Below are 56,705 nucleotides of genomic sequence, written 5' to 3'. Positions count from 1 at the left end.
CTTCCGGTGCTCGCCTGCCGCGTTGGACGTCGATGCAGATGAGCAATGCAGACAGAAAGCAGTCGCCTTCCTCCGAAGGCCAGTCATCGAGAAGCGTCTTCCAGACTTCGTCGGCCGTGCCTACGGATTTCACTTCACCGGAATCGTTGCGAATGACGCGGATTGGAGAGAAGTGCGGCACGATGTTCATGGTAGCAGACTCCGTCAAAGCAGAGGCTGTTTTGGGCCTTTTGCCATGGGCGTGCATTTAACTTTCTTAATCTGCCGACCGCTTCGAGGCATATGTGATCAATCGTCGCCCGCACGCCTGCGCTATCAGCAAAATCGCGCCCGAGTGCATGACTGGCCGATCACGCGAAGATCGGTACTTCTCGCGACAAATTTGGTCGACGGCGCGGGCGAATCGACAGAAGACTGGTAGCGCCTGAAATGGAACTGAGGATATTGGGGATAGACAGGACAAATGGTGCCGCTTACGTGACTCGAACACGTGACCCCATCATTACGAATGATGTGCTCTACCGACTGAGCTAAAGCGGCATTCTCCGGAGCATTCGGTTCGGCCCCGCGATTTGCATGGCGCTGATACAGTCTATGTGGCCAGATTTCAAGCGCTCAAATTGCCATTTGGCAAAAAAGCGGGATGCTTGTGAAAAAGTACCGCATTTCGCGCACGATCAAAGTGCCAGCCGGGCGCGTGCCTGCCGGTATTCTTCTTCCAGCCGGTCAACGAGGGTGGATACCGGCTGGATGGATTTGACGGCGCCGATGCCCTGGCCGGAACCCCAGATATCCTTCCAGGCCTTCACGCCGGTGGTGGCGGCCTCGAAATCCATCTTGGAAGGATCGGCCTCGGGCAAGTTGTCCGGGTCGAGGCCGGCGGCACGGATCGAGGGCTTCAGGTAATTCCCAAGGACGCCGGTGAAATAGTTGGAGTAGACAATATCGGCGGCGGTTCCCTCGACGATCGCCTGCTTGTAGGCGTCCACGGCGCGCGCCTCCTCCGTGGCGATAAAGGGCGAGCCGATATAGGCAAGATCGGCGCCGGCCGCCTGGGCGGCCAGGATGGCGCCGCCGGTGGCGATGGCGCCGGCCAGGAGCAGCGGCCCGTCGAACCATTCGCGGATTTCCTGCACCAGCGCGAAGGGGGAAAGCTGGCCGGCATGGCCGCCGGCACCGGCAGCGACGGCAATCAGCCCGTCCGCACCCTTGCGGATCGCCGAATTGGCATGCCGGTTGTTGATGATATCGTGCAGCACGATACCGCCATAGGAATGCACGGCCGCATTCACCTCGGGCACGGCGCCGAGCGAGGAAATGACGATCGGCACCTTGTATTTCACGCAGAGCATCAGATCGTGTTCCAGGCGCTTGTTCGACGTATGGACGATCTGGTTGACCGCAAATGGAGCTGCAGGACGATCCGGATTTGCGGCATTGTGTGCGGCAAGGTCCTCCGTGATCATGGCAAGCCATTCGTCGAGCTGGCTTTCCGGGCGCGCGTTCAACGCGGGAAACGAGCCGACGACGCCGGCCTTGCATTGGGCCAGCGTCAGGGCGGGGTGGGAGATGATGAAAAGCGGCGAAGCCACGACCGGCAGGCGCAGACGCTCGGTCAGGATGGAGGGGAGGGCCATGAACATCATCCCTTTTGACGTTTACGAAAACGTCAAAAGGGATAGCAGATGTCTATCGAGAGGGGAAGATGGCAGCAGGCAACAGGCAATAGGCGATAGGCAATAGGCAATAGGCAATAGTGCTTGACCGTCCCGTCCCGGCTATCTTCCCCTACTGCCTACTGCCTACTGCCTACTGCCTACTGCCTACTGCCTACTGCCCCACCTCCACCCCATTTGCGTCGTCTTTGCGATTTATCCCCGCCCGAGTGCCCTTAACCCTTGCCGAAGGCTTGCGTATTGCAAAACTGGGCGCTACCGAATCCGGTTAACGGATGATGAAAATATGGCTGCCTTATCGGTAGAGTATGCGCGTATGGTGCGAGTGAGCGTAAAGGATCGGATGTGAGCGGATTAGAAACGGCTATCAGAAGCGCCTTGGATCGGTCTGATCGCACCAATCCGGAAATTCGGGCTCGCATCTATCAATCTGCGCGGCAGGCTCTGGAAGCCGGCCTTCGCAAGCAGGACATTACCGATGTCAACGTCATCGCCGCCCAGCGCCAGCGTCTGGAGGCGACGATCCGCGAGATCGAGGCCGAGGAGCGCGCCCGTCCCGCACAGGCGATACCGGTTTCGCCAGAGCTGGATGCTCCGCATGTTTCTCCTTCTGTGCCCGGGTCCCATGCAAGGCAGGCAGCGGCAACGCCGCAGGAACCCGTCATGAGCGTGCGCGGAGAAACACGCGACCCGCCAATGTCGGCAGGCCCCGCTGTTCCGGCAGAGCCGACCTCGGCGGAGCTGGCGGCGCGTGAAGACGATTTCGGCGATATGCGCGCCGGACCCGCCGATCATCTCGGTGCGGACAGCGATGTGCGTCCGACGGCCGATGCGCCGCCGGCGCGGTCGATGAACTTCAAGCCGGAGCGGGCGGCCGTGCGCCGCAAGCCGCGCAAGTTCTTCTCGCGCCTGCTGGTCTTCTGCATTCTGCTCGCCTTCCTCGGCGTCGGTGCCTGGTGGATCAAGACCTCGGGCCTGCTCATGTCTGCCGCCCAGCGGGATACGAGCGTGCCCAACCCGCCGGCACATGTCGATTCTCAGGATTTCAGCGGCAACGGCAACGACGACGATATGTCGGACCAGGACGACAATAGCGGTCCGGTCAATCCGGGCCTCGCCACCATCGATCCGCAGAACAGCTTCTCGGCGGAATGGCTGGAGATCTTGAAGCCCACCGACGCGCCGAAGGTGACGACCGGCCCGCAGTCAAAGGCTGAAAACGTCTCGGAGAACGAGGGACCGGCCATGCGGCTGACCTCGCTCAGCAGCGGTGCGGACGGCAGTGGCTCGATCGAGGTGCCCGTCAATATGCTGCAGCAGATGGCGGGAAAAGCCTCGACGATCGCGCTGACTTTGCAGTCCACCTCAGATGCACCGACGCAGATCACAGTGGAGTGCGATTTCGGTTCACTCGGGCGTTGCGGCCGCCATCGTTTCACCGTCAGCCGGCAAAAGACGGATTCACTGTTCCAGCTCAAATTCGATCGCGCTATGGCGCCGACCGGTTCGGGCCGCCTGATCATCAACAGCGATGTCGATGGCAAGGCCCGTGGCGTCAATATCTACGCCATCCGCGTCCTGCCCGGGCAATAAGTCCCGGGCGATGCTTCGAACTCGTCAGGCGAGGATATCCGATCCCATGCCGAGGATCTTCTCGTCGACCTTGCCGATGGCTTCCTTGTCCTTGCCGTCATAGTCGAGCGTCAGCAGAATGTGACGGATAAGGTTCAGGCGCGCGCGCCGCTTGTCGTTGGCGCGGAGGACAGTCCAGGGCGCGTGGTCCGTATGCGTTTCCTTCAGCATGCGGTCGCGCTTCTCGCTGTAGTCCTTCCATTTCGGCAGTGCGGCGATATCCATCGAGGAAAGTTTCCAGACGGCGCGCGGATCATGGCGCCGGTCGTGGAAACGCTTCAGCTGCATCTCCCGGCCGATATCGAGATAGAATTTGAAGAAATGGATACCGTCCTGGACGATGAGCTTTTCCATCTGCGGCGCCTGCTTCAGGAACTGCTCGTATTGCTTCGGCGTGCAGAAGCCCATGACCGGCTCGACCCCGGCGCGGTTATACCAGGAGCGGTCGAAGAGCACGAATTCGCCCGCCGTCGGAAACTGGGCGACATAGCGCTGGAAGTACCATTGGCCGGCCTCGCGGTCGGTCGGCTTCGTCAGCGCCACTACGCGCGCCAGACGAGGGTTCATATGGGCTGAGGTCGCAGCGATCGAGCCTCCCTTGCCGGCGGCATCGCGGCCTTCGAAGAGCGCCATCACCCGTTTGCCGGTCGCCTGCAGCCAGAACTGCACCTTGATGAGTTCGATCTGCAGCGCTTTCAGCTCATCGAGATATTCTTCTTCCTTCAGCTTCTTCTTGTAGGGATAGCCACCCGAGGTCAGTGCCTCGTCATCGATCCAGCTCGGCAGGATGGGATCATCGACATCGAATATGCGCTTGATGCCATGAATATCCAGCTCCACCGCCCGGCTTCCTGTCTTCTCCCCCATATGTCGGCTCCTCGGCTGTTTACATAGCGTTAACCCTGCCACCGGCGGCGGCAAAAAAGCTTGGCCAGAAAACTGGGGCATTTATCCAATAGTTTCAAGCCTTTTGCCGCCACCCTCTTTTGCCGGCTACATTTATTTTTGCCAGTTACTGGCTTCTGTGGATAGAGCCGAATACTTCTGTCATGAATCGCAGATAAGACGCGGAATCCAGCGTTCCATGATGTCAGGCGAAGGACGGCGCAGTTGGAAGACGAATGGTCATTTGTCAGGAGGTTGGCAGTTCGGCTGCGGCAGGAGAGTGCGATCCTGGTTCTGGCGACGCTGATTGCCGCACTCGCCCTGGTCGAAGGCATCAACACCGGCGCCGTATTCTGGATCTGGGCCATCGTCATGATTGTCACGCTGCTTCGCCCGCCCCTGGTGGAGCGCGTGGTCGTGCCACCGCCGGCTGAGACGGCGCCCGCCGATCCTCAAGCCTTGCTGCACACCGCTTTTGCCGGACTGGCGGCACTCGACATGCCGGTGCTGATCATCGACCGCGAGGCGTCGGTGCTGGTACAGAACATGGCCGTCGAAAAAGCCTTCGGTGCCTTTCCGATCGGCGCACATATTTCCTCCAAGCTGCGTTCGCCGGGTCTGCTCGACATGGTACGCGAGACCATCGCGACCAATACGCCGAACCAGATCGAGCATTCCGAGCGCCTGCCTTCGGAGCGTGTCTATGTCGTGCGCATCGCACCGATAGATCTGCCCGAGATCGACAAGCAGGAAGATGCTCTCTTCCTGCTCTCCTTCCGCGACATATCCGAACTGCGCCACATCGACCGCATGCGCTCCGATTTCGTCGCTAATGCCAGCCATGAATTGCGCACGCCCTTGGCATCGCTGCGCGGCTTCATCGAGACGATCCAGGGGCCTGCCAAAGCCGATCCGAAGGCGCAGCAGCGTTTCCTCGGCATCATGTTCGATCAGACGACCCGCATGAGCAGGCTGGTCGACGATCTTCTGTCGCTGTCGCGCCTGGAGCTGAAGTCGCATATCGCGCCGGATCAGAAAGTGGATCTCGTCCCATTGCTCGGTCATGTGCGTGACTCCCTGCTGCCGCTTGCCAGGGATCTCGACGTGACCATCAATCTGCATTTGCCGGTGGGCAAGGTGGAGGTATTGGGGGATAGAGACGAGCTCGTGCAGGTCTTCGAGAACCTGATCGAGAACGCCTGCAAATACGGCCAGGAAGGCAAGTCGGTGGAGGTTTCGCTACTCAGCGGTGCCGGCCAAGCCGTCGAAGTGGTCGTCTCGGACAAGGGGCCGGGCATACCCGCAGAACATGTGCCGCGCCTGACCGAGCGCTTCTATCGCGTTAACGTTGAGGACAGCCGGTCCAAGAAGGGGACCGGTCTCGGGCTTGCCATCGTCAAGCATATTCTGACCCGCCACCGTGCCAGGCTGATCGTAAAGTCGGAAGTCGGAAAAGGAACCGACTTTACGGTCCGCTTCTGACAACCTCCGCCTATTCCTCGTTTAGGTGGCGATTTATCCAAATTATATCAGGCATATAGCCTGTCATAATTGTTTCACTCGCCTGACATAAAAGGGCGGTGTTTTCGCCAGTAAGAATGGACTGCCGAAAAGTGGATGTGGCCTCCACCTCGGCGCTCTTCAAAGCTCATCAGGGGGATTCGTTGTGAATGCTTTGAAAATGTCCGTTCTTGCGCTGGTTGCATCGGCTGCCGTTGCCGGCACTGCAACTGCCCGCGACCAAATTCAGGTTGCCGGCTCATCGACCGTATTTCCATATGCCAAGATCGTTGCCGAAACCTTCGGCGAGACCTTCACCAACTTCAAGACCCCTGTGGTCGAGTCCGCCGGCTCCGGAGCCGGCCTGAAGGAATTCTGCAAGGGCGTCGGAACGGATTCCATCGACATCGCCAATTCGTCGCGTCCCATCAAGGACAGCGAAGTCGAAGCCTGCAAGGCCGCCGGCGTCGCCGATATCCAGCAGATCAAGATCGGCTATGACGGCATCGTCTTTGCCTTCGACAAGAGCAATCCCGACATCAAGTTCGAACCGGTCGATCTCTACAAGGCACTTGCTGCCGAAGTGGTCGTCGATGGCAAGCTCGTTGCCAATCCTTACAAGAAGTGGTCTGAGATCAATCCATCGCTGCCGGATTTTGAAATCGCTGCCTATATTCCGGGCGAGAAGCACGGCACGCGCGAAGTCTTCGAAGAGAAGGTGCTTGCCGCCAGCTGCAAGGCTTCAGGCGCAGCCGATGTCATCAAGGCCACAGTTTCCGATGCCGGCCAGCAGGCCAAGAAATGCATTGCCGTGCGCAAGGATGGCGCCGCTGTTGATATCGACGGCGACTATCCCGAGACGCTGGCCCGCATCAATGCCAACAAGCATGGCATCGGCGTTTTCGGCCTGTATTTCTTCCAGAACAACGCCGACAAGCTGAAGGTCGCCACCGTCAGCGGCATCGTGCCCTCGGGCCAGACGATCGCCGACGGCACTTATCCGGTATCGCGTCCGTTGTTCTTCTACGTCAAGAAGGCCCATCTGGGTGTCATCCCGGGGCTCAAGGAATATGTCGATTTCTTCACGAGCGATCAGATGATCGGACCGGATAGCCCGCTGGCGGAATATGGCCTCGTGCCTGCGCCGGATGCAGAACGCGACCAGATCCGCAAGGATGTCGCGGGCGGGAAGATCATGTGAGTGCGTAAGGATCGAGCACCGGTGCGGCTTTCCGCTGCGCCGGCGTTCGCCGGGGAATGGGAATGAGTGTATCGCTGCTGCTGCTGTGCTTGTCGATCTTCGGCGCCTCCGCTTTCGTGCTGGGGCGGGTGAGGGCGGCTGCGCTATCGGGCGGCCGGTCCTCGTCTATGCATTCCCGGCTCGGCTATCACGGCGCCTATGCCGCTATCTGGGCGGTGCTTCCGCCCTTAGCACTCATCTGCGTCTGGCTGATCGCCGGCCCCATCGTCATCGACCGCCTGGTGACCAAATCCTTTCCCGAGGAAATTCAGTCTCTGCCGCCGGCCGAACTCAACCTCAGCTATGGCATGGTGCGCAGCATCGCCCGTGGCATGCGCCTGCTCGACAGCCGGGAGCTTGCCGACGTCGCAGGCGGCAAGGCCGATCTGCAGTTGCTGCTGGCGCAGAAGGGAGTTCCGCTCGCCGTTCGCCCCACTGGCTACATGATCGATGCCGCCAACAAGTATAACGGCATGCGTGAAGTGAGCCGGTTGGTGATGTCGGCGGCGGCGATCGTCCTGTCGTTGCTTTGCGCAGCCCATGGCCTTCGCGCGATCGCACCGCGTTTTCGCGCCCGCAACCGGGTCGAGCAGGTCATCCTCGGAGCCTTGATCGTTGCCTCCTCCATCGCGGTGCTGACAACGGTCGGCATCGTCGTTTCCATGCTTTCGGAGGCATCGCGTTTCTTCAACATGGTGCCGGCCCGCGAATTCTTCTTCGGTACCGTCTGGGACCCGCGTTTCACCGGCGCCGGCGCGCAGACCTCGGGCACCTTCGGTCTGATCCCGCTGCTGGCGGGCACGATCTATATCGGGCTCGTGGCCATGCTCTTCGCCGTGCCCATCGGCCTGTTTGCGGCGATCTACATGGCCGAATATGCCTCGGCTCGCGTCCGCTCCATCGCCAAGCCGATGCTGGAGGTTTTGGCCGGCATTCCCACGATCGTCTACGGCTTCTTCGCCCTTGTCACAGTCGGCCCCTTCCTGCGCGATATCTCCGCCGAGATCGATGGCTTGATGACCGGAAACTACAGAAGCTTCATCGAGGCGCAGAGCGTTTTGACGGCCGGCTTCGTCATGGGCGTGATGCTCATTCCTTACGTTTCCTCGCTATCGGACGATATCATCATGGCCGTGCCGCGTTCGCTGCGCGACGGCTCGCTCGGGCTTGGCGCCACCCGGTCGGAAACGGTCAAGCGCGTTCTCTTGCCGGCCGCCCTTCCGGGCATCGTTGGCGCGCTGCTGATGACTACGTCGCGGGCGATCGGTGAAACCATGATCGTGGTGCTGGCAGCAGGCGTTGCCGCGCGCATGCAGTTCGATCCCTTCGAGCCGATGACGACCGTCACGGTGAAGATCGTCAATCAGCTGACCGGCGATCTGGAGTTCACTTCGCCGCAGACGCTCGTCGCCTTCGCTCTCGGCATCACGCTGTTCTGCCTGACGCTCTGCCTCAACGTCTACGCGCTCTACATCGTCCGTCGATACAGGGAGCAATACGAATGAGCGGCGTCGTATCCTCCTCTCAGCTCAACATGCCGCGCGGGTTGACGCCGGGTGTGCCCGTGCGCCGCGATATCGGCATCGCCAGGCGCTACGCCGCCGAGCGCCGCTTCCGCGCCTATGGGATTACCGCCGTCATCTTCGGTCTCGTCTTCCTGGTCATCCTGATCTCGACCGTGGTCCGCACTGGCTATACCACCTTCGTTCAGACGTCGATCACCCTGCCGATCGAATTCTCCGAGAAGGTGATAGACCCCGCAGCCAAGCGCGCCAGTGATCCGAAGGTGCTGATCGCTGCCAACTACCCGGTACTGGTGCGCGATGCACTAGTGAAAGCGCTCGGCATCGATCCGGCCAATCGCGCGCTCGTTCGCGAGGCGACGGCGATGGTGTCGGACGGCGCCAGGATCGCACTGCGTGACAAGGTCGTCGCCAATCCTTCGATCATAGGGGCGACGCAGAAGGTCACGTTCCTCGCCAGCGCCAATATCGATTCCGCCAACAAGGGCCAAATCGATCTGACAGTCGATGAGAAGGATCGCAAGATATCCGACCGCCAGGTCGCCTGGATGAAGCAACTCAGCGAAAGCGGTGTGCTTTACAAGGCCTTCAACAGCGGTCTCTTCCTGTCGGGCAATTCGAGCCGGCCCGAAGCCGCCGGACTCGGCGTCGCTCTGATCGGCTCGTTCTACCTGATGCTGGCCGTTCTCGTGCTGGCCTTGCCGGTCGGCGTTGCCGCCTCGATCTATCTAGAAGAGTTCGCGCCGAAGAACCGGTTGACGGATCTGATCGAGGTCAACATCAACAATCTCGCTGCCGTCCCCTCGATCGTCTATGGCCTGTTGGGCCTCTCGGTCTTCATCAACATGATGGGTCTGCCGCGCTCGGCCTCGCTGGTCGGCGGTCTCGTGCTGAGCCTGATGACGTTGCCGATGATCATCATCGCCACGCGCTCGGCCTTGCGTGCCGTGCCGCCGTCGATCCGCAGCGCGGCGCTCGGGCTTGGCGCATCGCGCATGCAGATGGTCTTTCATCACGTGCTGCCGCTTGCCATGCCCGGCATCCTGACGGGCACGATCCTCGGGCTTGCCCACGCGCTCGGCGAGACCGCGCCGCTGCTTCTGATCGGCATGGTCGCCTTCGTCGCCAACTATCCGACATCGCCGCTCGACCCTTCGACGGCGCTGCCGGTGCAGATCTACATGTGGGCGAGCGAAGCCGAGCGGGCCTTCGTCGAAAGGACATCCGGCGCCATCATCGTGCTTCTCTTCTTCCTCGTCGCGATGAACATCGGCGCCATCCTGCTGCGCCGCCGTTTCGAGCGGCGCTGGTAAGGGAGGGCGCACGAAATGAACATGATGACGGAAGCCGCCAGCGAAAAAGCATTGTCCAAGAAGATGATGACGATCCCCTACAAGATGATCGGCCAGGACGTTTCGGTCTATTACGGCCACAAGCGGGCGCTCTTCGACGTCAATCTGAAGATTCGTGCGAATACGGTCACGGCTTTGATCGGCCCTTCCGGTTGCGGCAAGTCCACCTTCCTGCGCTGCCTCAATCGCATGAACGATACGATCGAGACCTGCCGTGTCACCGGCAAGATCACGCTCGACGATCAGGATGTCTACGACGACGGCATCGACGTGGTGGAATTGCGCGCCCGCGTCGGCATGGTCTTCCAGAAGCCCAACCCGTTTCCGAAGTCCATCTATGAGAACGTCGCCTACGGCCCGCGCATCCATGGCCTGCATCGCTCAAAGGCCGATCTCGAGCATGTCGTCGAAACAAGCCTGCAGAAGGCTGGTCTTTGGGGCGAGGTGAAGGATCGCCTCCATGACGCCGGCACGAGCTTGTCGGGCGGTCAGCAGCAGCGTCTGTGCATCGCGCGCGCCGTTGCGGTCAGCCCGGAGGTCATCCTGATGGACGAGCCGTGCTCGGCGCTCGATCCGATCGCGACCGCCAAGGTCGAGGATCTCATCCACGAGCTTCGGGAGAATTTCACCATCGTCATCGTGACGCATTCCATGCAGCAGGCAGCCCGCGTCTCGCAGCGTACCGCAATGTTTCATCTCGGCCACCTGGTCGAGGAGAACGACACCGATAAGATGTTCACCAATCCCGACGATTACCGCACGCAGGATTACATCATGGGCCGTTTTGGTTGATGATGTCAGGCGCGCGGCTCATTTCACACAGTTCACCTTGAGGATAGAAAAATGGTCTCCACCCACATTCTCTCAGCCTATGACGAAGACCTGAAGTTCCTGACGCGCCGCATTGCCGAAATGGGCGGCCTGGCCGAGCAGATGGTTAGCGACAGCGTACGCGCGCTGGTCAACAGCGACGCTGCCTTGGCCCAGAAAGTCATCTCCGATGACGTCGTTCTTGACCATGCCGAGCGCGAAGTCGGCGACAAGGCGATCGTCACCATTGCTCGCCGTCAGCCGATGGCAGCGGACCTTCGTGAAATCATGGGCTCGATCCGCATCGCCTCCGATCTGGAGCGCGTCGGCGATCTCGGCAAGAACACCGCAAAGCGCGTCATCGCTGTGCAGGGCACCGGTGTCCCCCGCCGTCTCGCCCGCGGCATCGAGCATCTCTCCGAACTGGCTTTGAGCCAGCTCAAGGAAGTTCTCGATGTCTACGCGACCCGCTCGCCCGACAAGGCCGTGTCGATCCGCGAACGTGACGAGGAAATCGACGCCATGTACACCTCGCTCTTCCGCGAGATGCTGACCTACATGATGGAAGATCCGCGCAACATCACCACCTGCACGCATCTTCTCTTCTGCGCCAAGAACATCGAGCGCATCGGCGACCACGCCACCAATATCGCCGAGACGATCTATTACATGGCGACAGGTGCTCAGCCGGAAGGCGAACGCCCGAAGGACGATACCGCCAATACCGTCGGCGCAGTGACGGAATAATCTGGAAGCGAAGAAAGGAGACCATAGGCGCATGGTTCCGAGAGTTGCTGTTGTAGAAGACGAGGAAGCGCTCAGCGTTCTGCTGCGCTACAATCTTGAGGCCGAAGGCTTCGAGGTCGACACGATCCTCAGAGGCGATGAGGCCGAGCTGCGTCTCCAGGAGCGCATCCCCGATCTCCTGATCCTCGACTGGATGCTCCCCGGCGTATCGGGCATCGAGCTCTGCCGCCGGCTGCGTATGCGGCCGGAGACGGAGCGACTGCCGATCATCATGCTGACGGCCCGCGGCGAGGAAAGCGAGCGCGTGCGTGGGCTTTCGACCGGCGCGGACGATTATGTCGTCAAGCCGTTCTCGACGCCGGAGCTGATGGCTCGCGTCAAGGCGATGCTGCGGCGTGCCCGCCCGGAGGTTCTCTCCACGGTGCTGCGCTGCGGCGATATCGAGCTGGACCGCGAAACCCATCGCGTCCACCGCAAGAGCCGCGAAGTACGGCTGGGGCCGACGGAATTCCGCCTGCTGGAATTCCTGATGTCCTCGCCCGGCCGCGTCTTCTCGCGCTCGCAGCTGCTCGACGGCGTATGGGGTCACGATATCTACGTCGACGAACGCACCGTCGACGTCCATGTCGGCCGCCTGCGCAAGGCGCTCAATTTCTCCAATATGCAGGATGTCATCCGCACCGTTCGCGGCGCGGGCTATTCCATGGAAGCCTGAGCGGCTTGCCGCTCGGGTATCACTAAAGCATGTCGCCCAAAAGTGCGTAGCGGTTTTGCGAGAACGACATGCGCCAGACGGAAAACCTAAAGCACAGGAAGCGAATCTGAAAGATCGTGACGTGCTTTAAATAGCGGCGGAAATAGAAAAACGGGCCTCGAGGGCCCGTTTCTCATTGTCTTGCTGTGGCTTTCAGCCGTTGTTACGACGGCGGTCATGCACCGGCTGGTATGCCATGCGCTGATGATAGGTGCAGTAGGGCGAAGAATCTGGGCTGTCATTGCCGCAGAAGTGGAAGTCGTCCTTCAGCGGGTCGCCGACCGGCCACTTGCAGGTGCGCTCCGTCAGTTCCGTCAGGCCGAGGCGGCGGGAGATCGGAACGACGACGTTCGATGCCGGACGATACTGGATTTCATTGACGGAATCGATCTCGATCTCTTCCTTCAGCATGGTTGCGCCCTGCTGGCGGGCGACGACCGTGCGGGTAGCAACGCGCGATCCGTAGGTCGCGGCGCGGGGTGCAGCTGCGCTGCGCTTCGGCGTGCGCGCTGCGGTTGCCGTGCCGCCCGCCTTCGCTCGGCCGGGAAGGTTCAGGCGGTGCACCTTGCCGATGACGGCATTACGGCTCACGCCACCGAGCTGCGCAGCGATCTGGCTGGCGCTCAACCCTTCGGACCATAGCTTTTTCAGCTTCTCGACGCGTTCGTCTGTCCAATTCATGCCCTGTCTCCGCTGTCGCGTTTCCGATGGCAGAATCCCTCACCATTGCCTCGCATGGGAACGAGGCGCGAAACGCTCTAAAATTGTGGTGACTAGTTCCGCCGCATGCAGTCTAGCAATTGCTTTTTAACCTAGTGTGAGGCTGACTCCGTGACAAGAGTCGCGAGAATCTTGAGGAATCGATTTCGAGGTTTTCCCCAACTTGCTGCCCAGGCGTGGCATTTCTGCAATAGGCGCCGCCGAACCTATCTCTTTTGCCCGCAAGCGTTATCTCGCACCTGCTAAAACGCCAGTTTTGTTGACATCGCGATGCAAAACATCAATAGTGCCCAGGCCGCCGCAAGGCGGCATTTTTGATTTTTTCGGACCCGTTTCATCAAATGGAAGCGATCGGTCCTTAAAGTTGTGATCAGGAGATATGGCCATGGCCGAGACCACGCCGCTTTATGACACCTACATGCGCGCTCCGCTACGGTTCGAGCGAGGCGAGGGCGTCTGGCTGGTCACCGAAAATGGCGAACGCTACCTCGATTTCGCAGCCGGCGTCGCGGTCAACTCGCTCGGTCATGCTCATCCTCATCTCGTCGCCGAGCTGAAGGCGCAGGCCGACAAGGTCTGGCACCTGTCCAACCTCTATGAGGTGCCCGGTCAGGAGAAGCTGTCGAAGCGGCTGACGGAAGCGACCTTCGCCGACAAGGTGTTCTTCACCAATTCGGGCGCCGAGGCGCTGGAATGCGCCATCAAGACGGCGCGGCGCTATCAATTCGCCAAGGGGCATCCCGAGAAGTTCCACATCATCACCTTCGAGGGCGCCTTCCACGGCCGCACCATCGCAACGATCGCCGCTGGCGGTCAGGAAAAGTATATCGAAGGCTTCGGCCCGAAGGCACCGGGTTTCGATCAGGTGGAGTTCGGCGATCTCGCTGCCGTGCGTGCTGCCATTACCGACGCAACGGCCGGGATCCTGATCGAGCCGGTTCAGGGCGAGGGCGGCATTCGTCCCGCGACCAACGAATTCCTGCGCGGGCTGCGTGAGATCTGCGATGAGCACGGCCTGCTGCTGATCCTCGACGAAGTACAGTGTGGCGTCGGCCGCACGGGCAAGCTCTTTGCCTACGAATGGGCCGGCATCAAGCCCGATATCATGGCGGTCGCCAAGGGCATCGGCGGTGGCTTCCCGCTAGGTGCGTGCCTTGCGACGGCGGAAGCCGCTTCCGGTATGAAAGCCGGCACACACGGTTCGACTTATGGCGGCAATCCGCTTGCCATGGCAGTCGGCAACGCCGTTCTCGACATCGTGCTTGCCGAAGGCTTCCTGCAGCATGTGCGCGATGTAGCGCTGGTGTTCCGCCAGGGGCTCGCCTCGCTCAAGGATCGCTTCCCGGATATCATCGAGGACGTTCGCGGCGAAGGCCTGATGCTTGGTGTCAAGGCGGCCATCCCGCAGGCGGAGCTGCTGCAGGCGATCCGCGCCGAGCATTTGCTTGGCGTGCCGGCTGGCGATAACGTCATCCGCCTGCTGCCGCCGCTGGTCGTTACCGCCGAAGAAGCACGCGAAGGTCTTGCCCGCCTGGAGCGTGCCGCCGAGCGTGCGCGCGCTGCCCGCGTCAAAAAATCGGCTTAAGCTTACCGCCCGCATTTGGGGGCGTTCCTGCCCCTCGCGGGCGTTTTTGTTTTTTCTGGAGTACAGGTAAGGACATGGCTTCTCCGAAACACTTTCTCGACCTCTCTGCCGTTCCGGCTGCCGATCTGCGCAATATCATCGACGACGCGATCGTGCGAAAGAACGCGCAGAAGGCCGGCACGGCCGACAAGCCGCTGGCCGGCAAGATGCTGGCGATGATCTTCGAGAAGCCGTCCACCCGAACCCGCGTTTCCTTCGATGTCGGCATGCGCCAGCTGGGCGGCGAGACGCTGTTCCTCTCGGGCACGGAGATGCAGCTTGGCCGCGCCGAGACGATCGGCGATACGGCCAAGGTGCTGTCGCGCTACGTCGATGCGATCATGATCCGCACGACCGATCATTCGCGCCTGCTGGAGCTGGCCGAACATGCGACCGTTCCGGTCATCAATGCGCTGACCGACGATACGCATCCCTGCCAGATCATGGCGGATATCATGACGTTCGAGGAGCATCGCGGCCCGATCAAGGGCAAGACGCTCGCCTGGACGGGCGACGGCAACAACGTGCTGCATTCGCTGATCGAAGGGGCCGCGCGCTTCGGCTATCGCATGAATATGGCGGTACCCCTTGGTTCTGAGCCGAAGGATCACTATCTGAACTGGGCCCGCAACGAGGGCGCCGAAATCATGCTCTCGCATGATGCAGACCGTGCGGTCGCCGGCGCCGATTGCGTGGTAACCGATACCTGGGTTTCCATGAATCAGGAGCACCGGGCACGCGGTCACAACGTCTTCCAGCCCTATCAGGTCAACAAGGCTTTGATGGCACAGGCCGGCAAAGACGCTTTGTTCATGCATTGCCTGCCCGCCCATCGCGGGGAGGAGGTGACGGATGAGGTGATCGACGGTCCGCAATCCGTTGTCTTCGATGAGGCGGAAAACCGCCTTCATGCGCAGAAGTCGATTCTTGCTTGGTGCCTGGGCGCGATCTGAAGATATCAAACCGCGTCTTGAGGCGCGGGCCCTAGAGCCGGATGGCCTTAGGTCGAAGCGACCTAAGGCCTGAATCCGGTCTAGAATCAAAGAAATAGAGCATGACGGCGCCCGAAAACCGCTCTCACTTTTCAGCGTCATGCTCCAGGAGTAAAGCAATGGCCGAAAATGCCGCAACGCTGGGTCAGTTCGATTTCGCCGGTGACGATCATGTCGTTCCCTTCCAGGTGGAAGGTCTCGACGTGCGCGGCCGTGCCGTACAGCTTGGTCCGCTGCTGGACGCGATCCTCGCCCGGCACGACTATCCGATGCCGGTTGCACGCCTTCTGGCCGAGGCCATCGTCCTGACCGTCCTGCTCGGCACATCACTGAAGTTCGAAGGCAAGTTCACGGTGCAGACCAAGGGCGACGGTCCCGTCGACCTTCTGGTTGCCGATTTCTCGACGCCGGAAAATGTTCGCGCCTATGCCCGTTTCGACGAAGAAGCGCTGGCAAAGGCAGTCGCCGAAGGCAAGACCGAGCCGGAACAACTGCTCGGCAAGGGCGTCCTCGCCTTCACCATCGATCAGGGCCGTTTCACGCAGCCCTATCAAGGCATCGTCGCGCTTGACGGCGCATCGCTCGAAGAGATCGCCGGCACCTATTTCCGCCAGTCGGAACAGATACCGACGCGCGTGCGCCTCGGTGCTGCAGAGCTCTTCGATCGCGACGAGAATGGCAAGCCGCGTCACCGCTGGCGTGCCGGCGGCCTGATCGCGCAGTTCCTGCCGGAGGCGCCCGAGCGCATGCGCCAGCCCGACCTGCATGGCGGCGACGGCGATACCGGCGTGCGCGATCATGCCGAAGACGATGCCTGGGCGGAAGCGCGCAGTCTGGTGGAAACCATCGATGCAGATGAGCTGACGGATCCGCAAGTCGGCACCGAGCGGCTTCTCTATCGCCTCTTCCACGAGCGTGGCGTACGCGTCTACGAACCGAAGGCGGTCTATGACCGCTGTTCGTGCTCGCGCGACAAGCTGAAGGGTGTGTTGAAGGGCTTCACGGCCGAAGAGATCGAGGCCAGCCAGGAGAATGGCGAGATCGCCGTGACCTGCGAGTTCTGCTCGACCACCTATCGCTTCGAAGTGTCGGAGATAGAAGCGGCGTAATGCCGCTCAGTTCAGCGTGCGCAGCAGGTTCGGCGTATCCAGCGAGAAGGCGGGGATCTTGACATGGAAGAGCTCCCCGTCGTCCGTTTCCATCTGGTAATGGCCGAACATCATACCTGAGGGCGTGTCCAGCGGGCAGCCAGAGGAATATTCATAGGTATCGCCGGGTTTCAGATGCGGCTGCTCGCCGACGACGCCTGGCCCCGTCACCTCATCCACTATGCCGTTCATATCGGTGATGTGCCAGTAGCGCGTCACCAGTTTCACGGCGCGCTGCGAGTGGTTGGAAATGACGATGCGATACCCCCATACATAGCGATCATCGTCCGGATCGGATTGCTCCTCCAGATAAAACGGCTCTACAACCACTTCGATGTCGCGTGTTAAGGCGCGATACATGCCTGATACCTTGCCACTGCTCTGAAGCGCCGGAGGCTCCTCGAAGCCCATTGTCGTTTCAGCATTTTCAAGTCTGCGGCATATTATCCGCTTTCCACTGCTCCCGCAAAGCGCAGGATATCTAGCGGTATCCTATAACCAATCCATTCCGTCAAGGAACGGCGTGATGAAATCTCGCTCGGGGAGGCGGATCGCTCTGAAATCCAGCTATTACGGCCAATGAAGAAGGTTAGTCCTTTCTTCTCAAAGTATCTCGTTTCGCCCGTCATTTAGTCTTGTCTACCATATTGTCGCAGGCAGAGCTTGTGGGGTGCGGATACGCTTGCCGCCATTGCTGGTGCACTTCAGGGATCGGGCGTCACATCTGATCGGGAATTATTAAAACCTCCCGGCCATATAACCTCCTGTTCCTCCTTTATGTTCCTCTGAGGGAACTTGCGCCTGATTCCCTCTCAGGAGGATTTCGGCTATGATCTGATTCTGGCATGGCCCGTGCCTCCCCCCTCCATTTGGGAAAGTATATTTCATGCGGGGCCGTCGATATCCAAACCGACTGTTTGAGCGCCTGGCATAAGGAGGGGTTGCGGTCATTGCTCGCAATAGGAGGTTTAGATGAGGCTTTCCGCCCCTGTTTATCATTTGAAGCGTAAGGCGAGGCTCCTGTCCCGCCAGCAGAATATCCCTTTGCACGCCGCGCTGGATCGCGTCGCGGCTGGCGAAGGTTTTGAAGGCTGGAGCTTGCTTGCAAGTAAAACGAGCTCGGCCGTGCCCGCCGGCGAGCTGTATTCGCGTTTAAGCCCGGGCGATCTGGTGCTGATCGGCGCGCGGCGCGGTCACGGCAAGACCCTGATGAGCTTGCGGCTCGCCGTCGAAGCCATGAAATCTGGCAATCGCGGTGTCTTCTTCACGCTGGAGGACACGGAAAAGGTGGTTTTGGAGCGTTTTCCTGTCATCGGCGCGGATCATGCGGAATTTGCCGGTCTATTCGAGTTCGACAATTCGGATGCCATCAGCGCCGATTACATCGTCGAGAGGCTGGCTCAGGCATCGCCTGGCACGCTGGCCGTGGTCGATTATCTGCAGCTGCTGGATCAGAAGCGGGAGAATCCGGAATTAATGATCCAGGTTCAGATATTGAAGACGTTTGCGCGCGACAGAGGCGTGATCGTCGTCTTCGTCTCGCAGATCGACCGCTCCTACGATCCGGCGCTGAAACCAGTGCCCGATCTCTCGGATATTCGCCTGCCGAATCCGCTGGATCTGACGCTGTTCGACAAGATGGTTTTCCTGAACAACGGCCTGGTCGAGTTCAAGGCTGCCAGCTGACGAGCTGCAAATTGTCTAAAGGCAATCGAGCCGCCCGGAGAAAATCCGGGCGGCTCGATCAATATCAGGCGGAAACCTGCTCGAGCGCGCGGGCGAAATCTTCGACCAGATCGGCGCCGTCCTCGATGCCGGCGGAGAAGCGCACGGTGCCCGGCGAAATCCCGAGCTCGGCGCGGGCCTCGTCGGTGAGGTTCTTGTGCGTCGTGGTGGCCGGATGGGTGATCAGGCTCTTCGAGTCGCCGAGGTTGTTGGAGATCTTCACGATCTCCAGTGCGTTCTGCAACTTGAAGGCCGCTTCCTTGCCGCCCTTGAGCTCGAAGGCGACCAGCGTCGAGCCGCCGCTCATCTGCTTGGCGATGATATCGGCCTGCGGATGGTCCTTGCGGCCCGGATAGATCACGCGGGCGACCTTGTTGGTCTGCTCGGCGAGGAAATCGGCAACCTTGGAGGCATTCGCCGTCTGCTGCGCGACGCGCAGCGGCAGCGTCTCGATGCCCTTCAGCAGCGTCCAGGCGGTAAAGGGCGACATGGCGGGGCCGGTGTGGCGGAAATAGTCCTGCAGGTTCTCGTCGATCCACTGCTTATCGGAAAGGATGACGCCGCCGAGCGAACGGCCCTGGCCGTCGATATGCTTGGTGGCGGAATAGACGACGATATGCGCGCCGAGTTCCAGCGGCTTCTGGAAGAGCGGCGTCGCGAAAACGTTGTCTACCACGACCTTTGCGCCGATCTGGTTGGCGAGTTTGGCGACAGCGGCAATATCGACCACTTCCAGCGTCGGGTTGGTCGGGCTTTCGAGGAAGAAGACCTTGGTGTTTGGGCGGATGGCCTTTTCCCAGTTCTCGGTGAAGCGGCCGTCGACCAGCGTGCATTCGATGCCATATTTCGGCGCGAGCGTCTCGACCACCCAACGGCAGGAGCCGAAGAGGGCGCGGGCAGCGACGATATGATCGCCGGCCTTCAGCTGGCAGAGGATGGCGGCGGAGACGGCAGCCATGCCGGAGGCGGTGGCGCGGGCGTCTTCAGCACCTTCCAGCGCGCACATGCGCTTTTCGAACATGTCGTTGGTGGGGCTGCCGTAGCGGGCATAGATGAAACCATCCGTCTCGCCCTTGAAGCGGGCTTCCGCGGCTTCCGAGGTGTCATAGACGAAGCCCTGGGTCAGATAGATTGCTTCGGAGGTCTCGCCGAATTGCGAACGGAGCGTTCCGTTGTGTACGAGTTGGGTTGCGGGGCGCCAAGTCTTGCTCATGCCATCACCACTTTCAAAACAAAAAAAACCGGTCGCAAAAGCAGACCGGTTCAACCCCGGTCTTTTTAGCCATTTGTTTAACGTGGCTGCAAGCCGACCGGCCAAATCACCACGGGATAAGTTGCAATACTGCCGTTGACGGCTTGCGTCAATTCCCTGAGTTTGGTTTTGTCACTGCTGCGTTTGCCATTATTTTGTGGGGAAGATAAAGGCCAATGGCTATAAATCGTTGGAAGCTAGCGATTGTATCCATCGTGCCGGTTTTCTTCACCTTGATGACATGGGGAGAACAGTGGAATTTGCTCTCTAAACTTCCCGAAGAGTTCGAAGCGGGACGATGGTCGTATTCTGATGAGCAATATGCTGCGTCAAAAGGCGTTTCACTCGTCCAGTTGCGAATTGATGAGCGAAGAATATGGGAAAAAGATCACGCGGACTGCAGATCGTGGCCTGGCCCATATGTTGAAAATAAATGCAGAGGTTTAATTTGTCCTTCAGCCGTTGGGTTGTCCGACATTTCTTGTACTTATTTCCCAGCGCTTCTCAAGTTACCGAGCGATGATTTTGGGACGGTGACCGCAGGTGTGTTTAGAGCGCTAAAATCGCTGCATTCCATTGGGATTTCTTTGTTGTTGGCTATTGTCGGAACGTTGTTTTCGGTATTCGGCTTGCCGGCCTTTTTCTCTCGATTTTCTCGATGGATACAAAAATAACTTGAATATAAGCGGATGAAGTAAAATGGCTCGCAATACTGGAATTCTGGCCGACCGGGCCATCGCAGCGCTGTTTGAAACGGGGCGGCTGACGAGCGAGAGAGAACTGGACGTCGATCAGATCCAGCCGGCAAGCCTTGACCTCAGGCTCGGCTCGCATGCCTTCCGTGTCCGCGCCAGCTTCATGCCGGGTCCGTCGCATCTGGTCGCCGACAAGCTCGACCGGCTGAAGCTGCATGTGGTCGATCTCTCCGAAGGCGCGGTGCTGGAAACGGGCTGCGTCTATATCGTACCGTTGATGGAGCGCCTCGACCTGCCGGAAGATATGTCCGCATCGGCCAATCCGAAGAGCTCGACCGGCCGGCTCGACATCTTCACCCGTGTCATCACCGACCGGGCGCAGGAGTTCGACAAGATCCCGGCCGGCTATTCCGGCCCGCTCTATCTCGAAATCAGCCCGCGCACCTTCCCGATCGTCGTGCGTCGCGGCTCGCGCCTGTCGCAGATCCGCTTCCGCGTCGGCCAGGCCCTGCTCACCGAACCCGAATTGCTGGCGCTGCACGAGAGCGAGACTCTTGTCGCCAGTAAGAAGCCGAACATCACCGGCGGCGGCATCGCGCTCTCGATCGACCTTGCCGGCGACAAGGAAGGACTGATCGGCTATCGCGGCAAGCACCACACCGCCGTTGTCGATGTCGATAAGAAGGCCCAGCACGATATTTTCGATTTCTGGGAGCCGCTTTATAGCCGCGGCCGCACCGAGCTGATCCTCGATCCCGATGAATTCTACATCCTCGTTTCGCGCGAGGCGGTGCATGTTCCCCCGCACTTCGCCGCCGAAATGACGCCGTTCGATCCGCTGGTTGGCGAATTCCGCGTCCACTACGCCGGTTTCTTCGATCCCGGCTTCGGCCACGCGCCGGCCGGAGGCCGCGGCAGCCGCGCCGTGCTCGAAGTGCGCAGCCACGAAGTGCCCTTCATCCTCGAGGACGGTCAGATCGTCGGCCGACTGATCTACGAACACATGCTGGAACAGCCGAGCAGCCTCTACGGCTCCGGCCTCGGCTCGAACTATCAGGCACAGGGCCTGAAGCTCTCGAAGCACTTCCGGCTCTAGGTGCCCACCAACCGGCCTTGACAGAGGCCGCCAACTGTTGGACATCTCAAAGATGCAGGCGGGTGTAGCTCAATGGTAGAGCAGCAGCTTCCCAAGCTGAATACGAGGGTTCGATTCCCTTCACCCGCTCCAATTCGTTCCATTCAGCTCCGTGTCCCTGCTCCGGTTCAGTGAGATTGTTTCGCTGTATAGGCAGCGAGCACCTTGGCTGGAGGCAGGAGTTTTCCGGACGCGTCCGACAGCCAGGTATCGTAGCGATAGAACATCATCGGCCCGATTGGAATGTGGGCACGAAGCCCATCGAGCGTATCGAGAAATGCCTGGAGGCACTGGCTCAAGGTTTCGCCCTTCTTGTTGGGAAATGCCTTGAGATCGAGAAATCCCCATTCAGTAAGCCACAGGGGCCTATCCGGACCGAGTGCGGTAGCATCCTCGTGCATTGTGCGTGCCACCGATCCGGCAATGTCGTTCGGCGACGCATAGATATGCGTGCCATAGCCGTCTACGCCATAGGATGAATTGCCAAGATAATTGAAGCCGTCGACGTTTTTCAGCATAGAGACCACCTTCGCCGGGTTCGAGAGATGCTTGGGCGGGCCGGCGCATTGATCGCAGCCATGGGCGATGCCGAAAGTGACGACTTTCGCATCCGGATAGTAGCGGGGCTCGTGCAGAATGGTCGCTCCCGCTTTCAGGAATGCGCCGTATCCACGCAGCCAGGTGTGCAATTCCTCCGCAGTGGCGGGATGGTCGTACGGCACGTCCGCGTCGTAATAATAGCTGTCATCCTCGTTGCCGAACTCGACGGCATCGATCGTGAGACCGGCCGTTTTCAGCGCACCGAGCAGCGTTTGGAAGCGCTGCGTGAATTTCTCAAGATCGATCTGACTCAGCTTCTTCGCTTTCCAGCCGTGATCGTGGGTTTGCAGCGGGACATCATAGTCCTCGTCCATCTGAACGACAGTCATCAAAAACTTAAGATGCTGCTGTTTTGCAATCCGGACCTCGCTCACGAAATTCGCCACACCTTGCGCCGAGCCGGAGGTCGGTCCATCGCGAAACCAGATGGCGCCCAGGCTTCGAATATTCTTGAGCGTCTTTTCCTGAACCGCCGCGCTCTGCGAAGAAAGCGCCGAGCGGTCGATGCCGAGTTCCGATGAGCGTGCAGGCACTCTCCACGCTGTCATGGCCAGGGCGACAATACAGGCGAAACCGGATAACCGTCCGTTGAACATCATATTCCGTCCCCGCGTCCTGTCTCGATTGAAGATGATGGCGCAAGCGCAATAGCCATTGTATGAAACTCTGCCCGTTACTATGCTTGCTTCATCCTCGATCCTGATGGTTACAATATTGAGGCGATGGTCAACGGGTCCGGCGTCTGATTGCAGGGCTCAGGTCAAGAATGGCCTTTTCGCTTTCAGCGTTTCCGTTAATGCCTCACCGAAGGTCGCAATCGGCCGCGCCAGCCGCCCGGCCGGCGGACGGTGCACCAGCCAGTTGACGACTTTCGGGCTGAAATCCGGTGCCTCGACGATTTCGACTGAATCGCGCCAGCGGCTGTCCGCCAGTGCCGCTGGCGTCAAGACGCCGATGCCGAGCCCGCGCGCGACCAGCGACATGCGCAGGTCGGCGCTCATCGCCTCGACGGCGACATCGAAGGGCAGGCGCTCGGCTTCGAAGCGGTGATGAATGAAGGCCCGAAAGCCGCAGCCGCTCTGGTTCATGATCCAGGGAAAACGGGAGAGATCTTCAAGGCTCGGCTCCGCGGGAACGCCGAGCGACGGCGCCGCAACGAGAATGACGGCATGGATTCCGAGCATTTCGCCGATGACATTATCCGGCGGCTGCAACCCCTCCGCCAGGCAGACGGTTGCTGCATCGAGCTGACTGTGAGCGACCTGCTCGATCAGCTGTGGCGACCAGCCGGTGACGATGCGCAGCGTCAATTGCGGAAACTGGCTGCGCAATGCGTCGAGCGGGGCGGATAAGGCCGCTTCGGAAAGATACGGCATGATCCCCAGACGGAATTCGCCGCCGATCGCGCCCCCGGGCGAAACGCCGGCCTTGAGATCGTCGAGCGAGCGCAGCACACGGCGCCCATGCTCATAGGCTTCGCGGCCCGCAGCCGTCGGCTTGAGGGGTTTCGACTGCCGGTCGAGCAGCGCAATGCCGAGACTGTCTTCCAGGTTCTGGATGCGCCGGGTGATGCCCGGCTGCGTCAGATTGATGCGCGCCGAGGCGGCGACGATCGAACCCGTCTCCACCACGGCGACGAAAGCTTCCAGATCATGAATGTTCATGATGAACTCGCATAAACATTATTATTTCATTTCAATTGCCGCATTATGCAGCAAAGGGATAAAGATGACTATCAATATTATCAAAATTATTGGAGAGCCTATGTCTCAAAATCCCGAACGTATGATGAGCGAGGGGGAGGACGACGTATCCGAGGCTGTCGCCGCACCCTCGACATTACTTTTTGCCGTCGCCACCGGCGTCATCGTCATCAATCTCTTTGCGCCGCAGACGCTGGTCGGCATCATCGGCCCGTCGCTCGGCTTTTCCGAGAGCGGTGCCGGCCTGGTGGCCATGGCCTCGCTGCTCGGCTATGCCGCCGGCCTGTTTTTCCTGGTGCCGCTGGCGGATCTCATGGAAAACCGGCAGCTCGTGCTGCGCATGCTTCTGTCGGCTCTGGTCATGGCTATTGCCGCCGCCTTCGCGCCGACGGGCTGGAGCCTGCTGATCTTCCTATTCCTGCTGGGAGCGGCCTGTTCTGCCATTCAGATCCTCGTGCCGATCGCGGCAGCGATGGCGCCGCCCGAGCATCGTGGTCAGGTGATCGGTAATATCATGAGCGGCGCGATGGTCGGCATTCTTGTCTCGCGCCCGCTGGCGAGCCTGATTGCCGATTTCTGGGGCTGGAGAAGCTTCTATGCCTTGAGTGCCGCGACGCTTGCGCTGCTCGCCGCTGTGCTCGTCCTGCGCCTGCCTGAGCGGCGCCCTCTGGTCAGCGCGAGCTATGGGGCCTTGATCGGTTCGCTCTTCGGGCTCCTGCGGGAGGAACCGGTGCTGCGGCTGCGTGCCTTCACAGCAGCCTTGATGATGGCGAGCTTCAGCCTGTTCTGGACTTCCGTCGCCCTGCGTCTGGCGCAGCCGCCATTCTCGCTCGGCCAATCCGGCATCGCCCTGTTTGCCCTTGTGGGTGCCGGCGGCGCTGCGGCGACTTCTGTCTTCGGCCGTATGGGCGACAGGGGCTGGACGCGGACGGCGACATTGGCCTCGCATCTGATTGTCCTCGCCGCCATGGCGCTGGCCGCCTGGGTGGGTGGAATACGATCGGGCGACTCGGTGGCGTTATTGATCCTTCTGGGCGTCAGCGCGGTCTTGCTCGATGTCGGCGTCACCGGCGATCAGACCCTGGGTCGTCGCGCCGTCAATCTCCTGAAGCCTGAGGCGCGCGGGCGCATCAATGGTCTGTTCGTCGGCATCTTCTTCCTCGGCGGCGCTCTCGGATCGGCGCTTGCTGGCACGGCATGGGACTTCGGCGGCTGGGTTGCCGTCTGTGCAGGGGCCGCGGGCTTCGGCGTGATTGCGTTGATCACAGGCCTTGCCGCGCGCATCTGAACAGCGCAGGCAACGGGACCGCACTTGTGAATGCACTGCCGCGTCGCCATCTGTAGATCATTCAGGTGGGCGCCAGGCAAACATGCAAAAACTGCCGCTCCTTGTCAGGAGCGTCGGAATGCGTGGAATAGCATGGTTTTACAGGTTGAGAGCGCTCTTTCGGAGCGGTGTGCTGAAGATTGCCCGTAGTACGAAAGTACCTCTCGGCACTAGGATCATCTGGAAGCGAGGCGACGTCCGCATCGGGGAAAGAGTGCATTTCCGCAAGGGTGTCGTCATCGATGCGCAGGAAGGCAGCATCGAAATCGGCGATCATGTCTCCTTCAACGATTACAGCATCCTGCTGGGCCGCGGCGGGATTGTCATAGGCAATGATGTGCGCATCGCCGCGCATGCGATGGTCGTTTCCTTCGATCACAATTTTGATGATGTTTCGCGCCCAATTCGTCTTCAGGGCGTGACGAAGAAGCCCATCGTCATCGAAGACGATGTCTGGATCGGAGCAGGCGCCAAGATTCTCGGCGGCGCCCACGTCGCCAAGGGATGCGTCATCGGCGCCAATGCCGTCGTCAAGGGCCGGACCAAGCCCTACGGCATCTATGTCGGCGCTCCGGCAAGGCTATTGAAACGGCGCGGAGAAGCCGAAGGCAACAGGTCCGGCAATATCGGGCTGTTCGCCCTCCCGAGAAAATAGGGGGGCGCCGCGATCGCGCCGGCCGGACCTTAGAATTCCGTCCAGTCCGCATCCTTGTTCGTTGTCGCCGTCTGTGTGGCGCCGAAGGCGCTCAGCAGCTTCTGACCGAGGGCGCGCGCTGGGGAAGCGGCCGGTCGCACCTTGGCATCATCAACGGCCCGGATGCGCGGAGTTGCAGCCGGCGGGGCTGTCGGTCGAGGCGCCGGCCTCGGCGCTGAGCTGGCGGCAGGTTTCGTCGAGATGCGCATGGCATCGCTACCATCCGTGCGAAACTGAGCAAGAAGATTGGACAGGGAGGCCGCTTCGGTCGCAAGGCTATGGCTCGCCGCCGTGCTCTCCTCGACCATGGCGGCATTCTGCTGCGTGCCGTGATCCATGGTGTTGACGGCCGTATTGATCTCCTGCAGGCCAGCCGACTGCTCGCGGGAAGCCTCGGCGATCGCATGCACATGCCGGCTGATTTCCTGCACCCCCGAGACGATGGCATCGAGCGCCTTGCCGGTTTCGCTGACCAGGCCGACGCCGGTGCGCACATGCCTTTCGGAAGTGCTGATGAGGTCCTTGATTTCCTTGGCAGCGTCGGCGGAGCGCTGCGCAAGCTCGCGTACTTCCTGGGCAACGACGGCAAAGCCCTTGCCTGCCTCGCCGGCGCGGGCGGCTTCGACACCGGCATTCAATGCGAGAAGATTGGTCTGAAAGGCGATATCGTCGATGACGCCAATGATATTGCTGATCTCCCCTGACGATTTCTCGATCTGCTGCATGGCGCCGATCGCATTGCGGACGATCTCGCCGGAGCGCTCCGCGTCGTTGCGTGTATGGGCGGCAAGCTGGCTTGCCTCCTGCGTGCGCTTGGCGGCGTCCTTGACGGTGATGGTGATCTGCTCCAGCGCGGCGGCGGTTTCCTCGACGGAAGCCGACTGCTGTTCGGTGCGTTTGGAAAGCTCGTCAGCCGCCGAGCGAATTTCCTCCGCACCGGCGCTGATGGCGCGGGCATTGGAGCCGACAGCCTGCATGGCTCCGTTGAGCCTGCTAAGCGAGTTGTTGAAATCCTGCCGCAACTGGTCGAGATGCGCGACGAACTGGACGTCGATCTGCGTAACGAGATCGCCTTCCGCAAGGCGCTTCAAGCCGTCGCCAACAGCCTCAACAGCTTGCTGGAGCTGTGCCGCCTCGGCCGCCTGCCTCGTTTCGCGCTGTGCCCGCTCGCTGTCGCTGAGGATGCGATCCGCCTCGGCCTGGGTTTCTAGGCGAGATCGCTCGACGGCATTGTCACGGAATACCGCGACGGCGGATGCCATCTGTCCGATCTCGTCACGGCGCTCGCGGCCTTCGATCTCGCTTGCCGTATCACCATGCGCGAGTGTCGTCATGCGCTGATGCAGCCGCATCAGCGGCGCGGCGATGCCCATCTGCGCGACATACATGCCGAGGAGGATGGCGAGCACGACGAGGCCGCCGAGAGCGAAGAGCATGGAGTTGACGGAACGGTTGAGGTGAACCGACAAGGTGTCGGCGCCGTCATTCATCCGGTTTGTCAGCGCTTCGTCGTTGGCCTGTATGCTGGCAATGAGGCTGGGCAGTTTTTGGTTGACCAGGATCAGGGTCGCTTCGGCGCCCTTCAGGTCGCCATTCTTGCGCTGGTCGATGGTCTTGTCGGTAAGCCCTTGCACTTCGTCGAGACGAGCAAGAATTTCATCGATCGATTGTTTTGCCGTGGGAACGAGATTTTCCGCATGGACCAGTCTTTGCTTGGCTTCGCCGAAATAGCTGCTGCCCGCCGCAACTGCTTTGAAAGCATCGCTGGCGGGATCGAAATTCAGTATCAGGCTTGCTTGCAGCACGGAGGCGAGAGAGGCAGCACTCGCGCGCGCAGCTTCGCTCGCCGCGATGGCCTCATGATCGAGGAAGTCGCTGTAGGCCCGATCCGCCTTGTGGAATTCGCTGGCGATCAGCAGCAGACCGACAAAGGAAATGATGCCGAGAAACAGGATCACGGCAAGTATCTTGGTTTTGATTTTCAGGTTCCTGAACATGGCGGTCCGCCTGCGAATGCCGTGCTTTATCACAATGAGGCCGAGAACCCGCTCGTTCGTCTTTGGGGGAGGGGGCTGCCTGATGTGCACGGGTGAAGCCGAGTCTACGTGATACCTTGCCAGGAAGGCCCAGACGACCTGCGTCATGCGATCGGCTTGGAGCCGATGTCGTCGGTGGCGAGAGTACAATCAATAGAGCTTAATCGACTGCTAACGGCGGAGACTGCCGGGTGGAATTCCCCCATTAATTTGCACATGTTCAAAACCGCGCAACTGGCCGATGTGGTTGATCTCCGCCACTCATCCTGCAGTCACGAGTGCCGCCATTGCGCCGCGCGATATTCCCCCTGCGGCGTGACTCTGCTACATCGGATTCGTGAACCAAAAATGTGCATCCACGACCGGAGGCCGGATCAAGACCATGCGTGTTTGCCTTTCGTCGACGATGTCAATCGCCCGGCTTCTGGCGCGAGCGGTATTGATCGTCACCTCCTGCGCCTTGCCGCTGGCCGCCCAGGAGACGAAGCCGCAGAACCTGCCGATCCTCTTCGATGCGCGCGAACGCCTGCCGAAACCGGACCTATCCTCGCTGGTCAGACTGCGCTTCCTGACGTCGATCGATTTTCCGCCCTTCAATTTTCTCGATCAGAACGGCAAGCTCACCGGCTTCCATGTCGAGCTTGCCCGCAAGATCTGCGACGAGCTCGCAATAGCGGACAAATGCCAGATCCAGGCCTTGCCCTTCGGCGAATTGCAGGGCGCGCTGGCCGCCTCGCAAGGCGATGCCGTCATCGCCGGTGTTGCGGTCACGCCCGAACTGCGCAAGACCTTCGCCTTTTCGCGACCCTTCCTGATGTTGCCGGCCCGTTTCGTGCGCAATCTCAAGGCATCGATCGGCGGCACGACCACAGCTTCGCTTTCTGGGCATCCGATCGGCGTCGTCAAGGGAACAGTGCACGAAGCGATGCTGGCGGCCTTCTTCCCGGCGATCAAGCCGGTACCGTTCGACGACAAGGATGGGCTTCTGGCCGCCGTCAAGGACGGCAAGGTCGATGCGGCATTTGCCGATGGCCTGCAGCTTTCGTTCTGGGTCTCTTCGCCGGCGGCGGAAAAATGCTGCGCTCTGTTTGACGGCCCCTATCTGTCGCAGCAGTTTCTCGGCGAAGGCATGACCATCATGCTGCGCCAGCAGGATGGCGATCTGACGGCCGCTATCAACCACGCGCTTGCCACCCTGTCGCGCGATGGCAGGCTGCAGGAAATCTATCTGCGCTATTTCCCTTACGGGCTTTACTGATTCAGCAATTTCAGGAAACCGCGCAGCGGTTTTCCGTCCGGAATGCGTAATGCCTCAGGCCTTGCGGTAGCGGGCGATCGCGCTGCGCTCGATGGCCGCACAGGTCAGTTTGTCGAGGCCGAGACGGTCGCGAAGCAGGCTGAGCAGGCGCAATTCCTCGGCCTTGACCGACAGGTCGGCTGAAGCGACTTCGACGGCCAGCGCATAGGCCGTGTCGTAGAGACGGGCGGGAAGCGTGTCGCGCACGGTTTCGAGCACGATATCCAATCCCTCATTGTTCGAAAGGAGCTTGGCGCAATCGCGGGAAACGGAAATCAGCTTCTCGTCGTCGAACCCCTTGAAGACCGGCAGGGCGTGAATGAGTTCTCCGATGCGGCTGAGTTCCCGGTCGTTCATCGTGCGATCGACGGCCGAGGCCAGTACCATGACGTAGATCAGGGCCTCGTGAGCAGAAAGCGGCTTGTTCATGACAGGCGAAGTCCTTTGAATTTGGCAAGCTGAAAAGCCGCGCGTCTCATGGCAAAAGTTACTGCATAATTCCTTAGATCGGAATCGATTTAAGGAATTATGCGGCGGATTAAAAGTGCTACAGCGGCCTTTGCGCGTCATATGTGACGCATGGCTGCAGTGGCGGAAGCAAGACGTCAGATCGGATTGAGCGGGTCTTCCTTGGGCAAGGCCGGTCCGAGCGTCGATTTTCCATTCTTGCGTGGATCGTCGCCATACATGCCGCGCTTCTTCTGCTTGGCCTCGTCAACGAGCGATGCGAGCGGCGAGCCCGGCTCCGGATCCGCCCAACCGAAGCGCACCAGCCAGGAACTGAGATCGACCCGGACATAGCGGCAGGCGCCCTTGACGGTGCCTTTCCAGTTGGCATCGGGCACATCGCAATCGATTGAACGGCCACGCAGATACATGCGGAATGCGGTGCGCGCGGCTTGGCCGCAGGGCCAGTCCTTCCCGCTCGGGCCGGTGCACATTCGGTCGACATCGGTCGGAATGATCCCGGTGAGTTGCACGCTCCTACCGGTGATGGTCAATATGCCGGCCTGATCCGAGAAAGGGCGGACGAGTTCGATCGTCGTCGTCTGCTCCTGTGGCTTGGATGCGGGATCAAGCGCTGCCTGTTCGGACTGAGACGCCGGCTGAGACTTTTGCTGCGGCGACTCCGGCGGCAGGGTTCGATGTTCGGCCGCCGCCGTCTCCCTGTCGATCTGGTCGGCCGGTATCCGGTTGTCCGGGACGGGATCGGTCTTGGCATGATTGTCAGATGCCGTCTGCGATGAAGCGGCAGCCGCCGTATCCGGCGTGGTTTCGCTTGGTTGCTGGGCCTGGGACATGGCGGCGTTCTTGCCGCTCGCAGTCTTTATCGCAGGCGGCAGCTTTTGGGTTTCCTCTGGCTTCGTCGATACGTCGTTCGAACGGGCAGGGTCGGTCGGAACCTTGTCGTCCTGTTGCGTCGCCGGCTGTGCCGCCGCCGCCATAGCCGCGGCGGACAGTTCGGGGCTGCTGTCGGAGCTGTTTGTCGAAGGGGACGCTGTAGCTAGGATCGTCGCCTTACCCTTCGTGGCTTGTGTGGCCGAGCCGGCGGCCTGCGCTACTGGTTGGCCTTCCGATTGCGCCTGACCTGAATTTGCGTCGCTTTGCTTCGTGGTTTCGGCAGGCGTGGGTGCCTCGATAGCCTTTGGTGGCGTGGTGTCGGCCTTGGCGGTCTCGCTCGGCGCAGCCGTAGCCGGCTTGCTTTCGTCCGTGGTTTCGCTGTGGCCGCGGTGGGGCAGGCTGAAACCACGCTCACCGACCTGAATCGCGACGAGGGTCAACCAAGAACCGACGATCACGCCTGCCACACCTGCAAGCCAAATATTACGACGCATAACGAGAAAACTTTCCTATTGGCTGGCCCAAATGATGCGGGCAATCCATTCCACATCCGCAAGATCGAAGCTGCGGTTGGGGTGTTCCGGATTGAGCGACAAAAGCTCAATCGACTTGGCGCTTTGCCGCAGCAGGACCTTGGCCATGACTTCGCCCTCGCGGGTCTTCACGACGACACGGTCGTTTTTTCTAATCTGAGCACCTGGCTCGACGATCAGAATATCCCCGTCGCGATAGAGCGGCAACATGCTTTCGCCCTGCACCTCAAGCGCATAGGCGCCGGTCCTGTGCCCGGCAGCGACGGGAAATTCCACCATGTCCCAGCCCTGACCGGCTGGAAATCCGCCATCGTCGAAGAAGCCGCCTGCGCCCGCTTGGGCAAAGCCGATCAGCGGTATGGCGTTGCCGGCCGGCAAAATCCCGTTTGGCGGAGTAGTAGCGCCCCGTGGCTCGGCGGGCCGGATGAAGCTCAGGAACTGCTCCAGGCTGGCACCCGTCGCATCGAGAATCTTGGCGATCGATTCCGTCGATGGCCAGCGCAGACGTCCGTCCTGGCTCAGCCGCTTCGATTTGTTGAAGGAGGTGGCATCGAGACCGGCGCGGCGGGCAAGGCCGGAAGGGGTCAAGGCATGCCGCTCGGCAAGCCGGTCGATCGCACCCCATATCTGCTCGTGTGACAGCATCGCCGCTCGGTATCCGCGCCGGCTCGCCCGGCGCTCTGCTCTTTAAAAAAGGTTAACCGAGGCATTTTGGCGAGTAAAGACCGGCATAGGAATAGGATCCTTTATCCCCGTGCTTTCGTGGCGGCATCAGGTCTTCTGCGGCTGCGGCTTGACGTCCGGCTGCTCGTTCTGGAACTCCTTCGCCATGCCCATGAAGCCACGCATGAATTTCTGCATGATCCCGAGCGTGCGGTCGATCTCGGCATCGTCGGGCAGGCTTGATCCCTTGTTTGCGGCGACTGTCTTTTCCAGCTTCGTCACGCGGTCGGAAAGCCGGTCCAGCTCATCGTCATAGGCTGTGCGCTCGTCGGCCGCCATGCGGCAGACGAGATTGCCGCCCTGATCCTGGCAGATCGACATCGCGCCGGTCTGCTTGTCGAGCCGAATGAAGTGATCGCCGCTGCGCTCCAGCTGGAAGCGTTCCGCATCCGGTTCGGCCGACAAAGCCTGTGTGGAGAGAAGAAAAGCAGCGGGCAGAAGCATGGCCACAAGGCCGATTTTCAGTTCCTTCGTCATGTCATCCTCCGGATTTTCTGCGTTAAACCCCAAATCCATCACGGAAACCGTGGACATCGGCTGATGTTTTCGTGCAAAGCCCTATCAGGACAGCTTTACAGAGGGATGATGACCGCCATGCCAGTGGTTTACAAGATCGTGCCGGACACGCTCTGGCAGCAAGCCAGACAAAGCGGCGTTTTTCATGGCGCGGCGATCGATCTGACCGACGGCTACATTCATCTCTCCACCGCGAAGCAGGCAAAGAAAACCGCCGAGCTCTATTTTACCGGGCAGACCGGGCTACTGTTGGTCGCGGTCGATGGCGACGTCCTCGGCGACAAATTGGTCTTTGAACCCTCCCGCGGCGGCGATCTCTTCCCGCATCTTTATGCGCCGCTGCCGCTTTCGGCCGTGCTCTGGGAAAAGCCGCTGCCAATTGGCGACGATGGCGCTCACCTCTTTCCGGAGATGCCGGAATGATCGGCGCCCTTAGTGATCTCGGCCGGCGCGGCCTGTTCCTGTTCGATCCGGAAACCGCGCACGGCATGTCGATAACGGCGTTGAAATCGGGGCTGCTTCCGGCCTGTCGTATCAACGCCGATCCGCGCCTGCGCCAGACCGTGGCCGGGCTCGAGTTTGCCAATCCCATCGGCATGGCTGCCGGCTACGACAAGAATGCCGAAGTGCCGGAGGCGCTGCTGAAACTCGGTTTCGGCTTTACCGAGATCGGCACGGTGACGCCGAAGGCACAGCCAGGCAATCCGCGTCCGCGCATCTTCCGCCTAGTCGACGACGAAGGCGTCATCAACCGCCTCGGCTTCAACAATGAGGGCCATGAGGCAGCGTTTCAGCGCCTCAAAACCATCCGTGGCAATGGTATCATCGGTGTCAATATCGGCGCCAACAAGGATAGCGCCGACCGCATCGCCGATTATGTCGCCGGTATCCGCCGCTTCTATTCCGTGGCGCGCTATTTCACCGCCAATATCTCCTCTCCGAACACGCCGGGCCTACGCGATCTGCAGGCGCGCGAAAGCTTGTCGGCCCTGCTGTCGGCCGTGCTTTCTGCCCGCGACGAAGAAGCGGCCAAGGCCGGCAAGCGCATTCCCGTCTTTCTCAAGATCGCGCCCGATCTAACGGAGGAGGGCATGGACGATATCGCCGCGGAAGCACTGTCGCATGCGCTCGATGGCCTGATCGTCTCCAACACTACGCTCGCGCGCGATGGCCTGAAGGATCAGCGGCAGGCCAAAGAGGCCGGCGGCCTGTCGGGCAAGCCGGTCTTCGAAAAATCGACCGTGGTGCTTGCCAAGATGCGCCGCCGCGTGGGTGCCGCTTTGCCGATCATCGGGGTCGGTGGCGTATCCTCAGCGGAGACGGCGCTCGAGAAGATCAAGGCCGGCGCTGATCTCGTGCAGCTCTATTCCTGCATGGTCTATGAAGGGCCGGGCTTGCCGTCACAGATCGTTGCCGGCCTGTCGAAACTGCTCGACCGCGAGCGCGCCGGTTCGATCCGCGATCTGCGCGATGCCAAGCTGGATTACTGGGCGAACCGGAACGTCTGATCCGCCCGCTTCTTCAGGCCCATGGCCAGGAAGATGCCGCGAAACAGCAGGAAGGCATTCATGGCTATCCAGAGCCCATGATTGCCGAGCGTCGGCACGAGGATGGCCAGCGCGATGAGATAGCCGCCGAAGGAGAGCAGCATCTTGTTGCGCATCTCGCGCGACCATGTGGCGCCGATGAAGACTCCATCCATCAGAAAGGCGAGTGCGCCGGTCAGGCCGGTGATCGCTGCCCAGGGCAGATAGGTCTCCGCAGCGAGGCGCACCTCTTCGGAGGTTGTCAGCAGGCGGATCAGCGCCGGCCCAACCGTGAAGAAGAAAATGGCGGCGGCAAGCGCCAGCCCAAAGGACCAGAGCCCGGTCAGCTTCAATCCGCGCTCGAAGGCCGGCCGATAATTGGCGCCGATCGAGCGGCCGGTGATCTGCTCCGCCGCGTTCGCGAGCCCGTCGAGATAATAGCCTGACAGCAGAAAGAAGTTCATCAGCACGGCATTGGCGGCAAGCATGACGGCGCCGAAGCTGTTGCCGATGCGTGTCATCAGTGTGAAGGCGGCAATCAGCACGAAGGTCCGGATCAGGATATCGCGGTTGAGCGCGAAGAGCTGCATGAGCTTGACGCGCGAGAGCAGCTCCGCGCGCGCCGGCCGTTCCTCACCGGCAAAGCTGCGCAGCACGATGAAAAGCCCCAGCAGCATGCCGCTCGCTTCGCCGATCAGGGTACCCCAGGCAACGCCGGCGACGCCCCAGCCTAGATAGAGCCCGAGCAGGATGGCGAGCATGATGTTGACGCCATTGATGACGGTCTGCAGTAAGAGCCCGATACGGCCTTGGCCGCGGCCGAGCACGAAGCCGAGCAGCGCGTAATTGGCAAGCGCTGCCGGTCCCGACAGCATGCGGATGGAGAAATAGGTGCGCGTCGCATCCGCGATGCCGCCTTGCGGCCCCATGAGCTTGAGGCCGAGCCAAAGGAGAAGAGGCGACAAGAGCACGATCAGGATGCCTGATGTGAGCGCCGATATCAGCGCTCGCCAGAAGACGGCCTGCTGTTCGTGCCGATCGTGACGGCCATAGGCTTGCGCGGTCAGCCCTGTCGTCGAAGCGCGCAGAAAGTTGAAGCTTGAGAAAAGGAGATCGAACAACACGGCGCCGATCGCAAGGCCGGCGAGCGCGTCGGGCTGGCCCATATGGCCGACGACGGCCGTATCGACAAGGCCGAGCAGCGGTGTCGTCATGAAGCCGAGCGTCATCGGAAGCGCGATCGACAGCACGAGCCGATGCGTCACGTCGAAGGGCAGAACCCGCCGGCTCCCTTGCTGGACATCCATTTGACGTTACGCCTCCTCAGTTCGAGGACAGCACCATGGACCAATAAGGCCTGTCGCCGGAAGAGGGTGCATAGGCGAGAGCGACGCCAAGCCCATCATATTTGCCGAGCATGTTGTGCAAATGCTTCGGCGAATTGATCCAGGCCGTCACTACTGCATTCACGTCGCGCTGCCCCTCGGCAATGTTCTCGGCTGCCGGCAGCTTGACGCCGCTTGCCTTGACCCGCTTGCCGAAATTGTCGCCGAGGCCGATCAGGTGCTCCATCTTGCCAGCATTCGCCATGCGCCGGGCCTGATAGACGGCGGCGGTGCTGGCGGCCGTGTCGATCTTCAATGGCGGCAAGCCGTTCTTGGCGCGCAGTGCATTGACGAGCGGCAGGGCGGAGGCGGTCTGGTCGCTGGAAGGGATATTGGAAATCCGGGCGGGCGGCGTGGCGCAGCTCGCAACGGATGCGGTAAGCGCAAGAGCAGCGAGGCGCAACGCATCGCGGCGCGTTAAGGTCAGTGTCTGGGAGGTCATGTCAGCTGCGGTAATTGAACAAACGAAGTATGATGAAGATCGGAATGACGATGGATGCGCCGAGCAGCACATAATCGCCGAATTCGCCAAGCGCGGCAAAGCCGCTGTGCCAGAGATCGAGCAGGAAGCGGCGGACGCCATAGAGGAAGTCGAGTGGCCGCCAGCCGAAGAACTTCATCACGAAGCCGACGACGAGCGACACGATGACGAGCTTCACCAGCGTTCTGCCTGGCGAGTCGCCAAGGAATCTGTTCACCTGATCGGACATGCTGACGTCTCCATAATGGCAGTCGGTCGGTGTTGAGATAGGGCCGGCGCCTGCGACTCGCAAGCACTTTCGCCCCAGCTTACACCCTAAACCAGCGTCTGCCTGAAATAGGACTTGAGTTTTTTTATGGCCGCGTTCAAAGGCGAGCGTCAAACAGGATGAAACCCATGTTGCCGAGCCAGCTTTCCTCCGGCGATGTCATCGCCGACCGCCGCGCCGACTATGCGAAGATGCTTGCCGAGAGCAGCGAGCCCGCGAGTGCCGCCGAGCTGATGGAGCAGGCGCTGGAGCTCGCGCCGCGCTGGGCGGCGGGCTGGTTCACGCTTGCAACCTATCGCGAGAAGGCCGGCGATGCGCCGGGCGCGATCGCAGCGCTGAACGAGGTGCTGGCGCTTGATGCGGGCGATGTCTTCGGCGCGCGCCTGAAGCTTGCCGTTCTCGGCGGTGCCGAAGTGCCGGACCGGCCGCCGAGCCTCTATGTCGAGCGATTGTTCGATGACTATGCCGACCGCTTCGAAACCTCGCTGGTCGAGAAGCTCGGCTATAGCGTGCCTGGCAAGCTGGCCACGCTGATCGCTGAAACGACTGACATCCCCAAACATTTCCGCCTTGCCGTCGATCTCGGCTGCGGCACGGGTCTGCTCGGGCCGGAAATCCGCGCCCGTGTCGGTCGGCTGGAAGGTTACGACCTGTCGAAGGGTATGCTTGCCAAGGCGGCCGAGAAGAATGTCTACGATCATCTCGGCCAGGCCGACCTCTCGCTGGAGCCGGAGCTGTCAGGCATTTTCGATGTCGGGCTTGCGGCTGGCCGGGCGGATCTGATCACCGCCGCCGACGTGCTGATGTATCTCGGCGATCTGCATGGCGTAATGGCGGTCGTGCAGAAACTTTCGGCCGATGGCGCCGTCTTTGCCTTTTCGGTCGAGGATGCGCAGCAGACGGACGGTTATGTGCTGCGAGATTCCCTGCGTTTTGCCCATTCGGAAGCCTATGTCAGGGAAATGCTGGCTCATCATGACTTCACCGTGCGGGATTTGGCCCGCAGCATCATTCGTATGGATGGCGGAAAACCCGTCCACGGCATTCTGTTCATTGCGAGTAAATCGGCCTGATGATTTCGAATCTTGCGAATTTGAAATAGGTCAGCATTGCTTACGTATTTTCGCTTGATTGTCGCATGAGATTTCAGCAAAAAGCCCTGAAACCCAGGGGAAATCACATGGCAAACGCAAAGAGCGCATTTGGTATCTGGAAGACGTCCGCGACCCGGCATTCGTGGATCGAGGATATTCAAGGCATCGTCTCCGGCAGCCTGATTTCCTCGCTCGGGTTATTTTGCCTTTCAAGCGCCGGCCTTCTGACCGGCAGCACCGCCGGCATCGCTTTCCTGCTGCATTACGCGATCGGCGTGAATTTCGGCCTGGCCTTCTTTGTGGTCAACCTGCCGTTCTTCTATCTCTCGCTGAAACAGCTCGGCCCGGTCTTCACCATCAAGACCTTCATCGCCATCGCGCTGACCTCGCTGCTGACCAACCTGCAGCCGCTGCTTTTCGATATCGCGCATATCAACGCGCTCTGGTCGGCGGTGCTCGGCGGCATTCTGCTCGGCTTCGGGCTGCTCGCGCTCTACCGTCATCGCGCCAGCCTCGGCGGCGTCGGCATTCTGGGGATTTACCTGCAGGAGCGTTTCGGCATCAGGGCAGGGCTGGTGCAGCTTGCGATCGACCTATGCGTGCTTGCAGTCGCTTTTGCGGTGACCACGCCCTTTGTGGTCATCTGCTCGGTGATCGGCGCAATCGCGCTCAACCTCTTCGTCGCGATCAATCATCGCTCGGATCGCTATATAGCGCTGTGAAGCCGAAGCTTACTGCTTGCGGGTCTCGTCGGATTCGACGATCGCGGCTTCGTGATACCAGCTGTCGAATGCGGCCGTCGCAATGGACGGCCCGATATCCGGGGTGAGGTTCACCTTCGGACGCTGGCTGAGCGCCGTGGGACGAGCCGTAACGGGAAACTGATAGATCTTTGCGGTTTCGTGCCGAGTACCGATTGCCATTCGTTGTCTCTCCCTTTTTGGTGTTCAAGCGGGCGCGCTTCAAGAGACAGCTCATATATAGCAAAGCCGAAGACGAATATCACCATTCCGCTTAAAAAAAATGCTAAATGATGAAATTATAGGCAATTCGACGGTAGTGCAGCGAATGCCGCTTCTTTTATCTGTCGATTTTCCAATCCATTTTAGGGCGGGCTGAGCCTGCGACACTTTGGCAGCTCGATTGGAACCATGGCGGCAATTGAAAAGAATCTGATGCTTGGCACCGGGAAATCTTGCCGGAACGCGTCTGAATCATAAAAATCTCGCCTGATAGGCCGGGTGTCGATGCGATCTGGCACGGCACATGCATCTCTCCTGGCAGCCGTTCGTAGTGAGGAATTTTCCGGCGGGCGCGCCGGGCAAGTTTTCCTACTTCGCCTGATTAACTGTTATGAGGTGCGTAATGACGAAATATAAGCTCGAGTACATCTGGCTCGACGGGTACACCCCGGTACCGAACCTGCGCGGTAAAACGCAGATCAAGGAATTCGACGCATTTCCGACGCTCGAGCAGCTTCCGCTTTGGGGCTTCGATGGTTCGTCGACGATGCAGGCCGAAGGCCGCAGCTCGGATTGCGTGCTGAAGCCCGTCGCCATCTACCCGGACCCAGCCCGTACCAACGGCGCTCTCGTCATGTGCGAAGTCATGATGCCTGATGGCGTTACGCCGCATGAGTCCAACAGCCGCGCGACCATCCTTGACGATGAAGACGCATGGTTCGGCTTCGAGCAGGAATACTTCTTCTACAAGGACGGCCGTCCGCTCGGCTTCCCGGAATCCGGCTACCCGGCTCCGCAGGGCCCGTACTACACCGGCGTCGGCTACAAGAACGTCGGCGATGTCGCTCGCGAGATCGTTGAAGAGCACCTCGACCTCTGCCTCGAAGCCGGCATCAACCACGAAGGCATCAACGCTGAAGTGGCCAAGGGCCAGTGGGAATTCCAGATTTTCGGCAAGGGCTCCAAGAAGGCAGCCGACCAGATCTGGATGGCACGCTACCTGCTGCTGCGTCTGTGCGAAAAGTACGGCATCGACATCGAGTTCCACTGCAAGCCGCTCGGCGATACCGACTGGAACGGTTCGGGGATGCACTGCAACTTCTCGACCAAGTTCATGCGCGAAGTCGGCGGCAAGGCCTATTTCGAAGCGCTGATGGCTCAGTTCGACAAGAACCTCGAAGCCCACATCGCTGTCTACGGCCCGGACAACCACATGCGTCTGACCGGCAAGCATGAGACGGCACCGTGGAACAAGTTCTCCTACGGCGTTGCCGACCGCGGCGCCTCGATCCGCGTTCCGCACTCCTTCATCAAGAACGACTACAAGGGCTACCTCGAAGATCGTCGTCCGAACTCGCAAGGCGACCCCTACCAGATCGCTTCGCAGGTCCTGAAGACGATCTCGGAAGTTCCGACGGCTGGCTTCGGCTCGGTTGCTGCCTAAGACTTCTCAGCTTCGGTTCGCCGAGCTCGATAGAACAAGTGAATGACGCGGGGTTTTGGCCCCGCGTTTTTCGTTTTGAGGTTATCAAGTAGCCGCTGTCGCCCAGACTTTCTTGGGCCCCCGCTGCTAACCCCACAGTCCGTCATCCTCGGGCTTGACCCGAGGATCCACGCCCAAGCTGCGGAACATGCGATACGATACGCAAGGACGCCGCTTGAAAGATGCGCGCTCGCCGGTACTCGTTAACAGCATTCCTGCCGAGCCGACTTCCTTGTGCCTGGATCCTCGGGTCAAGCCCGAGGATGACGGAGCTCAAGGGAAAGCCCAGGGGAGCAAGCGGCGGCACATCACATGCTGGGAAGAGCGTAGTCAAGCAGCCTTGCTTGCCGCATCGACCGGATGCTGCGAGCGGAAGCCGACGGCGAGGCGGTTCCAGATGTTGATCGTGCCGATCGCCACCGTGATCTTGACGATCTCCTCTTCGCTGAAATGCTGCTTCAACGGCTCGTAGTCGGAATCCGGAATGCCGGTCTGAGCGATCTTGGTGACGGAATCCACCCAGCGGAGCAAAGCACGCTCGCGGTCGTCATAAACAGGCGATTCCCACCAGACGCACATCAGGTTGATCCACTGCTCGCTCAAGCCATCGTGCCGGGCTTCCTTCGAGTGCATGTCGACGCAATAGGCGCAGCCATTGATCTGCGACGCCCGGAGCTTGATCAGATGGATGAAGCGCCGTTCGAGGCCGCTGCCCTGGACGAAGTTTTCCAGCGCGACGACGGCCTTGTAGGAGTCCGGGGAGGCTTTGGCGAAGTTGAAACGCGGATGCATGGGTCTTCTCCTTGGGTTTAAAGCTTGAGGTTCAGTTTCTGGTCTTGCGTTCATGCAGCTCGAGAAAGGCGCAGCCTCTCGCGGCGATCCCGCCATCTGTGTCCGTCTGCCTGAGATCGGTCAGGACGTCGGCGATCGTTGTCTTTGCCAATTCAGCCCGATAGACGCGCTCGGCCGCCAGCATGGCGGCATTGATGCCGCAGGGCTTGGCGAAGTAGCGCCCTTCCAGCGGGTTCGGACCGCGCTGGCGGATTTCCGCACAGCGGAAGGCGGGTGCAGGGCCTTCAGCCGCCAGCACGATATCGAGCAGGGTGATCTCCTCCGGCTTGCGCGCCAACCGATAGCCACCCTTCGGTCCCGGCACGGTATCGAGAATGCCGGCACCCGAAAGCGCCTGCAGATGCTTCAGAAGGTAGCTGACCGAAACGCCGTGAAATTCGGCAAGGGCAGCCGCCGAAAGCACGCCGCTATCGGACAGGCCAGCCAGCATGCCAACGCAATGGATGGATTGTTCAACACCGTCTCCGAGCTTCATTTTCGCGCCTCTCAAATCATGGATAATTTTTATCTATGATTATGATGGGAGTCAAGTAGGGAATGCGAACGTCCCCACGCGCGCCGTCATCCTCGGGCTTGACCCGAGGAACCATGCCCAAGCCTCGCAGCCCCGCGCGATGGCAGACAAGGGCGTATCCATCCTTGCGCCATCAAGCGATTTAGATACCAATCGGAAGCGCCTGTGCTTGGATCCTCGGGTCAAGCCCGAGGATGACGGTGCGTGTGGAGACCATGGACACATGGCGGTCTTGGCGCAGAAGAGGAGTGGCCGGATCGTCCTTGCTCTTCTCCAGCTCCCCGCTTCCTATCCTCCACATTTCAACTACATTCAGCCCGTGGACCAGATCGACGCCGACCGCCTCCTTGCCCTGCCTGCCCCCTTCATCCGCTGGTTTGCGGAAAAGGGCTGGCAGCCGCGCGCCCATCAGTTGGAACTGCTGGCCCGCGCTGAGGCCGGTGAAAGCACGCTGCTGATTGCTCCCACCGGCGCCGGCAAGACGCTCGCCGGCTTCCTGCCGTCGCTCACCGATATCACCCGGCGAGGCAGAATTCCGCCCGGCTCGGCCTTCACCGGCATCCACACGCTCTACATCTCGCCATTGAAGGCGCTTGCCGTCGATATCGAGCGCAACCTGATGAAGCCCGTTTCGGAAATGGGCCTGCCTGTCACGGTCGAGAACCGCACGGGCGATACGCCAAGCGGCAAGCGGCAGCGGCAGAAGCTCAACCCGCCCGATATCCTGTTGACGACGCCCGAGCAGGTGGCGCTGCTGCTCGCCAATCGCGAGGCAGAGCGCTTCTTCAAGGATCTGAAATACATCGTCTTCGACGAGCTGCATTCGCTCGTCATCTCCAAGCGCGGCCATATGCTATCGCTCGGCCTTGCCCGTATCCGCAAGCTGGCGCCGCGCGTGCAGACCATCGGCCTTTCAGCGACGGTCGCCGATCCCATGGATCTGCAGAAATGGCTGGTGGCGCAGCGGCCGGGGCAAGAGCACCACGCCGGCCTCGTCATCGTCGAGGGCGGCGCCAAGCCCGATATCTCGATTCTGTCCACGGAAGAACGCATCCCCTGGTCCGGCCATTCCGCCAAATATGCGATCCCCGATATCTATCGCGAGCTGAAGGCGCATCGCACGACGTTGCTTTTCGTCAACACGCGCTCGCAGGCGGAAATGCTGTTTCAGGAGCTATGGTCGGCCAATGATGACAATCTGCCGATCGCCCTGCACCACGGGTCGCTCGATGTTGGCCAGCGCCGGAAAGTAGAGGCGGCCATGGCGGAAAACCGGCTGCGCGCCGTCGTCGCCACATCGACACTCGATCTCGGCATAGACTGGGGCGATGTCGATCTCGTCATTCATGTCGGCGCGCCGAAAGGCGCGAGCCGCCTTGCCCAGCGCATCGGCCGCGCCAATCACCGTATGGACGAGCCGTCGAAGGCGATCCTTGTGCCGGCCAACCGCTTCGAGGTCATGGAATGCCAGGGTGCACTTGATGCCAACTATATGGGCGCCCAGGACACGCCGCCGATCGGTGCCGGTGCGCTCGACGTTCTCGCCCAGCATGTCCTCGGCATGGCTTGCGCCGAACCCTTCGACATGCTGGAACTCTACGATGAGGTGCAGAGTGCCGCTCCCTATGCCGAGCTTTCCTGGGAGACCTTCGAGCGCATCGTCGATTTTGTCGCCACCGGCGGCTATGCGCTACGGACTTATGAGCGCTATGCCCGAATCCGCAAGACTGCGGATGGGCGCTGGCGGGTCTCCAATCCGCAGGTCGCGCAGCAATATCGCCTGAACCTCGGCACGATCGTCGAAGAGGCGATGCTGAATATCCGTCTGGTGAAACGCAACGCGCTGGGCTCGCTTGGAAGAGGTGGCGCGCCGTTAGGCAAGGTCGAGGAATATTTCGTCGAGCAGTTGGCACCGGGCGATACCTTCCTCTTTTCCGGCAAGGTACTGCGCTTCGAAGGCATCCGCGAGAGCGAATGCCTGGCCTCGCAGGCCTTCTCGCTGGATCCGAAAATCCCCTCCTACGCCGGCGGCAAGTTTCCGCTTTCGACCTATCTCGCCGATCAGGTGCGGGCGATGATTGCCGATCCTGACCGGCGGCACCGTCTGCCGGATCAGGTGCGCGATTGGCTGGAAATTCAGAACGAGAAGTCGCTGCTGCCGAAGCGCGATGAGTTTCTGATCGAGACTTTCCCGCGCGGCAGCCGCGCCTACATGGTCGCCTATCCTTTCGAGGGAAGGCTGGCGCACCAGACGCTCGGCATGCTGCTGACCCGAAGGCTGGAGCGCGCCGGCGCCAAGCCCATGGGCTTCGTCGCGACCGATTATTCTCTCGGCATCTGGGGGTTGGAGGATATGGGGCTGATGATCGCCAACGGGCGCCTCAGCCTCTCCGATCTCTTCGACGAGGATATGCTCGGAGACGATCTCGAGGCGTGGCTCGATGAATCCTTTCTTTTGAAGCGCACCTTCCGCAATTGCGCCGTGATTGCCGGCTTGATCGAGCGCCGGCATCCGGGCAAGGAAAAGACCGGCAGGCAGGTAACGGTTTCGGCCGATCTGATCTATGATGTGCTTCGCAGCCACGAGCCCGATCATATCCTCCTGCAGGCGACGAGACAGGATGCTGCGACCGGACTTTTGGATATTGGCCGACTTGCGGATATGCTGAAGCGAATCAAGGGCCATATAACCCATCGCGCGCTGGACCATATTTCCCCGCTCGCCGTGCCGGTGATGCTGGAAATCGGCAAGGTGCCGGTGCCGGGCGAGGCTCACGATTCCCTGCTTGCGGAAGCGGCCGACGACCTGATCCGCGAGGCGATGGAATAGGATGCTGCAGGGCACACGACGAAGGTAGATTGTTAAAGTGATGAACCGCCTGGCGCTAGCGCGAGATATAAATGCTCAAGGCAACGGCGTAGCCAGCGCGCTGGGCGTCGAGGCCGTCATTCATGGTGTCGCCGCCGTCTGTGATCCCCTCGGCGCGCTCTATCTGCCGGATGCCGGCATTCTCGTCGTCTCCGACCTGCATCTGGAAAAGGGCGCGGCCTTTGCCCGCCGGGGCATGATGCTGCCGCCATACGATACGCTGGCGACGCTGACTGTTCTTTCCGCCGTCATCTCGCGCTACGATCCGAAACTCGTCGTTTCGCTGGGTGATAATTTCCATGATCGCGTCGGTTCGCAGCATCTGCCGGACGAGTTTCGCCGCCTGATCGTCAACATGGCCCGCGGCCGCGAATGGATCTGGATCAACGGCAATCACGATCCGGACGGCACGGTCGATCTCCCCGGCCATTCGGTCGACGAGATGCATTATGGCAGGCTTACCTTCCGCCATGAACCGAAAGCGGGCTTGCAGGCCGGCGAGATCGCCGGCCACCTGCATCCCTCCGCCACGGTTCGGCGTCGCGAAAAATCCGTGCGCCGCCCGTGCTTTGCAACGGATGGCGCCCGCCTGCTGATGCCGGCCTTCGGCGTGATGACCGGTGGCCTCGATCTTCGCCACAAGGCCATGGCCGGCCTTTTCGAGCGGGAGAGCCTGATTGCGCACCTGCTCGGCCGCGACCGCATCTATTCCGTCCGTTTCGGCAATCTCTCGGCTTAGAGCAACTCCAGGAAAAGTGCGAAGCGGTTTTCCGCCAGGAATTGCGTAAAAACACGAAGATAGAGCGTTTTCGCGATTCGAACAAAAGCGAAAAAGCTCTAGGCCGCGTTCGCCGGCTCATAGCGCAGGATCACCGCGCCGGTCTTCAACGAGCGTGAATCGATGAGCTTCATCGGCCGTTGTTCGGCCGCCGGTTTGAAATGCGGATTGCCGGCGCCGAGGACGACCGGAACGAGGCAGATGCGGATCTCATCCACTAGCCCAGCCTTGAGCAACACATCCGTCACTTCGGCGCTGCCGAAGACGAACATGGTCTTGCCCGGTTCTTCCTTCAGCTTCTTCACTTCAGCGACAATGTCGCCGACAACCCGGGTATTGTTCCAGTCTGCTTTGTCGAGCGTCCGCGAAGCGGCAATCTTGGCGATGCCGTTCATATAGGTGGTGATGTCAGACGTTTCCGTCGCGGTCGGCCAATAGGCGGCCATGCCTTCATAGGTTTTGCGCCCGAAGATCAGCAGATCGCCTTCCTTGCCGAGCTCGGTCGCATAGTGTTCCAGCTCATCGCCCCAGGCGAGCATGTGAAAATCGAGGTCCCAGGGCTTGGCTCCCTCGAAATAACCGTCGAGCGTCATGAGATTCCAGATAACGAGCTTCCTCATCACTTCTCCTCCATTGCGATAACCGGATCATAATCAAAACTGGTTGTTAAAAGAAATCAGTTGCAAACTAAATACTCTGATAGCAAAATGCAAGCAGTTTTTGGAGGTCCTTATGGACGCGCTGCTTCGTTCCGGCTGCCCGATCAATTTGACACTCGAAATCCTCGGCGATCGCTGGAGCCTGATCGTCATCAGGGACATCATGTTCGGCAATCGCCGGCATTTTCGCGAGCTGCTGCAGAAGTCGCAGGAGGGGATTGCCTCCAATATCCTCGCGGACAGGCTGAAGCGGCTGGTGGAGCGTGGCCTGTTGACCCGCGAGAACGATCCGACTCACAAACAGAAGGCCGTCTACAGCCTGACGGAAATGTCGATCGACCTCGTGCCCCTCTTTGCCCATATGGGCGCCTGGGGCCGCAAGCATCTTCCGGTGTCCGAAGAGCTGTCGATCCGGGCCGAGCTTCTGGAAGATGGCGGCCAGGAGCTCTGGGATGATTTTATGGACGAGCTGCGTGCCAAGCATCTCGGCAAGGTACTGCCCCCCGGCACGCCCTCGGTGCTCGACCGGTTGACCGAAGCCTATATCGAGGTCGCCAGTCGTCGGAAAGGCGGCTGATCAGTTCTTCCGGAAGATGAAGCTTGCGCTCCAGCCGGTGACGAGGGCCAGCAGCACCGAAAAAATGCCATAGGTGATCGGCCGTTGATGCGCCGCATCCGTGATCGTCTGCTCTATCCCCGTCTTGATGACGCGCAGCGGCAGCGATTTTTCGCTCAGGAACTTGCCGCTCTTGAAGAGATAGGCACGCACCATATGCACCCCGTTCGGCACATCGGCGGGTACCCTGAGTGTTGCCTTGAAGAGCGAGGAGCTGACGAAGCGAACGCCGGCGGGATCGCTTTCATAGAGCCCACCTGTCTTTTGCAGGCGCCGGAAGGCATTGCGGAATTCCGGCACATCGCCGACATTGCCGACGAAGCCGACCGGCGTCAGTGGAATATGGTCGACGCCGATACCGCGGTCGCTGAGTTCGAGCGGCGTGGTGATATTGTCGACCGCGCGCGTGCTCGACAGCGAATAGGCTTCCGGCACATGCTCGAATGTCATCGAGCGAGTGTTGACCCATATGCCGAAGACGCGCTCTTTCCTGCGAACCGTTGCATTCTCGCGCGGCCCCTCCAGCACGACGACGATATCGTATTGGCCGATGGCCAGCAGCAGCTGGTCGGTGTTGGAAAGCGCGCCGAAAATCGTCAGATCGGCGCCGGTGAAGTCCGAGGTAATGGCAATCTCGCTCGTCGACGTGCCGATCTCCATCGTCTCCCGCGCCGTAGTCGAAGTCGTCGGCTGATCGAGCAGCACCTGCGCCCGCGTGGAGAGCGGAGCGAGCAGCAATGCGGCAGCAAGGAGCAGTCCGAATCCTCTCATCGGCTCACTCCTTCCATGACGACGGAGTAAACGTCCGCCGGCGTCACCACGAGCGTAATGACGAGGCGAAGACCGACGGCCAGGACGAGGAGGCCGAGGAGCGCGCGCAATTGCTCGCCGCGCAGCTTCTGGCCCACGCGAACGCCGTATTGCGCACCGATGACGCCCGCCACCATCAGCAGGAAAGCCAGGATGATATCGACGGAATAGTTGGTGGCGGCCTGGACGATTGTCGTGAAGGCCGTCACGAAAATGACCTGGAACAGCGAGGTGCCGACAACGACGTTGGTGGGTACGCGCAGCAGATAGATCATGGCCGGCACGAGGATGAAGCCGCCGCCGATACCCATCGGCGTCAGCATGCCGACGAAGAAGCCGAGGCCGATCACCGGAAGGGCGCTGAGATAGAGCTTGGATTTCTTGAACCGAAGTTTCAACGGCAGCCGCTGCACCCAGTTGTGATGGCGCGGCTTGCCGGTTGCCGGCGGCAGCTTGCCGGCCGCACGGCGCATGGCCCGCACGCTTTCCCACAGCATCAGCGAGCCTACCGTACCGAGGAGAATCACGTAAATCAGCGAGATGATCAGGTCGATCTGGCCGAGCCTTCGCAACAGCACGAATAGCCAGAGGCCGAACGTTGCCCCTGCCAAGCCGCCGGCCAGCAGGATTGAGCCCAGTTTCAGATCGAGCGAGCCGCGACGAAAATGGCTGAGCGCTCCCGAAACCGAGGAGGCGACGACCTGATTGGAGCCGGTCGCGACGGCGACAACAGGCGGGATATTGTAGAAAATCAGAAGAGGCGTGATGAGGAAACCGCCGCCGACGCCGAACATGCCGGAGAGAAATCCTACGGCTGCTCCCATGCCGAGAATAATCAAAATATTCACCGACAATTCTGCAATCGGCAGATAGATCGTCACGCCTTGTTCCCATTTGCAGGCTTTTCGGCGCGGTGACCGAAGCCCATTTCCCCTTAAATGGCGGATGCTAATCTGAAATCATTGCCAGAGCCTTAGGAAAGGCGCCGCCGCCACAGTTTTCGAATTGCCGGATTTCACCCTAACCCGGCTTTTTCCACTTTTCTGTGACGCTGTATAGCGGAACAGCCGGCACCGTAGGGATGTGGCAGCTCTGAGCTTCCTAAACAAAAATGCCCGCGTGCTGACGCCGGCATTTTGTTTGATCGCTTTTCGAACGAAATCCTAAAGCTACTTGTTGCGGGCGAGCAGCTCTTTGACCACTTGATCGGTGACCCGTCCATCCGCCGGCAGGCCGACGGATTTCTGGAAGCTCTTCAGGGCGGCCACTGTCTTGTCGCCCATGGCGCCGTCGGGCGCACCGGCATCGAAGCCATTCTTGTTGAGGATGGCCTGAATATTGCGGATGGCCTTCTTCATATCGATCGAGGCTGTATTCACGCCCTTGCCGGTAGTCCATTCGTCAGGAATGTCAGTGCCGTTTGCCTTCGGGTCGCCCGGCTGCACTTTCCAGAGGTCGACCTTGGCGCGCGCACTTTCGAGATCGGCCGGTTTCATGGCGTTGGCGACTTCATCGCGCTTCTGAGCAGCGTCCTTGTCGCCGCTCTTCGCAGCGATCGCGAACCATTTGTAGGATTCCTGCAGGTCCTGTTTCACGCCGTTGCCGCGTGCATAGAGGATAGCGAGGTTGAACTGGCTGTCGGAGACGCCGAGATCGGCGGCGCGGATAAACCAGTTCGCCGCGCTATCATAATCCTGCGGTCCTACTGTGCCCGAGGCGTAGAGAACCGCGAGATTGTGCATGGCGCTGGCATTGCCCTGATTGGCGGCCTGCTCATAATATTGCTTGGCTTTGACGAGATCTCGATCGACGCCGTTGCCCTTCTCATACATGCTGGCGAGGCGGTACTGGGCCGGGGCATAACCTTTATCGGCCGAAAGCTGATACCAGTTCGCGGCCTGCTTCATATCGGCAACAACGCCGCGGCCATCCGTATAGCGTGCGCCGATTTCGAAGAGCGCGACCGGATCGGCCGATTTGGCGGCAGCGACGAGCGATGGCGGCTGTATGCCGTCAGGCACGGCGATATCAGGCGCTGCCGGCGTGGCGGCGGGAGTTGCCGCGGTCGTATTCTCAGTCTGAACGAAAGCGGTGGCCTGCTGCGCAGGTGCGCTGCCGGCAGGCGCCAACTCTTCGCTTGCCGTCTGGTTGCCGTCGAGCGGGGTCGCTGCCGTCAGGTGGTCATTGGCTGGCGCTGCGACGGGATCGCTGGCCATGGGGGCGGGCTGGACTTCCGCCGTCTGCGTCGTGGAAACCGAAGGTACGGCGGCCTGATTTGCAGCAGGCTGCTGATTGCTGGCGGCCGGGTTCGCATTGGCGGCGACGGTATTGGTCGCGGCGCTGTCCGCAGGCGCGACCATCGTCGATGCTTGGGCCGGTGCTGGCGCTTTCTGGCCGCGCGTCAGTGTGTTCGCCAGCGGATAGGCCATGATGGCGAGCATGACGGCGCCCAACGCCAGGAGGATCGGCCGGCGGAAGCGCGAGAAGGCGCCGCCCTTCCTGGCATCCTTGGTGGAAGCAGGAGCCGAGCGCTGCGTCTGATCGACTTCCATGGCGGCAGCCTGTGCGGCGCGCCGGGCGGCTGCGATGTAATCCGCCCGTTCGTTTTCGGTCGGCTGGCGCGTGTTTCCGCTGCGCGACGTGGTCTGGCTGGCGCGCACGCGCTCAAGGATCTTCTTGATATCAGGCGCGCCGGAACCCGGCTCCAGTAGTTCGTTGGCCTCTTCGCCGGGCATTACGTCGGCGGGATCGATCGATGGCGCCTGTTCGATGACCGGACGGTCCGGCGGAAAGATCGGCTCGGCCTTTTCCGGCGTAAAGAAACGCTTGCCGAGGCTCGCAAACAGGCTGGACTTGCCGCTCTTCTTCACTGCCGCCTTGATTTCGGCCTTCGTATTGGCGTCGATCGCCTGTGCGACGGCAACTTCGGCCGAGACAGAGGCTTCGGCGGGCGCAACCGTGCGGATGATCGGACCTGTCTTCTGCTGCGCGGCCATGGGCGGCTTCAGGCCTGGGGCATCCTCTTCGGCAAAGACGTCGCTTTCGAATGTCGCGGCCGGCATGGCGGGCGCCGGCCGGCGCTGTTCCATATGGTCGAGGCGGTCGGCGATCTGCAGCAGCGTGTCGTGCAGGGCTTCGAAGGTGCGGTGCGTGCGCTCGTCGCTGGCGCGGCTGAGATCCTCGAGATGACGAAGGTCTTCGGCAAGGGCCGTCAATGCCGCCATGTCGGCTGCTTGCGCACCATGACCCATGCCGCCCTCGCGCGAATAGGCTTCGACGACGGTTTCCGCCGCATGGCGGGCTGCTTCGATGATATATTCGTCGTTGGTCGCCATATAGTCTTCGATCGCGCTCATCCGGCGGTCGAAATCCGGGGGCAGATGGTCGGCGGCGGCTCGCGGCTCGGCGGTCAGCAGTGTCGAGAGATGGGCGATCTGCTCTTCGAGATTGCGCAGTGCCTGCGTATCCGTGGCGGGTGCAGCCGTGCTGGCTTCGAGCCGGGCCGCGATGTCGGAGAGGCGGCCTTCCAGCCGGCGCGCCATGCCGTCGTCCATGCTTGCGGCCGTAGCCGGCGGATGAAAATCGATCTCGTCGATGCGGCGGGCGAGATAATCCAGCCGGTCGGCCAGTACGTTGCCGACGGACCCATGTTCCAGCGCATCGATCTTGTGGGAGATGTCGGCGAGATAGGTGACGAGCTCCGGCTGCGGTGCGGCCTTCTGCGAACGCTCCATCAGATGCGAGAGCTGGTCGAGGCGCTCTTCGAGGCGGGCGACGGCCTTGGCGCTGCCGAGCTCGTCGATGCGCATGGCGAGCGCTTCGAGACGACCGGAAAGATCGTCGGCAGGCTGACGCCGGCCTGCAGCATCGCGGCTCATCAGGTCGATCTGGTCGGCAAGGCCGCTAAGGCGGCCTTCCAGCCGCTGCATGGCCTGGTCCTGCGGCTGCATCATCGAGCCGAGGCTTTCCATCGCGGTTGCGATCGTGAGCAGCTTGTTTTCCAGCGCATGCACGGCCGGGCTGTCGTTCATGCCGCCGAGATGCTGTTTGATGTCATCGAGGCGATAGGCAAGCGAGACGAGCTCGTCCTGCAGGCCCGACGTGTCGATGGCTTTCACCTGGCGCTCGACGTGATGCAGGGATTCCTCGCGGGCAAGGCCGTCCATCAGTGAGCGCAGCTCGTCGAATTCGGCTTTCAGTCCGGCGGTTTCCGGCTGACCGGCGAGCTGGTTGATACTGTCGGCAAGCCTGGCCATGTCCTGGCGGACATCGGCGACGAAATGCTTGTCTTCGGCGTTCTCGCGGATATCGCGGATTTCGGCGCGCAGAGCGGAGACTTCGCGGGTCACGCTCTCGGCGATGTCGCGCTTCAGATCCTGGCGAAGGTTGACGAGCGCCTGGGCGATGTCGACTGGAGCTTCGGCGGCAGCGGCCCTCATCGGCTGGCGCTGCGGATAGCTGTCGAGCGGACGCCGGGCCGGCTGCGGTTCTGCGTGCGCGATTTCCTCACGCCGCGGTTGCAGTCGTTCGCGGTTTGCTTCCAGCGTGCGCTGACGCTGGCGGATTTCGGCGAGCGGATCGGAGCGGAGATCGCTCTCATGGCGTTCGTTGCGCAGCGGGCGCTCGTAAGCGCGGCTGGCATACTGCTCGCGCTCGGGGCGGGGCGACATCCGCTCCGGTGCGGCTCGTTCGGGGGCAGGCGCATAGCCGGCAGCGACACGCTGGCGCGTATCGCGCGCCGCGGCGGTTCCCATCAGCCCTTCGATACGCGCCTCCAGCCCCTCGATCGTGCGGCTCAGAGCATCCAGCGACGTCCAGTCGCCCGTACCGGTAGGATTTGATCGCGATCCGCTCATATCTTTGCTCGCCTTGAACTATGGACCACCCCGGGCCGTCATGCTGATGGAAGAAGACGTTGCTGTATCGCCGCGCTGTCTGCATCCGTCGTTCGGAAAGGGATAAATGTATTGGCTTTCCTCCAACAGAGCGGCAAAGACAGCGCGATTTCCAAGCATAAGTTGAAGAAACCCGAAGCACTGCTGCTCAACTCGTACAATTTACGAAACGTGGTAAACAACTCGTTAAGTTTGCCGGAAGTCTTAACCTTTTATTTTGGTTCTGCTGTCCCGCGGCCCGATATTCTTGCACGCAGGCATTACCCGGTTGCTGAGGTGGAGGGGGCGTATCGGCAATAGACGGGATGGTCTCCCTCACGGGCTTCACCAAAATTTCAACGTGAGGCGCGAATTTGACGTTTACGCAAACGTCAATATTTTGTAAGGGTATGACAGTGGCCGGAATCTCAAGGTCCGGCGGCGAATTGGAGGAATTCGAGAAATGCCAGTCTACAAGGCCCCGGTGAACGATACGCTCTTCGTCCTGAACGATGTGCTCGGGCTGGAGCGCTACAACAATCTTCCCGGTTATGCCGATGCCACCCCAGACATGATCGAGGCGATCGTCGGCGAAGCGGCCAAGCTGTCGGAAGAGGTGCTTTTCCCGCTCAACTATTCCGGCGATCAGGAAGGCTGCGTACGCCATGACGATGGCACGGTCTCGACGCCGAAGGGCTTCAAGGAAGCCTATCGCGCCTATCGCGAAGGGGGATGGCTGGGTCTCGCCGTGCCGGAGGAATTCGGCGGGCAGGGGCTTCCATACGTGCTGCACTGCGCCGTCGGCGAATATACCTCGGCCGCCAACATGTCGCTGATGATGTATCCGGGCCTGACGCAGGGCGCGATCGCCGCGATCCTCGTCCATGGCTCTGATGCGCAGAAGCAGACTTACTTGCCGAAATTAGTCGAGGGCAGCTGGTCCGGCACCATGAACCTCACCGAACCGCATTGCGGCACCGATCTCGGCCTCTTGCGCACCAAGGCGGTGCCCCAGCCGGATGGCAGCTACAAGATCTCAGGCCAGAAGATCTTTATCTCGGCAGGCGAGCACGACATGACGGATAATATTGTCCATCTCGTCCTTGCCCGCATCGAAGGCGCGCCTGAGGGAACCAAGGGCATCTCGCTCTTTATCGTGCCAAAATTCCTCGTCAAGGAGGACGGTTCGCTCGGCGCACGCAACCCGGTTTCCTGCGGCGCGATCGAACACAAGATGGGCATTCACGGCAACGCCACCTGCGTCATGAACTATGACGAGGCCACGGGCTTCCTGATTGGTGCCGAAAATCGCGGCCTCAACGCCATGTTCGTCATGATGAACGAGGCGCGCCTCGGCGTCGGCCTGCAGGGTCTCTCGATTGCCGAAATCGCCTATCAGAATGCCGCCAACTATGCCCGCGAGCGCATCCAGGGCCGTTCGCTCTCCGGCCCGAAGGCACCGGACAAGAAGGCTGACCCCATCATCGTCCATCCGGATATCCGCCGCTCTCTGATGACGATCCGTGCCTTCAACGAAGCCGGCCGCGCCTTCCTGCTGTGGACGGCGCTGAAGTCCGATATCGCCCATCGCTCCCCGGATGAGAAGGACCGTCAGGCAGCCGACGATATCCTTGGTCTCGCAACGCCGATCCTCAAGGGCGTTCTGACCGACAAGGGCTTCGAGCATGCCGTCATGGCGCAGCAGGTCTTCGGCGGCCATGGCTACATCGAAGAGCACGGCATGAGCCAGTATGTTCGCGATGCCCGCATCACCATGATCTATGAGGGCGCCAACGGCATTCAGGCGCTCGATCTCGTCGGCCGCAAGCTGGCGCTGAACGGCGGCCGCGCCGTTATGGCGCTGTTCAAGGAAATCGGCGATTTTTGCGAGGAAAACCGCAACGACGAGCAGATGGCTTTCTTCACCAAGCATCTGAAGAAGGGCTTGAACGACGTACAGGCCGCGACCATGTGGTTCATGCAGAACGCCATGGCCAAGCCCGACAATGCCGGCGCCGGCTCGACCGACTACATGCACCTCTTCGGCCTTGTCGTCCTCGGCTATATGTGGGCGAAGATGGCCAAGGCGGCGCAGGCAGGTCTTGCGGCTGGCGATACGGCGCGTGAGGATTATCTGAAGAACAAACTTGTCACGGCGCGGTTCTACATGGAGCGCATCATGCCGGAAACGGCACTGCGCAAGGCCCGCATCGAAACCGGCGCCGATACGATGATGGAACTGGCGGCGGAAGCCTTTTGAGTTTTTCCTTCTCCCCTTGGGGAGAAGGACGCGCGAAGCGCAGGATGAGGGGGCGTGCACCGTAAGGCTGCCCATGATCCCCTTCATCCGCCCTTTCGGGCACCTTCTCCCCGAGGGGAGAAGGGGAATTCGCGACGTTGATCGCTATATACTGAATTGAAGGGCGGCTTGCCGCTGCAGGGAGATGAGACATGACCGAGGTTTTCATTTACGACCACGTGCGCACGCCGCGCGGGCGCGGCAAGAAGGATGGGTCGCTGCATGAAGTGCCGTCCGTGCGCCTTGCCGCCAAGGCGCTCGAGGCGATCCGCGATCGCAACGGTCTTGATACCGCAACGGTTGACGACATCATTATGGGCTGCGTCGATCCGGTCATGGAAGCCGGCGCCGTCATCCCGAGGGGTGCTGCCTTCGAGGCCGGCTATTCCACCAAGGCGCCTGGCATGCAGATTTCGCGTTTCTGCGCCTCCGGCCTCGATGCCGTAAATTTTGGTGCGGCGAAGATCGCTCAAGGGGCTGACGATATCGTCATTGCCGGCGGTGTCGAAAGCATGTCGCGCGTCGGCCTGGGCATGTCTGGCGGTGCCTGGTTCATGGACCCTTCAGTCAATTTCCCGGCCTATTTCATGCCGCAGGGTGTGTCGGCCGATCTCATCGCCACCAAATACGGCTTCTCGCGCGATGACGTCGACGCTTATGCCGTCGAGAGCCAGAAGCGCGCCGCCAATGCCTGGGAAAAGGGCTATTTCAAGAATTCGGTCATTCCGGTGAAGGATATCAACGGCCTGACCATTCTCGACCGTGACGAACACATGCGTCCCGGCACCGATATGCAAGCGCTCGCCTCGCTCAATCCGTCGTTCCAGCTTCCAGGCGAAATGGGCGGCTTCGAGGCCGTTGGCATCCAAGCGCATCCGGAAGTCGAGCGCATCAATTACGTCCATCACGCCGGCAATTCCTCCGGCATCGTCGATGGCGCCGCTGCCGTGCTGCTCGGCTCCAAGGCGGGCGGTGAAAGCATGGGCCTGAAGCCGCGCGGCCGCATCAAGGCCTTCGCCAATATCGGCTCCGACCCGGCACTGATGCTGACCGGCCCGGTTGACGTCACCGAAAAGCTGTTGAAGCGCAGCGGCCTGACGCTTGCCGATATCGACCTCTTCGAGCTCAACGAAGCCTTCGCCGCAGTCGTGCTGCGCTACATGCAGGCATTCGAAATTCCGCATGACAAGATCAACGTCAATGGCGGCGCGATTGCCATGGGCCATCCGCTGGGTGCCACCGGCGCGATGATCCTCGGCACCGTACTCGACGAGCTGGAACGCCGCGATCTCAACACAGCGCTCGTAACACTCTGCATCGGTGCCGGCATGGGCACCGCTACGATCGTCGAACGCGTCTGAGGAGGGGAAACCAATGGCTTACACGAATTTCACCGTCGAAACCGACGCAGATGGCATCGCGCTCGTCACCTGGGACATGCCTGGCAAGTCCATGAACGTCTTCACCGCCGAGATCCTCGAAGAGCTGAATGCCATCATCGACGCGACCGTCGCCGATGCGGCCGTCAAGGGTGTGGTCTTCACCTCTGGCAAGTCTTCCTTTTCCGGCGGCGCCGATCTCTCGATGATCAAGTCGATGTTTTCCTTCTATCAGGAGGAGAAGGCGAAGGACCCGGCCGCGGCCGCGCAGAAGCTCTTCGATCTCGTCGGGCGCATGACCGGCCTCTTCCGCAAGCTCGAAACCTGCGGCAAGCCCTGGGTCTCGGCGATCAACGGCACGTGCATGGGCGGCGCTTTCGAGCTGTCGCTCGCCTGCCATGGCCGTGTTGCGTCGAACGCCAAGAGCGTCAAGATCGCACTGCCCGAGGTCAAGGTTGGCATCTTCCCCGGCGCCGGCGGCACGCAGCGCATCGCGCGCCTGACGGATGCGCAATCCGCCCTGCAGATGATGACGACGGGCCAGTCGCTCACGGCCGCGCGCGCCAAGGCGATGAACCTCGTGCATCAGGTGGTCGAGCCGGATCAGCTGATCCCGGCCGCCAAGCAGATGATCAAGGACGGTTTGAAGCCTATCGCCCCGTGGGATGAAAAGGGCTTCAAGGCGCCGGGCGGCGGCATCTGGACGCCTGCCGCAGCCCAACTCTGGCCGGCGGCACCGGCCATCCTGCGCCGCGAAACATCGGGCAATTATCCGGCGGCCCTCGCCATCCTTAAATGCGTCTATGAAGGCCTGCAGGTTCCCTTCGATACCGGCCTGAAGATCGAGCAGCGCTATTTCACGCATGTGCTGCAGACCACCGAAGCCTATTCGATGATCCGCTCGCTGTTCATCTCCATGCAGGAACTCGGCAAGGGCGCGCGACGCCCGGCTGGCCAGCCGAAGACGGAGCTGAAGAAGGTCGGTGTCGTCGGCGCCGGCTTCATGGGCGCGTCCATCGCCTATGTCACGGCCGCTGCCGGCATTCCGGTCACGCTCATCGATCGCGACATCGAGGCCGCGACCAAGGGCAAGGGTGTCGGCGAAGGGCTGGTGAAGGACTCGATCGGTAAGGGAAGGCTGACGCAGGATGAGGGCGCGGCCCTTCTATCCCGCATCACGCCGTCGGCCGATTATGCCGATCTCAAGGATGCGGATCTCGTCATCGAGGCGGTGTTCGAGGATCGCGAAGTCAAGAAGGTGGTCATCGAGGCCGTCGAAGCTGTGCTGCCGGAAGGTGCCGTCTTCGCCTCCAACACCTCGACGCTGCCGATCACGGGCCTTGCCAAGAATTCCAAGCGCCCCGTGGATTTCATCGGCGTCCACTTCTTCTCGCCTGTCGAGAAGATGATGCTGACCGAAGTCATTCTCGGCAAGGAAACCGGCGATCATGCGCTGGCCGTCGCGCTGGATTACGTTGCCGCCATCAAGAAGACGCCGATCGTCGTCAACGACACGCGCGGCTTCTTCGTCAATCGCTGCGTCTTCCGCTACATCCACGAAGCCTATGATATGCTGATCGAAGGCGTGCCGGCGACCATGATCGAGAATGCCGCCAAGATGGCGGGTATGCCCGTCGGGCCTCTTGCACTGAACGATGAAGTTGCCATCGACCTCT

General features: G+C 60.8%; 51 protein-coding genes, 2 tRNA genes and 1 riboswitch (2 of these 54 running past the window's edge). Of the genes, 29 read left to right on the top strand and 24 right to left on the bottom strand.

Features of this window, described 5'->3' with window-relative positions:
* The 3 genes from AC13RM_RS26460 to AC13RM_RS26450 form a co-directional block, all read right to left on the bottom strand.
* On the bottom strand, window positions 1-190 hold the 5' portion of the coding sequence (locus AC13RM_RS26460) for a DUF982 domain-containing protein (protein WP_113229389.1). Its footprint begins 59 nt before the window's first position; the window shows 190 of its 249 coding nt (coding positions 1-190); its start codon is at window positions 188-190; its stop codon lies beyond the left edge, outside the window.
* 274 nt (window positions 191-464) lie between these two features.
* Window positions 465-540: transfer RNA gene (locus AC13RM_RS26455), tRNA-Thr, on the bottom strand.
* A 137-nt stretch (window positions 541-677) separates the two neighbouring features.
* Window positions 678-1,637 carry an NAD(P)H-dependent flavin oxidoreductase gene (locus tag AC13RM_RS26450; RefSeq protein ID WP_113229414.1) on the bottom strand — a complete coding sequence of 320 codons (960 nt, stop codon included), beginning with the start codon at window positions 1,635-1,637 and terminating at the stop codon, window positions 678-680.
* A gap of 384 nt (window positions 1,638-2,021) precedes the next feature.
* On the opposite strand from AC13RM_RS26450, the gene AC13RM_RS26445 reads away from it, so the two are divergent.
* Entirely contained in the window at window positions 2,022-3,269 is a 1,248-nt protein-coding gene (locus tag AC13RM_RS26445) for a serine/threonine-protein kinase (protein WP_488555852.1), read from the top strand.
* Window positions 3,270-3,293: 24 nt separating this feature from the next.
* Here AC13RM_RS26445 and ppk2 read toward each other — a convergent pair whose 3' ends face one another.
* The gene (ppk2, locus tag AC13RM_RS26440) at window positions 3,294-4,175 is read right to left on the bottom strand and encodes a polyphosphate kinase 2 (protein WP_113229387.1); all 882 of its coding nucleotides are present in this window, start codon (window positions 4,173-4,175) and stop codon (window positions 3,294-3,296) included.
* 273 nt (window positions 4,176-4,448) lie between these two features.
* Between ppk2 and phoR the strand changes: the two genes are divergently transcribed.
* The 7 genes from phoR (at window position 4,449) to phoB (ending at window position 12,080) form a co-directional block, all read left to right on the top strand.
* A complete protein-coding gene (gene phoR / locus AC13RM_RS26435; RefSeq protein ID WP_374824766.1) occupies window positions 4,449-5,675 on the top strand; it encodes a phosphate regulon sensor histidine kinase PhoR in 1,227 nt (408 codons plus the stop codon).
* Between the two features lie 199 nt (window positions 5,676-5,874).
* A complete protein-coding gene (locus AC13RM_RS26430; protein WP_374824763.1) occupies window positions 5,875-6,894 on the top strand; it encodes a substrate-binding domain-containing protein in 1,020 nt (339 codons plus the stop codon).
* A gap of 62 nt (window positions 6,895-6,956) precedes the next feature.
* Window positions 6,957-8,438 carry a phosphate ABC transporter permease subunit PstC gene (gene pstC, locus AC13RM_RS26425; RefSeq protein ID WP_374824760.1) on the top strand — a complete coding sequence of 494 codons (1,482 nt, stop codon included), beginning with the start codon at window positions 6,957-6,959 and terminating at the stop codon, window positions 8,436-8,438.
* Between the two features lie 29 nt (window positions 8,439-8,467).
* A complete protein-coding gene (gene pstA, locus AC13RM_RS26420; RefSeq protein ID WP_374824809.1) occupies window positions 8,468-9,769 on the top strand; it encodes a phosphate ABC transporter permease PstA in 1,302 nt (433 codons plus the stop codon).
* A gap of 15 nt (window positions 9,770-9,784) precedes the next feature.
* Entirely contained in the window at window positions 9,785-10,600 is an 816-nt protein-coding gene (pstB, locus tag AC13RM_RS26415) for a phosphate ABC transporter ATP-binding protein PstB (protein ID WP_374824757.1), read from the top strand.
* Between the two features lie 51 nt (window positions 10,601-10,651).
* Window positions 10,652-11,365: a phosphate signaling complex protein PhoU gene (gene phoU, locus AC13RM_RS26410; RefSeq protein WP_015338719.1), complete on the top strand. Its 714-nt coding sequence runs from the start codon at window positions 10,652-10,654 to the stop codon at window positions 11,363-11,365.
* Window positions 11,366-11,396: 31 nt separating this feature from the next.
* Entirely contained in the window at window positions 11,397-12,080 is a 684-nt protein-coding gene (gene phoB, locus AC13RM_RS26405; protein WP_004128368.1) for a phosphate regulon transcriptional regulator PhoB, read from the top strand.
* A gap of 192 nt (window positions 12,081-12,272) precedes the next feature.
* Here the strand turns inward: phoB and AC13RM_RS26400 are convergent, their stop codons facing one another.
* Complete coding sequence (locus tag AC13RM_RS26400) at window positions 12,273-12,800, bottom strand: GcrA family cell cycle regulator (RefSeq protein WP_113229382.1); 528 nt, start codon at window positions 12,798-12,800, stop codon at window positions 12,273-12,275.
* A 424-nt stretch (window positions 12,801-13,224) separates the two neighbouring features.
* On the opposite strand from AC13RM_RS26400, the gene AC13RM_RS26395 reads away from it, so the two are divergent.
* The 3 genes from AC13RM_RS26395 to AC13RM_RS26385 all read left to right on the top strand — a co-directional run bounded on the left by AC13RM_RS26395 (window position 13,225) and on the right by AC13RM_RS26385 (window position 16,564).
* On the top strand, window positions 13,225-14,424 hold the full coding sequence (locus AC13RM_RS26395; protein ID WP_374821932.1) for an aspartate aminotransferase family protein: 1,200 nt from the start codon (window positions 13,225-13,227) through the stop codon (window positions 14,422-14,424).
* Window positions 14,425-14,498: 74 nt separating this feature from the next.
* Window positions 14,499-15,416 (top strand): ornithine carbamoyltransferase, encoded by a 918-nt coding sequence (argF, locus tag AC13RM_RS26390; protein WP_285175410.1) that lies wholly within the window; start codon window positions 14,499-14,501, stop codon window positions 15,414-15,416.
* A 158-nt stretch (window positions 15,417-15,574) separates the two neighbouring features.
* On the top strand, window positions 15,575-16,564 hold the full coding sequence (locus tag AC13RM_RS26385; protein ID WP_488555851.1) for an Hsp33 family molecular chaperone: 990 nt from the start codon (window positions 15,575-15,577) through the stop codon (window positions 16,562-16,564).
* Window positions 16,565-16,570: 6 nt separating this feature from the next.
* On the opposite strand, the gene apaG is transcribed toward AC13RM_RS26385, so the two are convergent.
* Entirely contained in the window at window positions 16,571-16,963 is a 393-nt protein-coding gene (gene apaG, locus AC13RM_RS26380) for a Co2+/Mg2+ efflux protein ApaG (RefSeq protein WP_374821929.1), read from the bottom strand.
* A 612-nt stretch (window positions 16,964-17,575) separates the two neighbouring features.
* Here apaG and AC13RM_RS26375 point away from each other — a divergent pair.
* A complete protein-coding gene (locus tag AC13RM_RS26375; protein WP_374821926.1) occupies window positions 17,576-18,289 on the top strand; it encodes a DNA helicase in 714 nt (237 codons plus the stop codon).
* 64 nt (window positions 18,290-18,353) lie between these two features.
* Here the strand turns inward: AC13RM_RS26375 and AC13RM_RS26370 are convergent, their stop codons facing one another.
* Window positions 18,354-19,541 (bottom strand): O-succinylhomoserine sulfhydrylase, encoded by a 1,188-nt coding sequence (locus AC13RM_RS26370; RefSeq protein WP_075855294.1) that lies wholly within the window; start codon window positions 19,539-19,541, stop codon window positions 18,354-18,356.
* A 44-nt stretch (window positions 19,542-19,585) separates the two neighbouring features.
* A riboswitch (SAM riboswitch) is annotated at window positions 19,586-19,664 on the bottom strand.
* 92 nt (window positions 19,665-19,756) lie between these two features.
* Here AC13RM_RS26370 and AC13RM_RS26365 point away from each other — a divergent pair.
* The 3 genes from AC13RM_RS26365 to AC13RM_RS26355 all read left to right on the top strand — a co-directional run bounded on the left by AC13RM_RS26365 (window position 19,757) and on the right by AC13RM_RS26355 (window position 21,503).
* The gene (locus tag AC13RM_RS26365; RefSeq protein WP_374821923.1) at window positions 19,757-20,254 is read left to right on the top strand and encodes a hypothetical protein; all 498 of its coding nucleotides are present in this window, start codon (window positions 19,757-19,759) and stop codon (window positions 20,252-20,254) included.
* Window positions 20,255-20,279: 25 nt separating this feature from the next.
* The gene (locus AC13RM_RS26360) at window positions 20,280-21,371 is read left to right on the top strand and encodes a 2'-deoxycytidine 5'-triphosphate deaminase (protein ID WP_095436164.1); all 1,092 of its coding nucleotides are present in this window, start codon (window positions 20,280-20,282) and stop codon (window positions 21,369-21,371) included.
* Between the two features lie 58 nt (window positions 21,372-21,429).
* A tRNA-Gly gene (locus tag AC13RM_RS26355) sits at window positions 21,430-21,503 on the top strand.
* A 35-nt stretch (window positions 21,504-21,538) separates the two neighbouring features.
* Here the strand turns inward: AC13RM_RS26355 and AC13RM_RS26350 are convergent.
* Both AC13RM_RS26350 and AC13RM_RS26345 read right to left on the bottom strand, forming a co-directional pair.
* A complete protein-coding gene (locus tag AC13RM_RS26350) occupies window positions 21,539-22,543 on the bottom strand; it encodes a hypothetical protein (RefSeq protein ID WP_374821919.1) in 1,005 nt (334 codons plus the stop codon).
* A gap of 222 nt (window positions 22,544-22,765) precedes the next feature.
* Window positions 22,766-23,674: a LysR family transcriptional regulator gene (locus AC13RM_RS26345; RefSeq protein ID WP_488555850.1), complete on the bottom strand. Its 909-nt coding sequence runs from the start codon at window positions 23,672-23,674 to the stop codon at window positions 22,766-22,768.
* Window positions 23,675-23,774: 100 nt separating this feature from the next.
* On the opposite strand from AC13RM_RS26345, the gene AC13RM_RS26340 reads away from it, so the two are divergent.
* Both AC13RM_RS26340 and AC13RM_RS26335 read left to right on the top strand, forming a co-directional pair.
* Window positions 23,775-25,001, top strand: a complete 1,227-nt coding sequence (locus AC13RM_RS26340; protein WP_285175405.1) for an MFS transporter — start codon at window positions 23,775-23,777, stop codon at window positions 24,999-25,001.
* Between the two features lie 118 nt (window positions 25,002-25,119).
* The gene (locus AC13RM_RS26335; RefSeq protein ID WP_113229375.1) at window positions 25,120-25,695 is read left to right on the top strand and encodes an acyltransferase; all 576 of its coding nucleotides are present in this window, start codon (window positions 25,120-25,122) and stop codon (window positions 25,693-25,695) included.
* Between the two features lie 29 nt (window positions 25,696-25,724).
* Here the strand turns inward: AC13RM_RS26335 and AC13RM_RS26330 are convergent, their stop codons facing one another.
* Window positions 25,725-27,731, bottom strand: coding sequence for a methyl-accepting chemotaxis protein (locus tag AC13RM_RS26330; RefSeq protein WP_285175404.1), 2,007 nt, complete (start codon window positions 27,729-27,731; stop codon window positions 25,725-25,727).
* Window positions 27,732-28,152: 421 nt separating this feature from the next.
* Here AC13RM_RS26330 and AC13RM_RS26325 point away from each other — a divergent pair, with 421 nt between their 5' ends.
* A complete protein-coding gene (locus AC13RM_RS26325) occupies window positions 28,153-29,028 on the top strand; it encodes a transporter substrate-binding domain-containing protein (RefSeq protein ID WP_285175403.1) in 876 nt (291 codons plus the stop codon).
* Window positions 29,029-29,082: 54 nt separating this feature from the next.
* Here AC13RM_RS26325 and AC13RM_RS26320 read toward each other — a convergent pair whose 3' ends face one another.
* The 4 genes from AC13RM_RS26320 to AC13RM_RS26305 form a co-directional block, all read right to left on the bottom strand.
* Complete coding sequence (locus AC13RM_RS26320) at window positions 29,083-29,496, bottom strand: tellurite resistance TerB family protein (RefSeq protein ID WP_015338732.1); 414 nt, start codon at window positions 29,494-29,496, stop codon at window positions 29,083-29,085.
* A 176-nt stretch (window positions 29,497-29,672) separates the two neighbouring features.
* A complete protein-coding gene (locus AC13RM_RS26315; protein WP_285175402.1) occupies window positions 29,673-30,902 on the bottom strand; it encodes a thermonuclease family protein in 1,230 nt (409 codons plus the stop codon).
* 15 nt (window positions 30,903-30,917) lie between these two features.
* Window positions 30,918-31,586: a S24 family peptidase gene (locus AC13RM_RS26310; protein WP_285175401.1), complete on the bottom strand. Its 669-nt coding sequence runs from the start codon at window positions 31,584-31,586 to the stop codon at window positions 30,918-30,920.
* 126 nt (window positions 31,587-31,712) lie between these two features.
* Window positions 31,713-32,141, bottom strand: a complete 429-nt coding sequence (locus tag AC13RM_RS26305) for a hypothetical protein (RefSeq protein WP_285175400.1) — start codon at window positions 32,139-32,141, stop codon at window positions 31,713-31,715.
* A gap of 105 nt (window positions 32,142-32,246) precedes the next feature.
* Here AC13RM_RS26305 and AC13RM_RS26300 point away from each other — a divergent pair, with 105 nt between their 5' ends.
* Together AC13RM_RS26300 and AC13RM_RS26295 are read left to right on the top strand one after the other, a co-directional pair.
* Window positions 32,247-32,603, top strand: a complete 357-nt coding sequence (locus AC13RM_RS26300; RefSeq protein ID WP_488555855.1) for a DUF952 domain-containing protein — start codon at window positions 32,247-32,249, stop codon at window positions 32,601-32,603.
* On the top strand, window positions 32,600-33,688 hold the full coding sequence (locus AC13RM_RS26295; RefSeq protein ID WP_440479973.1) for a quinone-dependent dihydroorotate dehydrogenase: 1,089 nt from the start codon (window positions 32,600-32,602) through the stop codon (window positions 33,686-33,688). The genes AC13RM_RS26300 and AC13RM_RS26295 overlap by 4 nt, the downstream gene beginning before the upstream one ends.
* Here the strand turns inward: AC13RM_RS26295 and AC13RM_RS26290 are convergent.
* The 3 genes from AC13RM_RS26290 to AC13RM_RS26280 are packed head-to-tail and all read right to left on the bottom strand — an operon-like array spanning window position 33,664 to window position 35,801.
* Window positions 33,664-35,013 carry an MATE family efflux transporter gene (locus AC13RM_RS26290; RefSeq protein ID WP_440479972.1) on the bottom strand — a complete coding sequence of 450 codons (1,350 nt, stop codon included), beginning with the start codon at window positions 35,011-35,013 and terminating at the stop codon, window positions 33,664-33,666. The two genes, AC13RM_RS26295 and AC13RM_RS26290, sit on opposite strands and share 25 nt — an antisense overlap.
* A gap of 16 nt (window positions 35,014-35,029) precedes the next feature.
* A complete protein-coding gene (locus AC13RM_RS26285; RefSeq protein ID WP_440479971.1) occupies window positions 35,030-35,533 on the bottom strand; it encodes a CAP domain-containing protein in 504 nt (167 codons plus the stop codon).
* Between the two features lies 1 nt (window position 35,534).
* Window positions 35,535-35,801, bottom strand: coding sequence for a DUF6460 domain-containing protein (locus AC13RM_RS26280; RefSeq protein WP_047628163.1), 267 nt, complete (start codon window positions 35,799-35,801; stop codon window positions 35,535-35,537).
* 167 nt (window positions 35,802-35,968) lie between these two features.
* On the opposite strand from AC13RM_RS26280, the gene AC13RM_RS26275 reads away from it, so the two are divergent.
* Window positions 35,969-36,913 carry a class I SAM-dependent methyltransferase gene (locus AC13RM_RS26275; RefSeq protein ID WP_488555849.1) on the top strand — a complete coding sequence of 315 codons (945 nt, stop codon included), beginning with the start codon at window positions 35,969-35,971 and terminating at the stop codon, window positions 36,911-36,913.
* 107 nt (window positions 36,914-37,020) lie between these two features.
* Complete coding sequence (locus AC13RM_RS26270) at window positions 37,021-37,656, top strand: YitT family protein (RefSeq protein ID WP_113229365.1); 636 nt, start codon at window positions 37,021-37,023, stop codon at window positions 37,654-37,656.
* Between the two features lie 9 nt (window positions 37,657-37,665).
* Here the strand turns inward: AC13RM_RS26270 and AC13RM_RS26265 are convergent, their stop codons facing one another.
* Window positions 37,666-37,857: a DUF2735 domain-containing protein gene (locus AC13RM_RS26265; protein ID WP_015338743.1), complete on the bottom strand. Its 192-nt coding sequence runs from the start codon at window positions 37,855-37,857 to the stop codon at window positions 37,666-37,668.
* 442 nt (window positions 37,858-38,299) lie between these two features.
* Here AC13RM_RS26265 and AC13RM_RS26260 point away from each other — a divergent pair, with 442 nt between their 5' ends.
* Window positions 38,300-39,340: a glutamine synthetase beta-grasp domain-containing protein gene (locus AC13RM_RS26260; protein ID WP_095433900.1), complete on the top strand. Its 1,041-nt coding sequence runs from the start codon at window positions 38,300-38,302 to the stop codon at window positions 39,338-39,340.
* 369 nt (window positions 39,341-39,709) lie between these two features.
* Here AC13RM_RS26260 and AC13RM_RS26255 read toward each other — a convergent pair whose 3' ends face one another.
* Window positions 39,710-40,171: a carboxymuconolactone decarboxylase family protein gene (locus AC13RM_RS26255; protein ID WP_488555848.1), complete on the bottom strand. Its 462-nt coding sequence runs from the start codon at window positions 40,169-40,171 to the stop codon at window positions 39,710-39,712.
* A gap of 31 nt (window positions 40,172-40,202) precedes the next feature.
* Complete coding sequence (locus tag AC13RM_RS26250; RefSeq protein WP_440479968.1) at window positions 40,203-40,706, bottom strand: RrF2 family transcriptional regulator; 504 nt, start codon at window positions 40,704-40,706, stop codon at window positions 40,203-40,205.
* Between the two features lie 358 nt (window positions 40,707-41,064).
* Between AC13RM_RS26250 and AC13RM_RS26245 the strand changes: the two genes are divergently transcribed.
* Entirely contained in the window at window positions 41,065-43,575 is a 2,511-nt protein-coding gene (locus AC13RM_RS26245; RefSeq protein WP_440479979.1) for a ligase-associated DNA damage response DEXH box helicase, read from the top strand.
* Window positions 43,576-43,615: 40 nt separating this feature from the next.
* The gene (gene pdeM, locus AC13RM_RS26240; protein WP_488555854.1) at window positions 43,616-44,353 is read left to right on the top strand and encodes a ligase-associated DNA damage response endonuclease PdeM; all 738 of its coding nucleotides are present in this window, start codon (window positions 43,616-43,618) and stop codon (window positions 44,351-44,353) included.
* 98 nt (window positions 44,354-44,451) lie between these two features.
* On the opposite strand, the gene AC13RM_RS26235 is transcribed toward pdeM, so the two are convergent.
* Complete coding sequence (locus tag AC13RM_RS26235) at window positions 44,452-45,012, bottom strand: dihydrofolate reductase family protein (protein WP_374821878.1); 561 nt, start codon at window positions 45,010-45,012, stop codon at window positions 44,452-44,454.
* Window positions 45,013-45,124: 112 nt separating this feature from the next.
* On the opposite strand from AC13RM_RS26235, the gene AC13RM_RS26230 reads away from it, so the two are divergent.
* The gene (locus tag AC13RM_RS26230) at window positions 45,125-45,628 is read left to right on the top strand and encodes a winged helix-turn-helix transcriptional regulator (RefSeq protein WP_167078285.1); all 504 of its coding nucleotides are present in this window, start codon (window positions 45,125-45,127) and stop codon (window positions 45,626-45,628) included.
* On the opposite strand, the gene AC13RM_RS26225 is transcribed toward AC13RM_RS26230, so the two are convergent.
* From AC13RM_RS26225 to AC13RM_RS26215, 3 genes are all read right to left on the bottom strand, one after another.
* Window positions 45,629-46,438, bottom strand: coding sequence for a TIGR02186 family protein (locus AC13RM_RS26225; RefSeq protein ID WP_167078283.1), 810 nt, complete (start codon window positions 46,436-46,438; stop codon window positions 45,629-45,631). It abuts the gene before it with no gap.
* Entirely contained in the window at window positions 46,435-47,358 is a 924-nt protein-coding gene (locus AC13RM_RS26220; RefSeq protein ID WP_113229358.1) for a sulfite exporter TauE/SafE family protein, read from the bottom strand. The genes AC13RM_RS26225 and AC13RM_RS26220 overlap by 4 nt, the downstream gene beginning before the upstream one ends.
* Before the next feature lie 288 nt (window positions 47,359-47,646).
* Window positions 47,647-51,333, bottom strand: a complete 3,687-nt coding sequence (locus tag AC13RM_RS26215) for a peptidoglycan-binding protein (RefSeq protein ID WP_167078281.1) — start codon at window positions 51,331-51,333, stop codon at window positions 47,647-47,649.
* 481 nt (window positions 51,334-51,814) lie between these two features.
* Between AC13RM_RS26215 and AC13RM_RS26210 the strand changes: the two genes are divergently transcribed.
* The 3 genes from AC13RM_RS26210 to AC13RM_RS26200 form a co-directional block, all read left to right on the top strand.
* Window positions 51,815-53,611 (top strand): acyl-CoA dehydrogenase C-terminal domain-containing protein, encoded by a 1,797-nt coding sequence (locus AC13RM_RS26210; RefSeq protein WP_167078279.1) that lies wholly within the window; start codon window positions 51,815-51,817, stop codon window positions 53,609-53,611.
* 191 nt (window positions 53,612-53,802) lie between these two features.
* Window positions 53,803-55,011 (top strand): acetyl-CoA C-acetyltransferase, encoded by a 1,209-nt coding sequence (locus AC13RM_RS26205; protein WP_167078277.1) that lies wholly within the window; start codon window positions 53,803-53,805, stop codon window positions 55,009-55,011.
* 13 nt (window positions 55,012-55,024) lie between these two features.
* A protein-coding gene (locus AC13RM_RS26200) for a 3-hydroxyacyl-CoA dehydrogenase NAD-binding domain-containing protein (RefSeq protein ID WP_488555847.1) crosses the window boundary here: on the top strand, window positions 55,025-56,705 show its 5' portion. Its footprint extends 530 nt past the window's final position; 1,681 of the gene's 2,211 nt are visible here — the first part of the coding sequence; its start codon is at window positions 55,025-55,027; the stop codon falls past the right edge of the window.

This window comes from Martinezella sp. CNPSo 3732 (genome assembly GCF_057784515.1).
The sequence above is the reverse complement of the archived record's forward strand: the minus strand, read 5'-3'. Positions and strand labels throughout refer to the sequence as shown.

Coding starts and splice junctions, on each gene's coding strand:
- AC13RM_RS26375 (WP_374821926.1), top strand. CDS start 17,576: ATGAGGCTTTCCGCCCCTGTTTATCATTTGAAGCGTAAGGCGAGGCTC.
- AC13RM_RS26215 (WP_167078281.1), bottom strand. CDS start 51,333: ATGAGCGGATCGCGATCAAATCCTACCGGTACGGGCGACTGGACGTCG.
- AC13RM_RS26310 (WP_285175401.1), bottom strand. CDS start 31,586: ATGCTGTCACACGAGCAGATATGGGGTGCGATCGACCGGCTTGCCGAG.
- AC13RM_RS26280 (WP_047628163.1), bottom strand. CDS start 35,801: ATGTCCGATCAGGTGAACAGATTCCTTGGCGACTCGCCAGGCAGAACG.
- AC13RM_RS26430 (WP_374824763.1), top strand. CDS start 5,875: ATGTCCGTTCTTGCGCTGGTTGCATCGGCTGCCGTTGCCGGCACTGCA.
- phoB (WP_004128368.1), top strand. CDS start 11,397: ATGGTTCCGAGAGTTGCTGTTGTAGAAGACGAGGAAGCGCTCAGCGTT.
- AC13RM_RS26345 (WP_488555850.1), bottom strand. CDS start 23,674: ATGAACATTCATGATCTGGAAGCTTTCGTCGCCGTGGTGGAGACGGGT.
- pstA (WP_374824809.1), top strand. CDS start 8,468: ATGCCGCGCGGGTTGACGCCGGGTGTGCCCGTGCGCCGCGATATCGGC.
- AC13RM_RS26250 (WP_440479968.1), bottom strand. CDS start 40,706: ATGAAGCTCGGAGACGGTGTTGAACAATCCATCCATTGCGTTGGCATG.
- AC13RM_RS26225 (WP_167078283.1), bottom strand. CDS start 46,438: ATGAGAGGATTCGGACTGCTCCTTGCTGCCGCATTGCTGCTCGCTCCG.
- AC13RM_RS26270 (WP_113229365.1), top strand. CDS start 37,021: ATGGCAAACGCAAAGAGCGCATTTGGTATCTGGAAGACGTCCGCGACC.
- ppk2 (WP_113229387.1), bottom strand. CDS start 4,175: ATGGGGGAGAAGACAGGAAGCCGGGCGGTGGAGCTGGATATTCATGGC.
- AC13RM_RS26205 (WP_167078277.1), top strand. CDS start 53,803: ATGACCGAGGTTTTCATTTACGACCACGTGCGCACGCCGCGCGGGCGC.
- pdeM (WP_488555854.1), top strand. CDS start 43,616: ATGAACCGCCTGGCGCTAGCGCGAGATATAAATGCTCAAGGCAACGGC.
- AC13RM_RS26315 (WP_285175402.1), bottom strand. CDS start 30,902: ATGCGTCGTAATATTTGGCTTGCAGGTGTGGCAGGCGTGATCGTCGGT.
- AC13RM_RS26305 (WP_285175400.1), bottom strand. CDS start 32,141: ATGACGAAGGAACTGAAAATCGGCCTTGTGGCCATGCTTCTGCCCGCT.
- AC13RM_RS26400 (WP_113229382.1), bottom strand. CDS start 12,800: ATGAATTGGACAGACGAACGCGTCGAGAAGCTGAAAAAGCTATGGTCC.
- AC13RM_RS26230 (WP_167078285.1), top strand. CDS start 45,125: ATGGACGCGCTGCTTCGTTCCGGCTGCCCGATCAATTTGACACTCGAA.
- AC13RM_RS26365 (WP_374821923.1), top strand. CDS start 19,757: ATGGCTATAAATCGTTGGAAGCTAGCGATTGTATCCATCGTGCCGGTT.
- argF (WP_285175410.1), top strand. CDS start 14,499: ATGGCTTCTCCGAAACACTTTCTCGACCTCTCTGCCGTTCCGGCTGCC.
- AC13RM_RS26210 (WP_167078279.1), top strand. CDS start 51,815: ATGCCAGTCTACAAGGCCCCGGTGAACGATACGCTCTTCGTCCTGAAC.
- AC13RM_RS26275 (WP_488555849.1), top strand. CDS start 35,969: ATGTTGCCGAGCCAGCTTTCCTCCGGCGATGTCATCGCCGACCGCCGC.
- pstC (WP_374824760.1), top strand. CDS start 6,957: ATGAGTGTATCGCTGCTGCTGCTGTGCTTGTCGATCTTCGGCGCCTCC.
- AC13RM_RS26335 (WP_113229375.1), top strand. CDS start 25,120: ATGCGTGGAATAGCATGGTTTTACAGGTTGAGAGCGCTCTTTCGGAGC.
- AC13RM_RS26285 (WP_440479971.1), bottom strand. CDS start 35,533: ATGACCTCCCAGACACTGACCTTAACGCGCCGCGATGCGTTGCGCCTC.
- AC13RM_RS26340 (WP_285175405.1), top strand. CDS start 23,775: ATGTCTCAAAATCCCGAACGTATGATGAGCGAGGGGGAGGACGACGTA.
- AC13RM_RS26290 (WP_440479972.1), bottom strand. CDS start 35,013: ATGGATGTCCAGCAAGGGAGCCGGCGGGTTCTGCCCTTCGACGTGACG.
- apaG (WP_374821929.1), bottom strand. CDS start 16,963: ATGTATCGCGCCTTAACACGCGACATCGAAGTGGTTGTAGAGCCGTTT.
- AC13RM_RS26370 (WP_075855294.1), bottom strand. CDS start 19,541: ATGAGCAAGACTTGGCGCCCCGCAACCCAACTCGTACACAACGGAACG.
- AC13RM_RS26450 (WP_113229414.1), bottom strand. CDS start 1,637: ATGGCCCTCCCCTCCATCCTGACCGAGCGTCTGCGCCTGCCGGTCGTG.
- AC13RM_RS26325 (WP_285175403.1), top strand. CDS start 28,153: ATGCGTGTTTGCCTTTCGTCGACGATGTCAATCGCCCGGCTTCTGGCG.
- phoU (WP_015338719.1), top strand. CDS start 10,652: ATGGTCTCCACCCACATTCTCTCAGCCTATGACGAAGACCTGAAGTTC.
- AC13RM_RS26385 (WP_488555851.1), top strand. CDS start 15,575: ATGGCCGAAAATGCCGCAACGCTGGGTCAGTTCGATTTCGCCGGTGAC.
- AC13RM_RS26295 (WP_440479973.1), top strand. CDS start 32,600: ATGATCGGCGCCCTTAGTGATCTCGGCCGGCGCGGCCTGTTCCTGTTC.
- AC13RM_RS26300 (WP_488555855.1), top strand. CDS start 32,247: ATGATGACCGCCATGCCAGTGGTTTACAAGATCGTGCCGGACACGCTC.
- AC13RM_RS26320 (WP_015338732.1), bottom strand. CDS start 29,496: ATGAACAAGCCGCTTTCTGCTCACGAGGCCCTGATCTACGTCATGGTA.
- pstB (WP_374824757.1), top strand. CDS start 9,785: ATGAACATGATGACGGAAGCCGCCAGCGAAAAAGCATTGTCCAAGAAG.
- AC13RM_RS26235 (WP_374821878.1), bottom strand. CDS start 45,012: ATGAGGAAGCTCGTTATCTGGAATCTCATGACGCTCGACGGTTATTTC.
- AC13RM_RS26265 (WP_015338743.1), bottom strand. CDS start 37,857: ATGGCAATCGGTACTCGGCACGAAACCGCAAAGATCTATCAGTTTCCC.
- AC13RM_RS26330 (WP_285175404.1), bottom strand. CDS start 27,731: ATGTTCAGGAACCTGAAAATCAAAACCAAGATACTTGCCGTGATCCTG.
- AC13RM_RS26360 (WP_095436164.1), top strand. CDS start 20,280: ATGGCTCGCAATACTGGAATTCTGGCCGACCGGGCCATCGCAGCGCTG.
- AC13RM_RS26255 (WP_488555848.1), bottom strand. CDS start 40,171: ATGCATCCGCGTTTCAACTTCGCCAAAGCCTCCCCGGACTCCTACAAG.
- AC13RM_RS26395 (WP_374821932.1), top strand. CDS start 13,225: ATGGCCGAGACCACGCCGCTTTATGACACCTACATGCGCGCTCCGCTA.
- AC13RM_RS26260 (WP_095433900.1), top strand. CDS start 38,300: ATGACGAAATATAAGCTCGAGTACATCTGGCTCGACGGGTACACCCCG.